General features: G+C 68.9%; 54 protein-coding genes and 1 rRNA gene (1 of these 55 only partly in view). 34 read left to right on the forward strand and 21 right to left on the reverse strand.

All coding sequences use genetic code 11. The features are described from left to right. On the reverse strand, positions 1–1597 hold the 5' portion of the coding sequence (locus tag DI276_RS36760) for a helix-turn-helix domain-containing protein (RefSeq protein WP_112272263.1). The gene continues 509 nt to the left of window position 1, outside the view; the window shows 1597 of its 2106 coding nt (coding positions 1–1597); its start codon is at positions 1595–1597; its stop codon lies beyond the left edge, outside the window. A 10-nt stretch (positions 1598–1607) separates the two neighbouring features. Further along, positions 1608–2255, reverse strand: coding sequence for a GntR family transcriptional regulator (locus DI276_RS36765; protein ID WP_112272266.1), 648 nt, complete (start codon positions 2253–2255; stop codon positions 1608–1610). Positions 2256–2358: 103 nt separating this feature from the next. Here DI276_RS36765 and DI276_RS36770 point away from each other — a divergent pair, with 103 nt between their 5' ends. The 9 genes from DI276_RS36770 to DI276_RS36810 all read left to right on the forward strand — a co-directional run bounded on the left by DI276_RS36770 (position 2359) and on the right by DI276_RS36810 (position 11370). Next, positions 2359–3312 (forward strand): asparaginase, encoded by a 954-nt coding sequence (locus DI276_RS36770; protein ID WP_112272268.1) that lies wholly within the window; start codon positions 2359–2361, stop codon positions 3310–3312. Between the two features lie 22 nt (positions 3313–3334). Next, positions 3335–3625 carry a hypothetical protein gene (locus tag DI276_RS36775; protein WP_112272270.1) on the forward strand — a complete coding sequence of 97 codons (291 nt, stop codon included), beginning with the start codon at positions 3335–3337 and terminating at the stop codon, positions 3623–3625. A 96-nt stretch (positions 3626–3721) separates the two neighbouring features. Continuing rightward, entirely contained in the window at positions 3722–4144 is a 423-nt protein-coding gene (gene msrB, locus DI276_RS36780; RefSeq protein ID WP_112272272.1) for a peptide-methionine (R)-S-oxide reductase MsrB, read from the forward strand. 263 nt (positions 4145–4407) lie between these two features. Continuing rightward, complete coding sequence (locus DI276_RS36785; protein WP_157985166.1) at positions 4408–5298, forward strand: TIGR04222 domain-containing membrane protein; 891 nt, start codon at positions 4408–4410, stop codon at positions 5296–5298. A gap of 91 nt (positions 5299–5389) precedes the next feature. Then, entirely contained in the window at positions 5390–6163 is a 774-nt protein-coding gene (locus tag DI276_RS36790; protein ID WP_112272276.1) for a TIGR04222 domain-containing membrane protein, read from the forward strand. Further along, the gene (locus tag DI276_RS36795) at positions 6132–6944 is read left to right on the forward strand and encodes a TIGR04222 domain-containing membrane protein (RefSeq protein ID WP_157985167.1); all 813 of its coding nucleotides are present in this window, start codon (positions 6132–6134) and stop codon (positions 6942–6944) included. Before DI276_RS36790 ends, DI276_RS36795 begins: the two co-directional genes overlap by 32 nt. Then, a complete protein-coding gene (locus tag DI276_RS36800) occupies positions 6944–7777 on the forward strand; it encodes a DUF692 domain-containing protein (RefSeq protein WP_112272469.1) in 834 nt (277 codons plus the stop codon). The genes DI276_RS36795 and DI276_RS36800 overlap by 1 nt, the downstream gene beginning before the upstream one ends. Further along, positions 7774–8127 carry a hypothetical protein gene (locus tag DI276_RS36805; RefSeq protein ID WP_112272278.1) on the forward strand — a complete coding sequence of 118 codons (354 nt, stop codon included), beginning with the start codon at positions 7774–7776 and terminating at the stop codon, positions 8125–8127. Before DI276_RS36800 ends, DI276_RS36805 begins: the two co-directional genes overlap by 4 nt. A gap of 165 nt (positions 8128–8292) precedes the next feature. Further along, a complete protein-coding gene (locus tag DI276_RS36810; protein ID WP_112272280.1) occupies positions 8293–11370 on the forward strand; it encodes a S8 family serine peptidase in 3078 nt (1025 codons plus the stop codon). Between the two features lie 37 nt (positions 11371–11407). On the opposite strand, the gene hemQ is transcribed toward DI276_RS36810, so the two are convergent. Genes hemQ through hemE form a run of 3 tightly spaced genes read right to left on the reverse strand, consistent with a single transcriptional unit; the run spans position 11408 to position 14585 of the window. Next, complete coding sequence (gene hemQ / locus DI276_RS36815; RefSeq protein WP_112272282.1) at positions 11408–12100, reverse strand: hydrogen peroxide-dependent heme synthase; 693 nt, start codon at positions 12098–12100, stop codon at positions 11408–11410. A 23-nt stretch (positions 12101–12123) separates the two neighbouring features. Beyond that, positions 12124–13551 carry a protoporphyrinogen oxidase gene (gene hemG, locus DI276_RS36820; protein WP_112272284.1) on the reverse strand — a complete coding sequence of 476 codons (1428 nt, stop codon included), beginning with the start codon at positions 13549–13551 and terminating at the stop codon, positions 12124–12126. Next, complete coding sequence (gene hemE / locus DI276_RS36825; RefSeq protein WP_112272286.1) at positions 13551–14585, reverse strand: uroporphyrinogen decarboxylase; 1035 nt, start codon at positions 14583–14585, stop codon at positions 13551–13553. Before hemE ends, hemG begins: the two co-directional genes overlap by 1 nt. Positions 14586–14657: 72 nt before the next feature. Here hemE and DI276_RS36830 point away from each other — a divergent pair, with 72 nt between their 5' ends. Beyond that, entirely contained in the window at positions 14658–15203 is a 546-nt protein-coding gene (locus tag DI276_RS36830) for a DUF3000 domain-containing protein (RefSeq protein ID WP_232837175.1), read from the forward strand. Positions 15204–15362: 159 nt separating this feature from the next. Here the strand turns inward: DI276_RS36830 and DI276_RS36835 are convergent, their stop codons facing one another. Beyond that, entirely contained in the window at positions 15363–16514 is a 1152-nt protein-coding gene (locus DI276_RS36835; protein WP_112272290.1) for a dipeptidase, read from the reverse strand. Positions 16515–16763: 249 nt separating this feature from the next. Between DI276_RS36835 and DI276_RS36840 the strand changes: the two genes are divergently transcribed. Both DI276_RS36840 and DI276_RS36845 read left to right on the forward strand, forming a co-directional pair. Then, complete coding sequence (locus tag DI276_RS36840; protein WP_015099292.1) at positions 16764–17480, forward strand: response regulator; 717 nt, start codon at positions 16764–16766, stop codon at positions 17478–17480. Between the two features lie 70 nt (positions 17481–17550). Further along, positions 17551–18804 (forward strand): HRDC domain-containing protein, encoded by a 1254-nt coding sequence (locus DI276_RS36845; RefSeq protein WP_112272292.1) that lies wholly within the window; start codon positions 17551–17553, stop codon positions 18802–18804. A gap of 22 nt (positions 18805–18826) precedes the next feature. Here the strand turns inward: DI276_RS36845 and DI276_RS36850 are convergent, their stop codons facing one another. After that, positions 18827–19771 carry an SDR family NAD(P)-dependent oxidoreductase gene (locus DI276_RS36850; protein WP_112272294.1) on the reverse strand — a complete coding sequence of 315 codons (945 nt, stop codon included), beginning with the start codon at positions 19769–19771 and terminating at the stop codon, positions 18827–18829. Positions 19772–19848: 77 nt separating this feature from the next. Between DI276_RS36850 and DI276_RS36855 the strand changes: the two genes are divergently transcribed. Then, on the forward strand, positions 19849–20463 hold the full coding sequence (locus DI276_RS36855) for a TetR/AcrR family transcriptional regulator (RefSeq protein WP_112272296.1): 615 nt from the start codon (positions 19849–19851) through the stop codon (positions 20461–20463). Between the two features lie 4 nt (positions 20464–20467). Continuing rightward, positions 20468–20950, forward strand: coding sequence for a GNAT family N-acetyltransferase (locus DI276_RS36860; protein WP_112272299.1), 483 nt, complete (start codon positions 20468–20470; stop codon positions 20948–20950). An 81-nt stretch (positions 20951–21031) separates the two neighbouring features. Here DI276_RS36860 and DI276_RS36865 read toward each other — a convergent pair whose 3' ends face one another. Further along, positions 21032–21682 carry a MerR family transcriptional regulator gene (locus DI276_RS36865; RefSeq protein WP_112272301.1) on the reverse strand — a complete coding sequence of 217 codons (651 nt, stop codon included), beginning with the start codon at positions 21680–21682 and terminating at the stop codon, positions 21032–21034. Between the two features lie 60 nt (positions 21683–21742). Between DI276_RS36865 and DI276_RS36870 the strand changes: the two genes are divergently transcribed. From DI276_RS36870 to DI276_RS36890, 5 genes are all read left to right on the forward strand, one after another. After that, positions 21743–22648 carry a hypothetical protein gene (locus DI276_RS36870; RefSeq protein ID WP_112272303.1) on the forward strand — a complete coding sequence of 302 codons (906 nt, stop codon included), beginning with the start codon at positions 21743–21745 and terminating at the stop codon, positions 22646–22648. Next, positions 22645–23094, forward strand: coding sequence for an ABA4-like family protein (locus DI276_RS36875; protein ID WP_112272305.1), 450 nt, complete (start codon positions 22645–22647; stop codon positions 23092–23094). Before DI276_RS36870 ends, DI276_RS36875 begins: the two co-directional genes overlap by 4 nt. A gap of 34 nt (positions 23095–23128) precedes the next feature. Continuing rightward, a complete protein-coding gene (locus DI276_RS36880; protein ID WP_408610610.1) occupies positions 23129–24403 on the forward strand; it encodes a thiolase family protein in 1275 nt (424 codons plus the stop codon). Then, on the forward strand, positions 24400–26508 hold the full coding sequence (locus DI276_RS36885) for a 3-hydroxyacyl-CoA dehydrogenase NAD-binding domain-containing protein (protein ID WP_112272309.1): 2109 nt from the start codon (positions 24400–24402) through the stop codon (positions 26506–26508). The genes DI276_RS36880 and DI276_RS36885 overlap by 4 nt, the downstream gene beginning before the upstream one ends. 98 nt (positions 26509–26606) lie before the next feature. Continuing rightward, positions 26607–27758, forward strand: a complete 1152-nt coding sequence (locus DI276_RS36890; protein ID WP_112272311.1) for a cytochrome P450 — start codon at positions 26607–26609, stop codon at positions 27756–27758. Between the two features lies 1 nt (position 27759). Here the strand turns inward: DI276_RS36890 and DI276_RS36895 are convergent, their stop codons facing one another. Next, the gene (locus DI276_RS36895; RefSeq protein WP_112272313.1) at positions 27760–28080 is read right to left on the reverse strand and encodes a hypothetical protein; all 321 of its coding nucleotides are present in this window, start codon (positions 28078–28080) and stop codon (positions 27760–27762) included. Between the two features lie 59 nt (positions 28081–28139). On the opposite strand from DI276_RS36895, the gene DI276_RS36900 reads away from it, so the two are divergent. Next, the gene (locus DI276_RS36900; RefSeq protein WP_112272315.1) at positions 28140–28679 is read left to right on the forward strand and encodes an HAD domain-containing protein; all 540 of its coding nucleotides are present in this window, start codon (positions 28140–28142) and stop codon (positions 28677–28679) included. Between the two features lie 76 nt (positions 28680–28755). Here the strand turns inward: DI276_RS36900 and DI276_RS36905 are convergent, their stop codons facing one another. The 3 genes from DI276_RS36905 to DI276_RS36915 form a co-directional block, all read right to left on the reverse strand. Beyond that, positions 28756–29259: a DUF2199 domain-containing protein gene (locus tag DI276_RS36905; protein WP_112272317.1), complete on the reverse strand. Its 504-nt coding sequence runs from the start codon at positions 29257–29259 to the stop codon at positions 28756–28758. A gap of 82 nt (positions 29260–29341) precedes the next feature. Continuing rightward, positions 29342–29752, reverse strand: coding sequence for a type II toxin-antitoxin system VapC family toxin (locus DI276_RS36910; RefSeq protein WP_112272319.1), 411 nt, complete (start codon positions 29750–29752; stop codon positions 29342–29344). Then, positions 29740–30027 (reverse strand): type II toxin-antitoxin system Phd/YefM family antitoxin, encoded by a 288-nt coding sequence (locus DI276_RS36915; RefSeq protein WP_112272321.1) that lies wholly within the window; start codon positions 30025–30027, stop codon positions 29740–29742. Before DI276_RS36915 ends, DI276_RS36910 begins: the two co-directional genes overlap by 13 nt. A gap of 72 nt (positions 30028–30099) precedes the next feature. On the opposite strand from DI276_RS36915, the gene DI276_RS36920 reads away from it, so the two are divergent. Next, complete coding sequence (locus DI276_RS36920) at positions 30100–30813, forward strand: DUF72 domain-containing protein (protein WP_112272323.1); 714 nt, start codon at positions 30100–30102, stop codon at positions 30811–30813. On the opposite strand, the gene DI276_RS36925 is transcribed toward DI276_RS36920, so the two are convergent. Beyond that, positions 30779–32065, reverse strand: coding sequence for an FAD-dependent monooxygenase (locus DI276_RS36925; RefSeq protein ID WP_232837176.1), 1287 nt, complete (start codon positions 32063–32065; stop codon positions 30779–30781). The genes DI276_RS36920 and DI276_RS36925 overlap by 35 nt on opposite strands. Further along, positions 32062–32613 carry a PadR family transcriptional regulator gene (locus tag DI276_RS36930; protein WP_112272327.1) on the reverse strand — a complete coding sequence of 184 codons (552 nt, stop codon included), beginning with the start codon at positions 32611–32613 and terminating at the stop codon, positions 32062–32064. Before DI276_RS36930 ends, DI276_RS36925 begins: the two co-directional genes overlap by 4 nt. An 88-nt stretch (positions 32614–32701) precedes the next feature. Between DI276_RS36930 and DI276_RS36935 the strand changes: the two genes are divergently transcribed. After that, a complete protein-coding gene (locus DI276_RS36935; RefSeq protein ID WP_332874733.1) occupies positions 32702–34402 on the forward strand; it encodes a glycoside hydrolase family 5 protein in 1701 nt (566 codons plus the stop codon). Here DI276_RS36935 and DI276_RS36940 read toward each other — a convergent pair. Next, positions 34357–35088 (reverse strand): arylamine N-acetyltransferase family protein, encoded by a 732-nt coding sequence (locus tag DI276_RS36940; protein ID WP_112272331.1) that lies wholly within the window; start codon positions 35086–35088, stop codon positions 34357–34359. The two genes, DI276_RS36935 and DI276_RS36940, sit on opposite strands and share 46 nt — an antisense overlap. Positions 35089–35105: 17 nt before the next feature. On the opposite strand from DI276_RS36940, the gene DI276_RS36945 reads away from it, so the two are divergent. The 6 genes from DI276_RS36945 (at position 35106) to DI276_RS36970 (ending at position 42705) form a co-directional block, all read left to right on the forward strand. Then, entirely contained in the window at positions 35106–35915 is an 810-nt protein-coding gene (locus DI276_RS36945; RefSeq protein WP_112272333.1) for a DUF72 domain-containing protein, read from the forward strand. A 41-nt stretch (positions 35916–35956) separates the two neighbouring features. Then, entirely contained in the window at positions 35957–36313 is a 357-nt protein-coding gene (locus tag DI276_RS36950; protein ID WP_112272335.1) for a peptidase inhibitor family I36 protein, read from the forward strand. 119 nt (positions 36314–36432) lie between these two features. Then, entirely contained in the window at positions 36433–38835 is a 2403-nt protein-coding gene (locus DI276_RS36955) for an AAA family ATPase (protein WP_112272337.1), read from the forward strand. Further along, positions 38832–39230, forward strand: a complete 399-nt coding sequence (locus DI276_RS36960; protein ID WP_157985168.1) for a hypothetical protein — start codon at positions 38832–38834, stop codon at positions 39228–39230. The genes DI276_RS36955 and DI276_RS36960 overlap by 4 nt, the downstream gene beginning before the upstream one ends. An 8-nt stretch (positions 39231–39238) precedes the next feature. Continuing rightward, positions 39239–40078: a metallophosphoesterase family protein gene (locus DI276_RS36965; protein WP_112272341.1), complete on the forward strand. Its 840-nt coding sequence runs from the start codon at positions 39239–39241 to the stop codon at positions 40076–40078. Next, on the forward strand, positions 40075–42705 hold the full coding sequence (locus tag DI276_RS36970; RefSeq protein WP_112272343.1) for an ATP-binding protein: 2631 nt from the start codon (positions 40075–40077) through the stop codon (positions 42703–42705). The genes DI276_RS36965 and DI276_RS36970 overlap by 4 nt, the downstream gene beginning before the upstream one ends. Here the strand turns inward: DI276_RS36970 and DI276_RS52635 are convergent. Continuing rightward, positions 42686–42877 (reverse strand): very short patch repair endonuclease, encoded by a 192-nt coding sequence (locus DI276_RS52635; protein ID WP_232837177.1) that lies wholly within the window; start codon positions 42875–42877, stop codon positions 42686–42688. The two genes, DI276_RS36970 and DI276_RS52635, sit on opposite strands and share 20 nt — an antisense overlap. A gap of 312 nt (positions 42878–43189) precedes the next feature. Here DI276_RS52635 and DI276_RS36980 point away from each other — a divergent pair, with 312 nt between their 5' ends. Continuing rightward, entirely contained in the window at positions 43190–43822 is a 633-nt protein-coding gene (locus DI276_RS36980) for a hypothetical protein (protein ID WP_112272345.1), read from the forward strand. A 20-nt stretch (positions 43823–43842) separates the two neighbouring features. Here DI276_RS36980 and eccCb read toward each other — a convergent pair whose 3' ends face one another. Both eccCb and DI276_RS51545 read right to left on the reverse strand, forming a co-directional pair. Beyond that, positions 43843–47979, reverse strand: a complete 4137-nt coding sequence (gene eccCb / locus DI276_RS36985) for a type VII secretion protein EccCb (protein ID WP_112272347.1) — start codon at positions 47977–47979, stop codon at positions 43843–43845. Further along, positions 47980–48345, reverse strand: coding sequence for a hypothetical protein (locus tag DI276_RS51545; RefSeq protein ID WP_198681134.1), 366 nt, complete (start codon positions 48343–48345; stop codon positions 47980–47982). A gap of 127 nt (positions 48346–48472) precedes the next feature. Between DI276_RS51545 and DI276_RS36990 the strand changes: the two genes are divergently transcribed. From DI276_RS36990 to DI276_RS37000, 3 genes are all read left to right on the forward strand, one after another. After that, positions 48473–49366: a helix-turn-helix domain-containing protein gene (locus DI276_RS36990; protein ID WP_198681135.1), complete on the forward strand. Its 894-nt coding sequence runs from the start codon at positions 48473–48475 to the stop codon at positions 49364–49366. 28 nt (positions 49367–49394) lie between these two features. Next, positions 49395–50501 carry a hypothetical protein gene (locus tag DI276_RS36995; RefSeq protein WP_157985171.1) on the forward strand — a complete coding sequence of 369 codons (1107 nt, stop codon included), beginning with the start codon at positions 49395–49397 and terminating at the stop codon, positions 50499–50501. Between the two features lie 62 nt (positions 50502–50563). Continuing rightward, positions 50564–51484, forward strand: coding sequence for a hypothetical protein (locus tag DI276_RS37000; RefSeq protein ID WP_112272353.1), 921 nt, complete (start codon positions 50564–50566; stop codon positions 51482–51484). On the opposite strand, the gene DI276_RS37005 is transcribed toward DI276_RS37000, so the two are convergent. Beyond that, positions 51457–52257: a Rossmann-fold NAD(P)-binding domain-containing protein gene (locus tag DI276_RS37005; RefSeq protein WP_112272355.1), complete on the reverse strand. Its 801-nt coding sequence runs from the start codon at positions 52255–52257 to the stop codon at positions 51457–51459. The genes DI276_RS37000 and DI276_RS37005 overlap by 28 nt on opposite strands. A gap of 88 nt (positions 52258–52345) precedes the next feature. On the opposite strand from DI276_RS37005, the gene DI276_RS37010 reads away from it, so the two are divergent. Next, complete coding sequence (locus DI276_RS37010; protein ID WP_112272357.1) at positions 52346–52705, forward strand: nucleotide pyrophosphohydrolase; 360 nt, start codon at positions 52346–52348, stop codon at positions 52703–52705. Beyond that, on the forward strand, positions 52702–53292 hold the full coding sequence (locus DI276_RS37015; RefSeq protein ID WP_198681136.1) for an LURP-one-related/scramblase family protein: 591 nt from the start codon (positions 52702–52704) through the stop codon (positions 53290–53292). The genes DI276_RS37010 and DI276_RS37015 overlap by 4 nt, the downstream gene beginning before the upstream one ends. Here DI276_RS37015 and DI276_RS50415 read toward each other — a convergent pair. Further along, a complete protein-coding gene (locus DI276_RS50415) occupies positions 53289–53453 on the reverse strand; it encodes a hypothetical protein (RefSeq protein WP_157985172.1) in 165 nt (54 codons plus the stop codon). The two genes, DI276_RS37015 and DI276_RS50415, sit on opposite strands and share 4 nt — an antisense overlap. Positions 53454–53592: 139 nt before the next feature. Then, positions 53593–53660, reverse strand: a 5S ribosomal RNA gene (gene rrf / locus DI276_RS53635); the annotation flags it as partial.

Consider the following 53660-nt stretch of genomic DNA (forward strand, 5'->3'; position numbering starts at 1 on the left):
CCAGCTCGCCCGACTCCTCAGCGCGCTGGGCCGCGCGGGTCAGCACCTCCAGCGCGTCCGCCGGCCGGCCGACCACGTCGAACAGCACCCAGCCGAGCTGGCTGAGCACCACGATCTCCTGCCACGGTTCGCGCGTGCACGCCAGGGCGGCGCGGTAGATGCGTTCCCAGACCGGGCTCGGTTCGATGGCGGCGTAGTGCGAGAGTGCGATCACCGCGCGCGCCACCTCGTCGTGCAGGCCTTGGCACTGCGCCTGTTCGACGATCTCCGGCATCAGGTCGCGGTGGTCGTCCAGCCAGCGCCGCGCCGTTGCGATGTCCATGTGACCCTGGGCTTGCACGCGTCGTGCGTCGCCCGTCTGTCCGAAGAGGACTCCTGCGGTGACGGTGGTTTCCAGCAGCCAGGCCAACATTCTCCGGCTGGCGTCGTCATCGGCGTCGGTCAGGTCCTTGGCGAAGGTGCGGACGAGACCGTGGATCGAGTAACCGTGGTCGTCGGGGTCGAGCAGGCTGACGTCGGTGAGCTCCTCCAGCGCCTCTTCCGCTGCCGCGACGCTGATGCCCGCGAGCTCGGCGGCGAGCTCCGCGGTGACGTGGGTGCCGATCAGCAGCCCCAGCCTGCGGAACACGAGCCGCGCGTGGTCCGGCAGGTGGGCCAGCGACACCTCGAACGGCCCGCGCACCTCCAGGTCCCCCGCGGTGAGCGCGGCGAGGTGCCGTTCCTCGATCTGCTCGACGAGGTGCCCGAGTGGCCAGCGCGGGCGGCTGGCGAGCCGGTTGCCCGCGATCCGCAACGCGAGTGGCGACCTCCCGCACAGCTCGACCAGTTCGCGCGCGGCCTGCTGGTCGGCTGCGACGCGGTCCGGCCCGATGATCGACGCGAGCAGCTCCGCGGCCGCCTCTGCGGTGAGGCCGCCGAGCCGGATCCAGGTGGCGCCGGTGAGCCCGGCCAGCCTGCGCCGGGACGTCACGATCGTGAGGCAGCCGGGAACGTTGGCCCCTAGCGCGCGAACCTCCTCCTCGCTGCTCGCACCGTCCAGCACGAGCAGAAGGCGCCTACCCGCGAGCAACGACCGGTAGAGCCTGGTCTGGCCGGCCACGTCGTCCGGCAGGTGCTCCGCGTGGACACCGAGGTCCTTGAGCAACCGCCGCAGCGGCGGCTTGGACCCCTCCAGCTCGATGAGCAGCTGACCGTCCGGAAAACACTCCTCGAGCAGATGGGCGGCCCTCACGGCGAGGCTCGTCTTGCCCGTTCCCGCAGCGCCGTGGACCACGACGAGCCCGCTGCGCTTCTCGGCGATCGTGAAGAGCTCGGGGTCGCGACCGACGAGGTCCGCCACGTACATCGGCAACGACCAGACGGGCCCCGGCAGCGCCACCCGGCCGGTCCTGGCGAGCCTGCGCAGCTCCTCGCGCTCCCGCTCGCCCAGTTCGAGGGCGTTGAGGAGGGCTTCGGTCGTGCGCCGCTGCGGTGACCGGGCCCGGCCACGTTCCATGTCGCTGATCGCGCGGACGCTGACGCCGGACCGCTCGCTGAGCTCTTCCTGACTGAGCCCGGCGTTCTTGCGGTGGTGGAGGAGCCGGTCGCCGAACGTCATACGTCCGAAATTAGCGGTTCAGGCTGGTCATCATCTGCGCACACACCCGAGAGAGGTGACGCCGCATCACCGTGGACGCGCGCGCCGCGTCACCGTCGGCCACCGCCATGACGAGCTCGTCGTGGTCGTCCATCGACGCGTGGGTGTGCGACGGGTCGTCCTCAAGCGCACTACGGAGGAGCACCACCCGTTGCTGCACGAGCCGCACCTGCTCGGCGATGTGCGGGCTGCGAGCCGCGTCCAGCATCGTCCGGTGGAAGGCGAGGTCCAGCCGGTACGGGAACGGCTGCCCTGCCCGGTAGTTGCGCCGGCTCTCCGCGCACACCTCCTGCAACCGCACCAGGTCGAGGTCGGTCCGGCGTGACGCCGCCAGTTCGGCCGCCGCGCATTCGAGGGCGGTGCGCAGCTCGAACAGGGCCTTGACCTCGTCGGGGGCGGCGTCGGGCACGAACGCGCCCCGGTGCGGCACCAGCGTCAGCAGCCCCTCGGAGGCCAGGTGCCGGATCGCCTCGCGCAACGGTCCGCGGCTGATGCCGAGCTTCTGCGCCACCTCGACCTCGTTGACCCGCGAGCCTGGAGGGATTTCCCCAGTGAGCACCTGCTCGCGCAAGACGTCCACGGCCTGCCCGGCCAGACTGAGGTGCAGCGGAGGTGTCACGTTCGTCTCCTGCTCTGGACGGCACCGTCCATCTCCTGGTTACATTAGTCGCGTTGTCAACTGTCGACAGTTGGCAGTTTCCCGGAGTCGCAGGAGGGGTGGCATGGGACACGAGGTTGTGGCTGAGGTCTGGCGCGGCGACTTCCTGGAGTCGGTGCACCACGGCACCGTCGTCGCCACCGACGCTTCCGGCACCCCCACCCTGGAGATCGGCCGCCCCGGCGACGTCGCGTTCCCGCGCTCGTCGAACAAGCCGCTGCAGGCCCTCGCGATGCTCCGCAGCGGTCTCGACCTCGACGGCGAGCTGCTCGCGCTGGCCTGCGCGTCGCACTCGGGCGAGGACTTCCACGTCGAGGGCGCCCTGCGGATCCTGGCGGCCGCCGGTCTCGGCGAGGACGCCCTGCGGTGCACCCCCGACCTGCCGCTCGGTGAGGAGGCCCGCGCCCAGCACCTCGCCCGCGGCCTCGAAGCCGCGCCGAAGTACATGAACTGCTCGGGCAAGCACGCCGCCATGCTCGCCACCTGCGTCGCCAACGGCTGGTCCACCGGCGACTACCTCGACCCGACCCACCCGCTGCAGGTCGCCACGCGCGAGACGATCGAGGACGTGGCCGGCGAGCCCGTCGCCCAGGTCGGCGTCGACGGCTGTGGCGCCCCGATCTTCGCCATCAGCCTCACGGGCCTGGCGCGCGCGTTCGGCCGACTCGCCTCAGCACCGGAAGGCACGCTGGAGCACCGCGTCGCCGCCGCCATGAACGCCTACCCGCAGTGGGTCGGCGGTACGGGCCGTGACGTCACCGTGCTGATGGACGCCCTGCCCGGCGTCATCGCCAAGGACGGCGCCGAGGGTGTCTACGCGGTTGGTTTGCCGAGTGGCGAAGGTGTGGCTTTGAAGATCGCGGACGGCTCGTCGCGTGCCCGCGCGGTCGTCATGGTGGCCGTGCTCAAGAGGCTCGGGGTGGACGTGCGCAAGGTCGAGGACCTCGCCACGGTTCCCGTGCTGGGACACGGACGAACCGTTGGTGCTGTTAAGCCTTCGCTTGCGCTGGCGAGTTGAGTCCAGGCACTAAGCTGGCGTTATGGGCGATTCGAAGGACGAGCGCGAGAAGTTCCAGGAGGAACTGATCGGTCTCGACCCGCAAGACCCCGAGACCCAGGCGTTCGCCGAGCACCTGGACCGGATGAAGCGGGAGCGCCCCGGCTACACGGTCGAGGGCTACCTCGAGGGCGTCCAGGACTTCGCCGACTCCGCGAACCGCACGACCGGGCACCAGCGACTGGTGGCCGTCATCGTGGTCGGGCTGATCCTGCTCGGCGTCATCCTCACGATCTGGTTCGCGCTGAGCGACATCCTCACCATCATCTTCTGATCCAAACGAGAACGACTTCTTAACGGGGCCTTACGGCAGCACCGGGGTGGGCCGTCGCCGGGAAGCCCTGCCGCGGTGCCCGCGTTATAAAGGGACATGGAACCTGTTGTCGGCGCCACCCCCAAAGTCGTGCGTTCCGAAGAGGAATGGCGCGCCCAGCTGAACCCCGCCGAGTACGCGGTGCTGCGCCAGGCAGGCACCGAGCGTCCCTGGACCGGCGAGTACACCGAGACCAAGACCGAGGGCATCTACGAGTGCCGTGCGTGTGGAGCCGAGCTGTTCCGCAGCGACACCAAGTTCGACTCGCACTGCGGCTGGCCGTCGTTCTTCTCACCGCTGGCCGGAGACTCGGTCATCCTGCGCGAGGACCGCACCCTCGGCATGACCCGCGTCGAGGTGCTCTGCGCCACATGTCACAGCCACCTCGGACATGTTTTCGAAGGTGAGGGGTACCCCACTCCGACGGACCAGCGGTACTGCATCAACTCCATCTCCTTGAAACTCGTTCCGTCCGAATAGGAGACTGAGCCGAGTCCGGCCACGAACGGCGGGACAGACCTGGGAGGCGCAATGATCTTCTTCGGTACCGATGGCGAAGGCTCCAGCGGAGTCGACGGCGGCTCCTCGAGCTGAGTTGGCTCCAAAGGGTGAGCCATAGCCACAAATAAGTGACAGAAGACGGACAACCCTAAGGCTTCGTCAACAAGCATTGCGGGCATGTGGCCCGGACCACACCATGGACGCCACCGAAGCACTTTCGGGGCAGTCAGGGGGTGGGTCGCATGCAGAGGCCTTGGGGATTGTCCGGACCGGAGTTCCTTCAGCTGTACTGGATCGGACTGGCACTGGCCGTGCTGGTCGCGATCATCGTCCGGGTTCGCGTGCGGGCCGGCCACAGCAGCCAGCCCGTGCGCTCCCTGGACATGGACGAGCTCGCATATCTTGCGGGCGGTCCGAGGCGCGTGGTCGAAACGGCCCTCGCGCGGCTGCTCACCGCGGGTGAGCTGCGCACTTCACGACGTGGCACCGTGCAGGCCACGGCAGCGACGAGTTCTCTCAACCCGGTGGACCGCGCCGTCATCACCGACAGCCAGCGCTACACCAACCGCACCGTCAACCTGCTGATCCCCGCCGTCGCCAAGGACGACGCCGTCACCGCGATCGGCAGGCGTCTCGAGGAGATGGGCCTCGTCGTCCACCCGGACGTCGCGAAAGCCGCGCTGCGCAAGGGATCCACGGCGTTGTGGGTGCTGCTCGCGATCGGGGTCGCCCGCCTGGTCAACGGCCTCGCGATCGGCACGGCCGTCGGCTGGCTGGCGTTGCAGATCCTGCTCACCGGTGCGCTCATCTTCCTTCTCACGCGGCGCAGCAAGCACGTGCGCACCAGCAAGGGGAACAGCGTGCTCGCCGCGGCGCGCACCGCCAACAGCAGCCGGATGGCCACGTCCGACGACGCCCTGTACGCGGGTGCGGCGGGCCTGGTTCTCTTCGGCGGCTTGGCCGTCTACCCGGATCTGGAGGTGCGCAGCTCGTTGATCGCCTCCTCCGGGTCGCCGACCGGCTACACCGGTTACGGCGGCGACGGCGGCAGCTCGAGCTCGTCGTGTTCGAGCGGAAGCAGCTGCGGTGGAGGCGGCGGCTGCGGTGGTGGCTGCGGCGGGGGCGGCGGCTGACCGGAGTTGTTCGGACTGATTCAGGTAACGCCAGGAACCCGGGGGTAGATCTCACGTCGAAGATGCGTTGGCACCAGTGAGGGGAGAGCTGATGGCCAAGTCTTCGGCACCGCACCAAGCAAGCGCGGAGGAGATCGGGTTCCTGGCAGGGGGACCGGGCAGGGCGGCGGAGGCCGCACTGGCCCGGCTGATGGACGGCGGTCACGTGCGGATGTCCAGGGAGGGACTCGTGACCGCCGTCCATCAGAACGGATACGGGGCCACGACGGCGCTGGAGGCGTTCATCCTCGCCGGGCTCACCGGCGCGGGCCGCCCGTTCGGTCACGTGATCGGGCCGGCGGCGCACAGCCAGGAGATGGGTTCGCTGCAGCGCGGTCTCGTCGACCGGGCGCTGGTGCGCAGGCAGTGGGGCCGCAGCCCGAACCGCGGCTTCCGGACGCTGCTGTTCGTGCTCGCCCTCGCCAGTGCCGTCGCGGCCGTGATCTGGGACCGGAACCTGTTCGCTCTGTCGGCGGTGCTCCTGTTCTTCGCGTTCCTCATGCGGGGCAAGAAGATGCTCACACCGCTCGGCAGGGGCGTCCTGGGGCACGCACAGCGGAACCCGCGCGGCAAGGTGGACACCGTGGCGCTGCACGGGTTCCCGAACGCTCCCCGCCCCATCCAGATCCGTCAGGCCAAGTCGAGGTCCACTTCGCACCGCAGCAGCAGCAGCAGCAGCAGTTGCGGCGGTGTGTACGACCACCAGAGCTGCTCCAGCAGCAGTTGTTCCAGCAGCAGCTGCAACAGTTCCAGCAGCTGCAGCAGTTCAAGCAGTAGCAGTTGCAGCAGTTCGAGTGGCAGCAGCTGCAGCAGCTCCAGCAGTTAAGGGGGAACTGATGGTCACACCGTTGACCGCACAGGGGACGCAGCTCTCCGCGGAACAGGTCGGCTACCTGAGCGCCGGGCCTGGCCGTGCCGCCGAGACCGCACTGGCCAGGCTGATCGACGGTGGCCTCGTGCGGGTGTCGCGCGACGGGCTCGTCACCGCGGTGCACCAGAACAACCACGGCGCGACCACGGGGGTAGAGGCGCGGATCCTGAGCTACGCGCGCACGCCGGTCCGGTTCGACACGATCGTGCAGTCGACCGCGCACAGCACCGAGATGACGCAGCTGCACCAACACCTGCTCGACCAGGGGCTCATGCAACATCCCCGCCGCCGCAACCCGGCGTGGGGGTTCTCGCTGCTGCTCGCGGCTGTCCTGCTCCTGCTCGGCTTCGTGACGCCGGTGCTGTTCCTCGGTGTGCCGATCGCGGTGGGGTTCGGCCTCTGGCAGCGCGGCCGGAAAGCCGTCACCAGGGCGGGCAAGGAGGCCCTGCTGCACGTGGCCGCGACCGACCGCGTGCACAACGTGGCGGTGTACGGCTTCTGCGGCAAGGTCAACCGCCGCCCGGTCGCCGAGGACTTCGGGCTCTCGCAGAGCATCGTGAAGATGCTGCCGCTCAACCAGCGCCGCAAGCGCCGGTCCTCTTCGGACGGTGGCGGCTGCGGGGTGAGCGGTGGCTGTGGTAGCAGTAGTTGTTCTTCGAGCAGCAGCTGTTCGTCGAGCAGTGGCAGCAGCTGCGGCGGTGGTGGCGGAAGCTGCGGTGGCGGAGGAGGCAGCTGATGGCGGGAATCGCGGACCTGGGCGTCGGCATCGGCTGGCGCTCGGAGATCGACCTGACCGTGGAACGGCTGCCCGGCGTCGACTTCGTCGAGGTCGTCGCGGAGAACCTCCACATCGGACACCTGCCGGAGTCGGTGACACTGCTGCTGGAGCGCGGAATCCCGGTGCTCCCCCACGCCGTGTCGCTGTCGCTGGGCGGCGCGGACCCGGTCGACCTGAACCGCGTCGAGCACCTCGGCAAGGTCGCCGAGGCCGTCGGCGCGCCGATGGTGAGCGATCACGTGTGCTTCGTCCGCGCCGGCGGGCTCGACTCCGGGCACCTGATGCCGGTGCCGCGCACCAAGGACGCGCTCGACGTGCTGGTCGCGAACGTCAAGCTGGCGCAGGAGAACCTGCCGGTGCCGCTGGCGCTGGAGAACGTCGCCGCACTGCTCGAGTGGCCGGACGGCGAGCTGTCCGAGGGCCAGTTCCTCGCCGAGCTCGTCGAACGCACGGGCTGCTGGCTGCTCGTCGACGTCGCGAACCTGTACGCCAACGCCCGCAACATCGGCACGGACCCCGAGCGGTTCCTGGACGAGATCCCGTTGGAACGACTGGCTTACGTGCACGTGGCCGGTGGCGAGCACCACGGCGACGTCTACCACGACACGCACGCCCACGCGGTGCTGCCGGAGGTGCTCGGCGTCCTCGACGAGCTGTGCTCGCGCGTCAGGCCACCCGGCGTTCTGCTGGAGCGCGACGACAACTACCCGTCGGACACCGAAATCGCGAGCGAACTCGCTGCTATCCGCGCCGTGGTGGACAAGCATGGACCAGCACAGTGGCTGAATTGAATGATCCTTCGGCCGCACGCGAAAGGCTTGCGGCCGCCCAGGCCGAGCTGCTAAATGCATTGCTCGCGAACGGACCCGCCCCGGCGGGATTCGACGAACAACGGCTGAACGTCGAGCGCCGCGCGTTGCTGTCGAAACGCCGCGGCATCGTGCGGATGCTGGGCCCGGCCGTCGCCGACGAGCTGGGCGACCGGTTCCGGCCGCTCTTCGACGCGTACGCCGTCGAACACCCACGTCGCGCGGGCTCGCGCGCACGTGAGGACGCTGCGGCGTTCGCGGAATGGTGCCGTGCCGCGGGTGAACTGTCAGCGAATCGCAAGGCGCGCTGGAAGTTCTGGCAGTCGAACTGACGGGCGAACCCGGCAGACCGGGAAATCCCCCGTTCAGCCCTGTGTGGCCCCTCCTGCCATCGATACGTTCGAAAGGGTCGGGGGACCTTTTTCACTTTGCCGTAGAAGGCCTTCCGGCCTGCGCGGACCACAGCGCGCAGAAATTCGAACCATGAGGGGATTCGAATGCGCGGAAAAACGAAAGTGCTGGGCGCCGCCATCGCGGCGCTCGCACTGACCGCGGGCACGGCCACCGCAGCACCGGCCGCACCGCAGACCGGCGGCACGCCGAACCAGGCGGTGGACGAGGTCACGCTCGTCACCGGCGACAAGGTCCTGCTGGGCCACGGACAGCAGGTCGTCGCGATTCAGCCCGGCGAAGGACGCCGGAACGTGACGTTCAGCAAACACCGCGGTGCCGACGGGCACACGCTGGTCGTTCCCGAGGACGCGTTCGGGCCCCTGGCGGCGGGCCGGCTCGACCGCAGACTCTTCGACGTCACCACGTTGCTGGAGTTCGGCTACCGGGACCGGATGCCGTTGATCGTGGACGGTCACGCGAGACTCGCGGCGCGGTCCTCGAACGACTGGGCCGCACTCAAGGCCGAAGCGGACTCCGGTGACAAGATCTGGCTCGACGGCATCCGCAAGCCGAGCCTCGACCGCAGCGTCAAGCAGATCGGCGCACCGGCCGCCCACGAGCGCGGCATCACCGGCAAGGGCGTGAAGGTCGCGATCGTCGACACCGGAGTGGACGAGAACCACCCGGACCTCAAGGGTCAGCAGCTCGCGGAGAAGAACTTCACCAGCGACCCCGACAACACCGACAAGGTCGGCCACGGCACGCACGTCGGTGCGACCGTCGCGAGCCACGACTCGAAGTACGGCGGTGTCGCACCAGGCGCGCAGCTGCTCGACGCCAAGGTCTGCATCGAGTTCGGCTGCCAGGAGTCCTGGATCCTCGACGGCATGCGCTGGGCCGCCGAGCAGGGCGCCCAGGTCGTCAACATGAGCCTCGGCGGCAGTGACACGCCGGAGATCGACCCGCTGGAGCAGGCGGTCAACGACCTGACGGCCCAGTACGGCACGTTGTTCGTGATCGCGGCGGGCAACTCGGGTTCGCCGGGCACGGTCAGCTCGCCCAGCACGGCAGAGGCCGCGCTGTCGGTCGGTGCCGTGAACCGCGACGACACGCTCGCCTTCTTCTCCAGCAAGGGTCCGCGCGTCGGCGACAGCGGCCTCAAGCCCGAGGTGACCGCACCGGGCGTCGACATCGTCGCGGCGGCCGCCGGCACGAACGGCGAGCACATCGCGGCGAGCGGCACGTCCATGGCGACGCCGCACGTGGCGGGTGCCGCGGCGCTGCTCAAGTCGCAGCACCCGGAGTGGACGCCGGCGCAGCTCAAGTCGGCGCTCGCCACCACGGCCAAGCCGGCGCCGGGCGTCAGCGCGTTCGACCAGGGCGCCGGTCGCATCGACGTGACCAAGGCGATCGACCAGGTGCTGACCGCCGATGTCGTCGCGCTGAACCTCGGCCGGCACGAGTGGCCGCACGGTGACGACAAGCCCGAGACCAAGGCGGTCACCTACAGCAACCCGACCGACGCGGCGATCACGCTCGACCTGAAGCTGACCAGCGACGCCCCGCAGGGCATGTTCTCGCTGAGCGCCTCGAAGGTCACGGTTCCCGCCAAGGGCACCGCGTCCGTCAAGGTCACCGCCGACACCCGCGTCGGCACGCAGGACGCCACGTACACGGGCGAGGTCATCGCCACGTCCGGCACGCACACCGTCCGCACGCTCGTCGGCGTCGACCGCGAGGTGGAGAGCTACGACCTCACGCTCGACCTGACCGGCCGCGACGGGCAGAACCCGACGAACGCGCTGACGTTCGTCAGCGGCCTGGACACCAGGACGACCAAGCTGGTCTCCGGCGGCGACCAGAAGATCCGCCTGCCCAAGGGCACCTACGTGCTCAGCTCGTCGATCAGCTCGCCGGAGAGCTACGACATGCTGTTGCAGCCGACGGTGAAGCTGACCGGCGACGCGACCGTCAAGCAGGACGCCCGCCTGGCGCAGCCGCTCAACGTGAAGGTGCCGGAACCCACCGGCGACTTCGTGGTCGGCGAACTCTCCTGGAAGCGTGCCTATGGCGACGCGATCGTGCAGGCCGGGCTGATCTCGTTCGGCGGCTTCGACGGCATCGGCGCGGCACAGGTCGGCGGGCCGCTCTCGCCGAAGGAACTGGCGTCGCTCACCACGTTGCACGCGAACTCCGCGGCCGACGCGAACGTCTACTACCGGCTGTCCTACCCGGTCGGCGGCAGCCTGCCGAACGGCCTGACGCGCGCGCCGAGCAAGAAGGACCTGGCGCGCGTCGAGGCCACCATCGGTGGTGCCAAGCCGGACAGCACCGTGCTCAAGGGTGAGTTCCCGTCGTCGGTGCACGGTCTGAGCGGCGGTTCCGCGCTCTACCCCGTGCCGGCGGGCAGCAAGGCGGTCGACTACGTGACGACCGAGGACCTGCGCTGGCAGTCGGTCGTGCTCATCACGCACGCGAACGGCAGCCAGGAACAGGCCATCTCCGGGTACCGCACGTACGAGGCGGGCAAGACCTACCAGGAGCGGGACAACTGGCCGGTGTTCTCGCCGGCGCTGCCCGAGTCGCCTTACCCGTACGCCCAGCGCAACGGCGCGCAGCTGTCCATCCGCGTCCCGATGCTGAGCGACGCGAGCAACGGCGAAGGTGGCTCCACTGTGGACAGTTTCCGGGCGGCCCTGTACCGCAACGGTGTGCTGCTCGGTGAAGGCACCAGCGGCAACTTCCAGAACGTGCCGCTGCCGGAGGGCGACTTCCGCGTCGAGGCCGACCTCGACCGGAGCTCGCAGTTCGAGTTCAGCAGCAAGGTGTCCGCGGCGTGGACGTTCAAGTCCAAGGGCACGCCGGGCGTGGTCGACACCATTCCGCTCTCGGTCGTGCGGTTCGCGCCGAAGCTCGACGACAACGGCGCGGTGCCCGCAGGCACGTTGCAGCGCGTCGGTCTGGTCACGCAGTCCCAGGGCGACACGGGCAAGGTGCGCGTCACCGGCGTTCAGTACTCGCACGACGACGGCAAGACGTGGCGCAACGCGGGCGTGGCCGGCAACAGCGCGTTGATCTACCACCCGAAGGACGCCAAGTGGACTTCGCTGAAGACCACGGCGAAGGACGCCAAGGGCAACACCGTGGAGATCACGGTGATCAAGGCCTACAAGGTGAGCTGACGGAGAGGGCCGCCCGTTGTGCGGGCGGCCCTTCTCGTCACGGCAGGTTCGTGACCAGCTCGGCGGCCGGGATGCGCGTGCCCGTGTAGAACGGGATCTCTTCGCGCACGTGCAGTCGCGCCTCGGTGCCGCGCAGGTGCCGCATCAGGTCGACGATGCGGTGCAGCTCGTCCGCCTCGAACGCGAGCATCCACTCGTAGTCGCCCAGCGCGAACGACGCGACGGTGTTCGCGCGCACGTCCGGGTAGTCGCGGGCTTCCTTGCCGTGGTCGGCGAGCATCTTGCGACGCTCCTCCTCCGGCAGCAGGTACCACTCGTAGGACCGCACGAACGGATAGACGCAGACGTACTTGCGCGGCTCCTCGTTGGCGAGGAACGCGGGGATGTGGCTGCGGTTGAACTCCGCGGGCCGGTGCAGGGCGACCTGCGACCAGACCGGCGTCGAGACCTTGCCGAGCGGGGTGCGGCGGAAGCCCGTGTAGGCGGCCTGCACCTGCTCGATCTCCTCGGCGTGCCACCAGATCATGAAGTCCGCGTCGGCACGCAGACCCGCGAGGTCGTACACGCCGCGGACGACGACGCCCTTGCCCTCCAACGCGTCCAGGTAGTTCTGGGTCTCCGCGGCGGCGGCGCTGCGGTCCTCCGGGAGCTTGCCCGGTTCGACCCGGAACACCGACCACATCGTGTAGCGGATGGTGTCGTTGAGCTCGTTGTAGTTCAGGCGTGCCATACGTCCATCTTGGCACGGCTGGTTCAGCGGCGAACGCGGCCCAGCAGGTGGGCTGCGACACGGGCGGCGGCCGCGTCGGCGGTGGCGATGCAGGCAGGGACGCCGACGCCGTGCAGCGTGGCGCCGGCCACCGAGAGGCCGGGGACGTCGGCGATGCCGCGCTCGATCGTGTCCACCAGGTCGACGTGCCCGACGCCGTACTGCGGCAGGCCTCCGCCCCAGCGCTGCACCACGTAGTCGATCGGCTCGGCCTTGATGCCCGTCAGTTCGTACAGGTCGTTGCGCACGGCCTTCACCAGGTCGGCGTCGCTGCGTTGCAGGAGCGCCGTCTCGCCGTGGCGCCCGACGGAACCGCGCAGGATGACGGGTTCGCCGTAGTGGGCCCACTTGCGGCTGGAGAACGTGAAAGCTTTGGCGGTGAACGGGGTGATGCGGTCGCTGTACCGCTCCCCCTCCGCGATCAGGACGCCGGAGCGGTCCGGCAGCTCGGTGCCCGGCGGCAGCGCCAGTGCGACGACGGCCATCGAGGCGACCTCGACCTTGCCGTACGCGGCGGACACCTGCGGCGCGATCTCGGACAGCAGCTTGCGCGCCGACGGTGCCGGGACCGCGAGCACGACGCCGTCGCACTCCAGGTACTCGGGCGTCGCGGCCGAGCCGATCTCGAGCCGCCAGCCGTCGCCCTGCCAGGACAGCACGCGCACCGGCAGGCCCAGGCGGACGACCGGCCGCGCGACCTCGGCGAGCCGGTCGACGAGCGACTGGACGCCGTTGGAGAGGCTGGCGAACACCGGTGGCCGCGCGGCTCGTGGCTGCGGTGGCGCGGGCATCATCGTCGCGGCGGCCGCGAGCAGTGAGCCGACGCCCTTGTCGAGCAGCGTGGCGATCTGCGGCATCGTGGCGCGCAGGCCGAGCTCGTCCGCGCGGCCCGCGTAGACGCCGCCCAGCAACGGGCTGACCAGGCGGTCCGCCACCTCGGGGCCGAACCTGTCCTTCATCAGCGTGCCGACCGCGACGTCGTGGCCGTTGAGCTTGATCGGCGGCAGCGTCGGTTCCATCTCGACCCGCAGCGCGCCCTCGGACGACAACATGTGCCGCACGGCCTCGACGCTCGCCGGGACGCCCATGAACGTGTGCGCCGGCAGCTGATGCGTGCGCCCCGCGGCATGAACGCTCGCTTTTGCCGCCGTCGGATGCACGACGTGGTCCTGCAGCCCGACCTCGTTGATCAGCTCCTGCGCCTCGGGCTTGCGGTGCAGGAACGCCTCGGCGCCGACGTCGAACCGCACACCGGCGAGCTCGGTCGTCCGCAGCTTGCCGCCGAGCCGATCGGACTGCTCGATCACGGTGATCCTGGCCTGCGGACCGAGCAGCATGCGCAACCGGTGCGCGGCGGCCAGGCCGGAGATGCCTCCCCCGACGACGGCGACGTGCGGCGCTCTTGCGTGCATTACAAGCTGTGGATCAGTTCGACGGTCCGGGTGATGATCTCCGGATCGGTGTCGGGCAGCACGCCGTGGCCCAGGTTGAAGATGTGGCCCGCGGCTGCCTTGCCCTCGGCGTGGATGCGGCGCACCTCGCGTTCGACGGCCTCGAAGCCCGCGAAGAACAGCGCCGGGTCGAGGTTGCCCTGCACGACCGGCTTGGGCAGCTCCGGGGCCGCGTTCTGGAGGCGCTGCACAGCTACATCCAGGGGGATCCGCCAGTCGACGCCGACGACGTCCGCCCCGGCCTCGCGCATGGCGGGCAGCAGCTCACCCGTGCCGACGCCGAAGTGGATGCGCGGCACGGTGGAGATGGTCTCCAGGACGCGCTTCGAGTGCGGCAGCACGAACTCGCGGTAGTCGCGCTCGGACAGCGCGCCCGCCCACGAGTCGAACAGCTGGACCGCCTGCACCCCGGCGTCGAGCTGCGCGTGCAGGAACGCCGCCGTGACGTCGGCGATCTTCGTGAGCAGCGCGTGCCACAGCTCGGGGTTGCCGTGCATGAGCGCCTTGGTGCGCTCGTGGTTCTTGCTCGGCCCGCCCTCGACCAGGTAGCTCGCCAGCGTGAACGGCGCTCCGGCGAACCCGATCAGCGCGACTTCCTGGGGAAGCTCCTTGAGCAGCAACCCGATGGCGTCCGCGACCGGCTGCACCTGTTCGGCGTGCAGGCCGGGCAGCTGCTCGACGTCCTGCATCGTCCGGACCGGGTTCGCGACCACGGGACCGGTGCCCGCGACGATGTCCAGGTCGACACCGGCGGCCTTGAGCGGCACCACGATGTCGGAGAAGAGGATCGCGCCGTCGACACCGTGCCGCCGGATCGGCTGCATGGTGATCTCGCAGACCATCTCCGGATCCATGCACGCGTCGAGCATCGCGGTGCCTTGCCGAAGCGCCCGGTACTCGGGCAACGACCGTCCCGCCTGCCGCATGAACCAGACAGGGGTGTGCGACGGGGTGCCGCCACGCGCGGCCACAAGAAGGGGTGCCATGGAAGTCATCTCCCTTTCATGGTCCCACGTCTCGGCGTGCCGCCATCACCCGGCCGGATTGCGAGGCATACAGTCAGTTGTGTGACCGAGCCGGAAATCTTCCGCCGGGCGGTGGGGACGCTCAAGTCGGTTCGCACCAGGCCCGAGATAGAACTCACCGAGGTTCGCCCACCGCAGCGGCTCGCGCCGTGGGCGTACGCGCTGACGGCTGAGGTCACCGGCCCGTCCGACGAACTGTCCACCGGCCGCCTCGTGCTGTTGCACGACCCGGACGGCGACGAGGCGTGGGGCGGCGTCCTGCGAGTGGTCGCCTACGTCCGCGTCGAGCTGGACCACGAACTGGCTTCCGACCCGTTGCTGCCGGAAGTCGGCTGGTCCTGGCTGACCGAGGCTTTGGAGCAGTCCGGCGCCCGCTTCACGGCCCTGGGCGGCACCGTGACCCAGACGTCGTCCGCGCGCTTCGGCGACATCGCCGGCCCGGCCCGCACCGACGACCTGGAACTGCGCGCCTCCTGGACGGCCCTCGACGGCGAGCTCGCCGAACACGGCACCGCCTTCTACGAACTGATGGCGACCGCCGTGGGCCTCCCACCGGTCGGCGTCACCCTCTTCGGCCAGCGCTCCTAGCCCACCGATATATCAGCCCGCCCAGGCCACGGCCGCCGCCTGCCCGCGCCCTTGCAATGACTCGTTTGCGGACGAAGTCCAAAGACTCATTGCTAAGGCGCAGGTCAGCGTCGGCCAGAGCTCGTGGCTGGAACTGATATATCGGTGGTCGGCGCCAGATCAGCTGTCGGCGTCGCGCAGGACGCGGAGGATGTTGGCGCCGGCGAGCTTCGCGCAGTCGTCCTCGGACCAGCCCTTGTCGAGCAGCGCGCCGATCAGGTTCGGGTACGTCGAGACGTCCTCGAGCCCGTCCGGCAGGTCCTTCACGCCGTCGTAGTCGCCGCCGAGACCGATGTGGTCGATGCCGACGACCTCGCGGGCGTGCTCGACGTGCGCGACGACGTCGTCGAGCGTGGCGCCCGGCGCGGGGTGGTCGACCATCCACTTCTCGCCGAAGACCTTCCGCGCCGCCAGGTCGGCGTGGTTCTCGCCGGCGGCGGTCATGGCGTCACGAAGGGCTGCGTCCCATTCAGCGAACCGGGGCGCGACGAAGCTCGGGACGAATGTGATCATGGCCACACCGCCGTTGGTCTTGAGCTTGACCAGGACGTCGTCAGGGATGTTGCGCGGATGGTCCGCAACCTGGCGGCACGACGAGTGGCTGAAGATGACCGGCTTGACACTCGTGTCGAGTGCGGCGTGCATCGTGCTCGGCGCGACGTGGCTCAGGTCGACGAGCATGCCGATCCGGTTCATCTCGCGGACGACGTCGCGGCCGAACTCCGTCAGACCGCCGTGTTCTGGCTGGTCAGTGGCCGAGTCGGCCCACGGCGTGTTGTCGTTGTGGGTGAGCGTCATGTAGCGGACACCCAGTCGGCGCAGTGCGCGCAGAACTCCGAGTGAAGAGTTGATGGAATGTCCGCCCTCGGCGCCGAGGAGGGACGCGACACGCCCGGAGGAGAAGACTTTTTCGGCCTCTGCGGCGGTGGTGGCGATGCCCAGGTGATCGGAGTACCGCTCGGCCAGCTCGTAGACCAGTTCGACCTGCTCCAGCACGGCGGTGACGGCTCCGTCGCCCGCGAGTCGGCAGGGAATCCAGACGGACCAGAACTGCATGCCGAGGCCGCCCTCGCGCATTTTCACGATGTCGGTGTGCAAGCTGGGATGACGTTCCGTGAGATCGATCTTCGCGGCGGTCGTGTAGACGTCCTCGTCCGTTCCGTCGCCGAACTCGCGAAGAGCCCACGGCAGGTCGTTGTGGCCGTCAACGAGGGGCACACGCTGCAACAACGCTCGCGCTCGCTCGTGACCGGTACTGCTCGGCACAACCATCTCCTAGATGTCGTTCTGAGTGGGGCGCGTGTTACTCCCCCTATCTAGTTGTCATCCGATCGTGTGACACATGAGGCCATCTGTCACAACTCAATAGGGATAGATACCCGATTGATCGTCCCGTAGACCCGCATGGGCGGCTACGCTGCCCCAGACGACACCACTTTCGGTCGATCAGTGGCGCGGCTGATTGGACGAAAGTCTCCGGTGCCGGTCGGGGGGCACGACCGACTCCAGGGAGGTAGTGACGTGGCTGCCGTCGGCTTAGGTCAGGCCGTTCGTACCACGCCAGCCGGCTCGTTGCCGGCGAACATGGTCCCGCACCCGCGGGAGGAGCTTTTTTCAGTGCTGGTGGTCGACGACCACCCACTGCTGAGGGAGGCGATATCAGCTCGGCTCACCCAAATGGGGGCCGGGACAGTTCATGAGGCCGCATCGGTGGCAGAGGCTCGGGCGCGGGCACTTGCAACCGGACCGTGCGACCTCGCGATCCTCGATCTGGGCTTGCCGGATGGCACCGGCATCGACCTGGTCACGGAGCTCCGTGCCCAGGGCTGGCCCCGCATCGTGGTCCTCGCATCCTCCGACGACCCCTACGCGGTCAGGTCGGCCTTCCAGGCGGGCGCCCAGGCGTACCTCCTGAAGTCCGCCTCTCCGATGGTGGTCACCGACGGGGTGCGCCGGGTTCTCGATGGCGGCGTTTACGCAGATCCGAGCGTGGCACCAGTACTCGCAGCGGGTACTCGGGTGCCGGGCACCGACAACACGCCGCGGGAACTCTCCGCGCGTGAGGTCGAGGTGCTCCAGCTGGTCGCCGATGGCCAGAGCAACAAGGAAATCGGCGAGGCGCTGAGCCTGTCCGCGTTGACGGTGAAGTCTCACCTGTCGCGGATCGGCCGGAAGCTGGGCACCGGGGATCGCGCTCAGATGGTCGCGCTGGCCATGCGTGCCGGCGTGATCCGTTAGATACCGGTTTGAAGCACTGAACCGGCCGAGAACACCTGTGAGTGGTGCGATCGTCGTAGGGTCATCCGCTGTGGATGTACCCGCCGACGAGCCAACCGCACCAACCGGACCAGATCCGGTACCGCTGACGGAACCTGCTGATGGGGTCCCGCCCGTGGTCGCCGATCCTGCTGCGCTCCGGCGAGCCGCTGACGCGCTCGCCGGGGCGAAGGGCCCGGTCGCGGTGGACACCGAGCGAGCCTCGGGCTACCGCTACTCACAGCGTGCCTATCTGGTGCAACTGCGCCGGGAGGGCGCCGGCACTTGGTTGGTCGACCCGATCGCTCTAGGCGGACGGCTCGACCCACTGGTGCAGGCGCTGGACGGCACTGAGTGGGTGTTGCACGCGGCGTCTCAGGACCTGCCGTGCCTCGCCGAACTCGGGCTGCGACCCGGCGCGCTGTTCGACACCGAGCTGGCGGGCAGGCTGGCTGGGTTCGAACGCGTGGCATTGGGCACGCTGGTCGAGCGACTGCTCGGCTATCGGCTGGAGAAGGGGCACGGCGCGGCCGACTGGTCGCGCCGCCCCCTTCCTGCCGACTGGCTGACGTATGCCGCTTTGGACGTGGAGCTGCTCGTTCAGCTGCGCGACGTTCTCGAAACCGAGCTGGAGCGCCAGGGCAAACTCGCCTGGGCGCTCGAGGAGTTCGAGGCGGTACGGACGGCGCCATTGCCGCGCCCCCGTACCGACCCCTGGCGGCGCACGTCGGGTATCCACCGCGTGCGCAACCAGCGTCAACTGGCCCTCGTCCGCGCTCTCTGGGAAGCCCGCGACGCAGTGGCCCGCGAACGCGACATCGCCCCCGGCCGAGTCCTCCCCGACTCCGCCCTGATGGAGGCAGCCGCCCGCAACCCGGCGTCCGAACCCGAACTGCTGGCACTCCCGGTCTTCCGCGGCCGAGCCCAGCGCCGCATGTCCGGCGTCTGGATGAACGCTCTCCGCAAGGCCGCCGCCCTGCCCAAGTCAGAGCTCCCGGAACCCGCGGGCCAGCACGACGGCCCACCCCCGCCCAACCGCTGGGCGGACAAGGACCCGGACGCCGCAGCCCGCCTGGCCGCGGCCCGCACGGCACTGGCCGGCATCGCCGAGGCCAACACCCTCCCGGTGGAGAACCTCCTGCTGCCCGACCTCGTGCGCCGCACCTGCTGGCAACCGCCGGCCGATCTCTCCCCCGAGTCCGTGGCCACCGTGCTGCGCGAGGGTGGAGCCCGGTCATGGCAGCTGGAGCTGACCCTCGAAGCCCTGTCCAAGGCGCTGACAGCAACAGCACCCAGTCCTGAGTGATATCCGATATATCGGATATCACTCAGCCGAGCTGCGCGTTGACGACGGCCTCGACGTCCTCCCGGCTGGTCAAGCCGAGTGCGTCGCCGAGCGCCGCCGTCAGCGCGTCGAACGGATCGACCATCTCGACGGCGGCGAGCGCATCGGCCAGCGCGGCAGCGGTCCACGGTTCGCTGCCGCTCTCGACGCGCGGCCCGAGCGTCCAGCCCCGGTTGACCGCGACGGAACCCCCGCGCACCGACAGCACCTGGCCGGTCAGCAGGCAGCCGTCGCCGGCCAGACAGGTGACGAGTGGCGCGACGACACCGGGGTCGGTCATGCCCGATCCCGGCACCGTGGCCGTCAGCCGCGTGCGCACCATCGACGGGCTGACGCAGTTGACCCGGACACCCCACCGCCGCAGTTCCAACGCGTGGACGATGGTCATCGCGGCAACGGCCGAGTTCGCCGCCGCGTAGTTGGACTGCGTCGGCAGCGGGTTGAGCAGGCCCGACCCGGACGCGGTGTTGACGATCGCCCGATCGACCCGCACGCCGGCCTCGTGTTGTGCCCGCCAGTGGACGGCGGCCCAGCGGCTCACCGCGAAGGTGCCCTTCAGCTTGACGGCGACGACGTCGTCGAACTCCGCCTCGCCGAGCCGTTCCAGTCCCTTGTTGACCTCCGTCGCGGCGTTGTTGACCACGGCGTGCAGGTCGCCGAACTCGGCGACAGCGCGTTCGACCATGCGCCGTGCGTCGTCCCAGTCGACAACGCTGCCGGTGTCGGCCACCGCCCGGCCACCAAAGGCACGGATCTCGTCGACGACTGCCGCGGCGACGCTCTCGTCACCGCCGCGCCCGTCGATCTCCACGCCGGGGTCGTTCACCACGACGTTCGCCCCAGCCTCAGCGAGATGGAGCGCTTCGGCCCGCCCGATGCCCCGCCCCGCACCGGTCACCAGCACCGTTCGTCCAGTCATTCCGGTCATCGCTTCCCCTCTTTCAATGCACTAGATGCAACACTATACCGAGTGCATTAATTATCGGGGTGCACTAAGCTCGGCTCGTGCCAGACGATCTCGGACGCCGCGAGCGCAAGAAGCAGGCCACCCGCCACGCCCTGGTGGCCGCGGCGATACGACTCTTCACCGAGCGGGGCTACGACGAGACGAGCATCGCCGACATAGCCGAGGCCGCCGACGTCAGCAAGCGCACGTTCTTCCTGCACTTCCCCACCAAGGAGGACGTGCTGCTGGCCGATGCCGACGATCGCGTCGCCTTGGCCGTGCGCGCCATCGCAGACCGCACATCCGACACGTCACTGCGGGACGCTCTGGCCAACGCCGCGGACAGAATGATCACCAACACCGCCGAGGGCGACCTGCCGGCCGGTCTGGCCGCGCTCCGGGCCAGGCTCGTGGTGACCACACCCGCCGTGCAGGCCCGCATCCTGCACACGACATTCGCCGCCCAGGCACGGATCGCCACAGCACTGCGCGACGCGTTCCCGGTCGACGAGGTGACCGCCTCCGCCGTCGTGGGCGCGATGATGGGCGCGATCAGCGCCGCGACCGTCAAGAGCCTCGAACGCGGCGACACCCTCGACGCGACCCTCGACGCAATGCACACCGCCAAGTCGTTGGCTCTGCGCTGCGCCGACCTGATCACGCCCGGCAGCTGATCTCATGATCAGCACCGACCGGCTGGACCTGCTGTCGCTGCGAGTCGAGCACGCCGCGGAGATGGCCGAGGTGCTGGCGGACCCGGCGCTGCACACCTTCATCGGCGGCACCCCGCACACCCCGGAAGCACTCCACGCCCGCTACGAACGCCTGGCCGCAGGCTCCCCCGACCCAGCCGAACAATGGCTCAACTGGGTGATCCTGCTCCGCGCCGAAGCCCGCCTCGTCGGCACCGTCCAAGCAACCATCGCGGACCACGTCGCCGAGATCGCCTGGGTCGTCGGCACGCCGTGGCAAGGCCGCGGCATCGCCGGCGAGGCAGCGCGCGGACTCGTCGGCTGGCTGACCACCCAACCGGTCCACACCGTCGCCGCCCACATCCACCCGGACCACCACGCGTCCGCCGCCGTCGCCACCTCGGCCGGCCTCGCCAAGACCGACGTGTGGCACGACGGCGAAGTCCGCTGGCAACGCCCCTTGCAATGAGTCGTTTGCGGACGAAATCCAAAGAGTCATTGCTAAGCCGCAGGTCGCGGCGGTCCGCCAACTTGTATATCGACCGATATATCAGTTGGCAGCGGGCTCGTTGCCGACGCGGCCGATCACGTCGCGCGACACCTGGGCGTGCGCGAGTCGTCGAACGGCCTTGAGGACGGTGTCCCCGATGAGCGTGCCGATGACCATGGCCTCGATGACGTCGTCCCGCGAACCCTGCCGCGCGATGTACTCGACGTCGGCCTGCGCGATGATCTTCAGCCCCTCCAGGTAGGGGTCGAGCAGGTCGCGGAAGTGGCCGTGCCCGACCGAGCGGGCCGCGGACAGCGCGGCGGCCAGCATGTGCGTGACGTTGCTTTCGGTCACGTCGGCGCACTCGCGCTCGCCCTGCCGCGCGAAGAACGCCTGCACGTCCTCGACGGCGAGCGGGTCGAGCTCCACCGAGCCCGGCTGGCTGATGGCCTCCTGCACGGCGCCGAGCTTGTTGTGCAGCGAGTCGTCGCGGGTGTCGACGGCGGCGAGGACGTCGCGCACCGCCGCGATGGAGAGCCCGCCGACGTCCACGAGGGCGCGCACCAGCCGTAGGCGACGGAGGTGCTCGTCGTCGTAGTGGGCCTGGTTCGGGCTGGTCAGCACGCCGGCGGGCAGCAGTCCCTCGCGCAGGTAGTACTTGATCGTCGGCACCGGAACGCCGCTTCGCTTCGAAAGCTCGCCAACACGCATATGGATAGTGTACCTTTCCGATAGCGGAAAGCACCGCTATCCATTCTCTGAGGGGCTCAGATGTTGAAGACCGCGTACCACTGGCACCGGCCGTTAATGCTCTTCACGCTGTCCATGGTCGTGCTGACCCCGGTCGCCGCGCTCGGCATGCTGCTGGACGACCGGACGCTGCTCGACGCGCCGATCTGGTTCAAACCGTTCAAGTTCGCGGTGTCGTTCACGCTCTACAGCGCCTCTCTGGCGTGGTTCACCAGCCTGCTCGAAGGCCGTCTGCACAAGATCGCGTGGTGGCTCGGCACGGTGTTCGCGCTGGCCGGCGTCGCCGAGATGGCGATCATCGTCGGGCAGGTCGTCCGGGGTAGGCGCAGCCACTTCAACTTCGAGACGCCGCTGGACTCGGCGCTGTTCGCCACGATGGGCATGCTGGCGATTGTCCTGTTCAGCACCAGCCTGGTCATCGCGGTGCTGCTGTTCCGCAAGAAGTTCGACAACCCCGCCCAGAGCTGGGTGATCCGGCTCAGCCTGCTCATCGCGCTCGTCGGCATGAGCGTCGGTTTCCTCATGACGCAACCGCGAGAGGGTCAAACGCCGGCGAAGGGCGTGATCGGATCCCACTCGATCGGCGGGCCGGACGGCGGCTCCTACATGCCGCTCACCGGCTGGAGCACGGTCCACGGCGACCTGCGCATCGGGCACTTCGTCGGCATGCACGCGGTGCAGATCCTGCCCCTGCTGATCGCGTTCGCCGGCCGTTGGGCCAACGCGCGCCTCGCGTGGGTGCTCAGCGGTGGTTACCTCGGCATGACCCTGCTCGTGATCTGGCAGGCACTGCGCGGCCAGGCGCTCATCAAGCCGGACGCCCTCACCCTCGTCGCGCTCGCCGTCATCGTCGCCGCGACCGCGCTGGGCGTGGTGTGGACACGACAGCCCCAGAGGAACACCGACAAGGAGCTCGTGACCGCATGACCGCCACCCTGTTCGACCTGACGTTCCTGCTGATCGCGCCGTTCTGGGTGCTCATGATCTTCGCGCCGAAGTGGTCCTGGACGAAGAAGATCGCCGAGTCGTACCTGATCATCCTGCCGCCGGTCGCGATCTACGTCGCGCTGATGATCCCGGTGCTGCCTGAGCTGATTCCGCTGGTCACGCGGCCGGAACTCGCACCACTGGCCGAGTTCATGAGCACCGACACGGGCGCGGCGCTGGTGTGGGCGCACATGATCGCGTGGGACCTGTTCGTCGGGCGCTGGATGTACCTGGAGGGGCGTCGGCTGAACGTCCACCCGCTGGTCATGGCACCCGTTCTGGTGATCACGATCCTGCTCGCCCCCGTCGGGTTGCCGCTGTTCCTGATCGTGCGCAAGGTGTGTGACGCAACGAACAGGGGTGCCGCTGTGGTTACCGGCCAGTAACTAGGGCTAGAGTTGGCGTTACCGACCGGTAGGGATGTCGCGCACCCCCTGCCCGGTGGACAGAGTTGTCACCACAAGTGGAGGAGACGCCGTGGCCGCACCAGCAGCGCCGGCACGCGTTCGGAACGTGGTCTTCGTCGACGGCGTCCGCACGCCGTTCGGCAAGGCCGGCCCCAAGGGCATTTTCGCCGAGACCCGTGCCGACGACCTCATCGTGAAGGTCATCCGTGAGCTGCTGCGCAGGCACCCCGAGCTGCCGCCGGAGCGCGTCGACGAGGTCGCCATCGCGGCGACCACGCAGATCGGCGACCAGGGCCTCACGCTCGGCCGCACCGCCGCACTGCTCGCGGGCCTGCCGAAGTCGGTCCCCGGTTACTCGATCGACCGCATGTGCGCGGGCGCGATGACCGCCGTGACCACCGCGGCGAGCGGCATCGCGTTCGGCGCCTACGACATCGCCATCGCGGGCGGCGTCGAGCACATGGGCCGGCACCCGATGGGCGAGGGCGTCGACCCGAACCCGCGCTTCCTGTCGGACAAGATCGTCGACACCAGCGCGCTCGTCATGGGCCAGACCGCGGAGAACCTGCACGACCGGTTCCCGCACATCACCAAGGAGCGCACGGACGCCTACGCGGCCGCTTCGCAGGCCAAGTACGCCGACGCGCTCAAGAACGGCAAGATCGGCCCGGAGCTCGTGCCCGTCGCGACCCGTTCCGCGGAGCACGGCTGGGGCCTCGCCACCGCCGACGAGCCGCCGCGTCCTGGCACCACGGTCGAGGACCTGGCCAAGCTCAAGACCCCGTTCCGCCCGCACGGCCGGATCACCGCGGGCAACGCGGCCGGTCTGAACGACGGCGCGACCGGCTGCATCCTCGCCGAGGAGGAGACCGCGCGCGAACTCGGCCTGCCCGTCGGCATGCGGATGGTCGGCTACTCGTTCCTGGGCGTCGAGCCCGAGGTCATGGGCATCGGCCCGGTGCCGGCCACCGAGAAGGCCCTGGAGCGCGCCGGTCTGTCCATTGAGGACATCGGCCTGTTCGAGGTCAACGAGGCGTTCGCCGTCCAGGTGCTCGCGTTCCTCGACCACTTCGGCATCGCCGACGACGACCCGCGCGTGAACCAGTGGGGTGGCGCGATCGCCACTGGCCACCCGCTGGCTTCTTCCGGCGTGCGCTTGATGACGCAGCTGTCGCGTCAGTTCGCCGAGCGGCCGGACGTCCGCTACGGCCTCACCACCATGTGCATCGGCATCGGCATGGGCGGCACCGTTATCTGGGAGAACCCGAACTGGAGTGGCGACAAGTGACCATCACCGCTGAGGAAGCAAAGGCGATCTTCCCCGACGAGGTCGTCACCGTTGCCAAGACGCGTCTGATCAGCGTGCCGGGCCTCGACAAGCCGGTCGCGATCATCACGATCGACAACGGCCTGGACCACACCCGTCCGTCGACGTTCGGCCCGCAGTCGCTGGTGTCGCTCGGTGCCGCGTTCGACGAGGCCTACGCAGCCGGCCCCGCCGCCATCGCGGTGACCGGCAAGCCGTTCATCTTCGCCGTCGGCGCGGACCTGTCCGCGGTCGAGCAGGCCACGGACCGCTCGCAGGGCGTGACGATCGGCAAGCTGGGCCACGACGTCTTCAAGAAGTTCACCGACTCGGACATCCCGACCTTCGCCTTCGTCAACGGCGCGGTCATGGGTGGCGGTCTCGAGCTCGCGCTGTCGTGCCACTACCGCACGCTGGCGTCGAACGCGGCCGCGATCGCGCTGCCCGAGGTGTTCCTGGGCCTGTTCCCGGGCTGGGGTGGCACGCAGCTGCTGCCGAACCTGATCGGCGCCAACGACGCCGTGACGGTGATCTTCGAGAACGCGTTGAACCAGAACAAGATGCTCAAGCCGAAGGAAGCTCTGGCGCTGGGCATCGCGGACGTGCTGTTCGACTCCGCCGACTACCTGGAGCAGTCGCTGTTGTGGCTGTCGCAGGTCGTGCGCGGCGAGATCACGGTGGCGCGCAAGGAGATCGACCGCGGCGAGGCGTGGGACGCCGCCGTCGCGCGCGCCAAGGCCATCGTGCACGGCAAGACCAAGGGCGCCGCGCCGGGTGCGCAGAAGGCCCTGGAGCTGCTGGAGCTGGCCCGCGAGAACGACCTGGACAAGGGCTACGCCGCCGAGACCGAGGGCCTCGCGGACCTCGTCATGAGCGACGAGCTGCGTGCCGGTCTGTACTCGTTCAACCTGGTGCAGAAGCGCGCGAAGCGCCCGGCCGGTGCGCCGGACAAGTCGTTGGCGCGCAAGGTCACCAAGGTCGGTGTCGTCGGCGCGGGCCTGATGGCCTCGCAGATGGCGCTGCTGTTCATCCGCCGCCTGCACGTGCCGGTCGTGCTGACCGACATCGACCAGGCGCGCGTGGACAAGGGCGTCGGCTACGTCCACAGCGAGATCGACAAGCTGGCCGGCAAGAAGCGCATCTCGCCGGACGAGGCCAACCGTCTCAAGGCGCTGGTGTCCGGTGCGCTGGACAAGGCCGCTTTCGCCGACGCCGACTTCGTGATCGAGGCCGTGTTCGAGGACCTCGCCGTGAAGCAGCAGGTGTTCGCCGAGGTCGAGGAGCACGTCTCCCCCGAGGCCATCCTCGCCACGAACACCTCGTCGCTGTCCATCACGGACATGGCGTCCAAGCTCAAGCACCCCGAGCGGGTCGTGGGCTTCCACTTCTTCAACCCGGTCGCGGTCATGCCGCTGCTGGAGATCGTGCGCGCCGAGCAGACCGACGACGCCACGCTGGCGACGGCGTTCGCGGTCGGCAAGCAGCTGAAGAAGTCCTCGGTGCTCGTGAAGGACGCGCCCGCGTTCGTCGTGAACCGCCTGCTGACCCGCTTCATGGGCGAGGTCATCAAGTCGGTCGACGAGGGCACCTCCTTCGAGGTCGCCGACAAGGCGACCGAGCCGCTCGGCCTGCCGATGTCGCCGATGATCCTGCTGCAGCTGGTCGGTTCCGCCGTCGCGCTGCACGTGTCGGAGACGATGCACAACGCGTTCCCCGACCGCTTCTCGGTGTCGGAGAACATGAAGAAGTTCGTCGCCGCCGGCAAGGGCGCTGTCTGGCAGTGGGACTCCACCGGTGCGCAGACCGTCGACCCCGAGGTCCTGGCGCTGTGGGAGTTCGGCTCGACGCCGCTGACCGGTGACGAGGTGAAGAACCGCGCGCTGGAGGCGTTGGCCGAGGAGATCCGGATCATGCTCGACGAGGGCGTGGTCGCGGAGGCGCAGGACATCGACCTGTGCATGCTCCTGGGCGCCGGCTGGCCGTTCTGGCTGGGTGGCATCACGCCGTACCTGGACCGTGCCGGCATCTCGGAGAAGGTGACGGGCAAGCGGTTCCTGGCGCCTGGTGTGGCGTCCGTGCCTGCCTAAAAAGTGCGTTTGAAGCCCCCGGCTCTCTCGACGGAGCCGGGGGCTTTTTCGCCTGCTCGGACCTACACCGACCGTGATCATCAGCCTACGTTCGGTGCATGGCCAGAAGTTATCCCTTCGCGGAACCCGATCGGCTGGACGTCGACCCGGCGCTGCTGGCGGCACCGCCCCTGATCCGCGTGAAAATGCCGTACGGCAAGGAAACCTGGCTCATCACCGGCCACCAGGAAGCACGCGCGGTCCTGAGCGATCCCCGGTTCGTGCGCACCACCGCCGACCCGCTCGACGAACCGCGAATGGGCGCGCACAACAACGCGCCCGGCATTCTGTCGTTGGACCCGCCGCAGCACACCCGGCTGCGCAAGCTCGTGACGAACGTCTTCACCGTGCGCCGCGTGCAGGCTCTGCGGCCGCGCGCCATCGAGATCGCGGACTCCCTGCTCGACGAGCTGACCCCGCCCGCCGACCTGGTGGAGGGCCTGGCCCGGCCGTTCCCGATGCTGATGATCACGACGCTGCTCGGCATTCCGCAGGAGGACCACAAGAAGTTCGGCATGTGGGCCGACAGCTTCCTCAGCACGGGCGCGGTGCCTCTGGAGGTCGCGGCGGAGCACTACACCGCGATCTGCGACTACCTCGCCGCGCTCGCTGCGCGACGTGCTGCCGCGCCGACGGACGACCTGTTCGGAGCGCTGGTGCGGTACCTGAACGCGGGCGAGCTCACGATCGACGAGCTCGTCATGGTCTCGTTCAGCATCCTGGTGGGCGGCCTGGAAACGGTGAAGACCCAGCTGCCCAACATGGTCTACCTGCTGCTGACCTCTGGCCGTTGGGACTCGTTGCACGCCGCGCAGTTGCCCGCCGCAGTGGAGGAGATGCTGCGCTACGTCCCGCTGCCGACGACCGCCGTGTTCGCGCGCTTCGCCACCGAGGACGTGCCGGTGGGGAACGTCGTCATCGCGCGGGGCGAACCGGTGCTCGTGGAAGTGCCCGTGACGAACCGCGATCCGCGCGTCTTCGCCAACGCCGATGAACTGGACTTCGCCCGCGATCCCAACCCGCACATGGCGTTCGGGCACGGGGCGCACTACTGCCTCGGCGCGCAGCTGGCCAGGCTGGAGCTCCAGGTCATGCTGGAACGCCTGCTGATCCGCATGCCGGCGCTGCACCTCGCCGTGCCGGAACCCGAACTCGGCTGGCACCGCGGCTACATGGTGCGCGGCCTGACCGCGCTGCCGGTCGTCTGGTGAGTCAGTCCTCGATCTCCGGCTGGTACTGCTCCGCGCTGCCGTCCTGGCGGATGAAGTAGGCCTCGATGTTCGTCGCCCGCAGCGTCACCTCGGACCCGGCCACCAGGTCGCGGAACCGCAGCAGGTCGGGCAGGCCGAGGGCGACGGTGTCGAACGGGTGCTTCTGGCGCAGCATCAACGACCGCCGCAACGCCTCGCTGAACGCCCGGCGCGGTGAGTCGTCGTCCTCGGGGACCTCCACCAGCGCGCCTTCGAGCTGACGTTCGAGCGCGGCCCGCACGTGGTCTGCCGTGCCCCAGGCCGCGATCTCCGTGAGAGTCATGTGTCCCGTATCGGGAAAAATCGCGGGATCATTAGCAGTCCGGATGTTTCGATCAGGTCATGTTGTCGCGACCGGCGATCCTCATCGACGTCGACGGCCCGCTGAACCCCTATCTGGCGAAGCCGACTCGGCGTCCGGCGGGCTACACCACTCATCGCATACGTCCTGCGGGTTTCGCCAGGCCGCTGCGCGTGTGGCTCGACCCGTCGCACGGTCCGTGGCTCCTGTCTCTCGCCGCCGCCACGGGCGCAGACCTGGTGTGGGCGACGACGTGGGAGCACGAGGCGAACGAGTTCATCGGACCTCGCCTCGGACTGCCCGAACTGGAGTGGATCGACTTCGGCGGACAGGGCTCCGACCACCGCGACGGCCACCACGGCAAAGTTCCCGCGATCACCGAGTGCGCGGGCAGCCGACCCATCGCGTGGCTCGACGACGAGTTCCAGCGGCGTGACCCGCAGTGGGCGGCGGCACGACCCGGCACCCTGCTCGTGCCGGTCGACGCCCGCAAGGGCATCGGCATCGATCACCTGGAACAGGTCCAGGCGTTCTTCACCGATATATCAGTCGCGACACCGCTCAACCTGCCCTTGCAATGAGTCTTTGCGGACGAAGTCCAAAGTCTCATTGCTAAGGTGCAGGTCAAACGGTATGCAAAACCGATATATCAGTTCCTCACTGGTGCAACGCGATCTCCGCGAACTCCTGAACGCGCGCGAGAGTGATGCCCTCCCGTTGCTCCACCGCCAGCGGATGATCGGTGGGCTCCAGCTCGATCAACGGCCGGATGCCGAGCTCCTGGGTGTGCAGGTTGGTCTTGAGATTGAGCGTCGTGGGCTCGTAGCCGGGCAGCACCGTCGACAGCCAGCCGAAGTACGGCGGCTCCTGCACCCGTGCCGGGTCCTCGAAGACGTCGCCCATGCGGATGAAGTTCTCCTTCGAGAGCGACACCCACACGCCCCACTCGAAGTCCTCGTCGGCGTCGTGCACCGGCAGCACGACCCGGCCGCGCACGAAGTAGTGCTCGTCGTTGATCACGCAGTACTCGTCGCCGAGCACGTTGCCGGGGGTCTCGGCGAGCTCCGGCGACCAGTAGACGGGCGCGGCCATGGCGTAGGCGAAGGGAAGGCCGTTGTGCTCCTGGCCGCAACACGTGCAGGTGAACGCCGGAGTGATCATGCCGGGCAGCCTAGAGGTGAACGCTTGCCGTCAAAGGCGTTTCGGCCCACCACGACGACCTGGATCCGCAGGAGCTGGTGCGTCAGACCTGGCGGATCGGCACGACCTCCACGAGCCGGTCGAGGTCCTTGAAGTCCTTGACGTTCATCGTCAGCACGGGCATGCCCGCGACCGATGCCGTGGCGGCGATCTGCAGGTCCATCCGCCGCGGCCGGGGGCTGCGGCCCGCACGCCGCACCAGCGAGGCCATCTGGCCGTAGACCTTGGCCTCCTCCATGCCGAACGGCAGCACCTCGAACGTGTTCATCGCCGCGTAGTACCGCTCGGTGCGGGCGGCCCGCTCGACCGGGTCGTCGACGTCGATCCCGAACGCCAACTCGGCGATCGTCACCGCGCTGAGGAACGGCTGGGCGTCCAGATAGTCGCCCAGGTGCGCCCGCTCGAGCCTGATCAGCACACAGGTGTCGAGCAGGCAGCGCTTCACCTCTGCCACGGGTCTTCCAGCGGGTCGTCCGCGCCGAAGACCTCGTCAGCCGCCCTCCGGTCCGCCTCCCAGCGGTCGGCGTCGACGGACGGCAGGGTGCCGAACAGCACCTGGATGTCACCAAGCGGCGGACGGGACACGGCTTCCTCCCGATACGGCGAGAGCTGGGCGACCGGCTTGTTGTTGCGCGTGACCACGAAACTCTCACCCGCCTCGACACGGCGCATGATCTCCGCGTTGTCGTTGCGGAGCTCACGCTGCCCAATGGCCTGGAGCTGCTGCATAGCACAAACGTAGCACAGATCCGAGAGAAGTGCTACAGAGTAGCCGGGCAGCGGCCGGGATACCCCGATGACGTGATCAGGATCGGCACGTCGGGCTGGCGCTACCCGGAGTGGCGCGACGGCTTCTACCGCAACGTCCCGCAGCGGCGCTGGCTCAGCCACCTCGCCGCGCACGTCGGCACGATCGAGATCAACGGCTCGTTCTACCGCCTCCAGCCACCCTCGAACTACCAGAAGTGGGCCGCCGAGACCCCTCCGGACTTCACCTTCGCGGTCAAGGGCTCCAGGCTGATCACGCACCACAAACGCCTGCGCCACATCGAGGACGCGCTGAAGACCTTCACGAGCTCACTGGCGCTGGGCCCCAAGCAGGGCCCGATCCTCTGGCAGCTGCCGTCCACCCTGCGTTTCGACCGAGCCGTCCTGCAGGACTTCCTCGCCGCTCTCCCACCAGGTCGGCACGCATTCGAACCGCGCCACGAGTCGTTCCGCACCGACGCGTACTTCGACCTGCTACACGCGCACAACGTCGCTCACGTCGTGTCAGACGCACCGACGTTTCCGTGCATCGAGGCGGTCACCGCCGACTTCGCCTACATCAGGCTGCACGGGCACGACGAGCTGTACATCAGCTCCTACGACGACGAGCAGCTCGACGAGTGGGCGCAGAAGATCCGCGACTGGGACCGCGACACGTACGTCTACTTCGACAACACGATGCACGGCGCGGCCCCGTACAACGCGCTGAGCCTCATGGACCGGTCCAAGTCTCCAGTGCGGCGGTGAGGGTCGCCGGGTCTGCCACCCACGCGACGTGGCCGTCCGGCCGGATGAGCACGCCACCGAGGTCCGGGAGGAGCACCGGCCGCCCCGGACGCAGCAGCTCGGAGACCGTGGTGGGCCTCCCGTCCACCACCACCGGAAGGTTCGGCGCGAGCCGGCCGAGCAACGGGTGATCGCCGGGGATGCGCGGGTCGTACCAGGTGTCGAGGCCGGTGACGAGCTCGGCGAGCTGCTTGCCGTTCAGCTCCGCGACCAGGTCCCGCACCGGCGCGAGATCTTCGCGTCCCAGCAACGACTGCGCCCGCGTCGTCCGCAGCACCCGTGCCCCCACCGGATGCCGTTCGTCGTGGTAGGTCTGCAACAACCCGGCCGGCGCCCGGCCGGAGACGGTCGCGGCCAGCTTCCAACCGAGGTTCATCGCGTCCGCCAGCGCCACGTTCACGCCGACCGCCCCGGCAGGCGGATGCACGTGCGCAGCGTCCCCCGCCAGGATCACCCGCCCGTGCACGTACCGCTCCGCCTGCCGCGCGGCGTCGGAGAACCTGCTGAGCCACAACGGTTTCCCCAGCGGCACAACCCGTCCCAGCCGCGCGTTCAGCAGCTCCTGGACGTACTCGAGCTCGACCGGGCCGGAGCGCGGTTCCGGCTCTTCCAGCACGATCCGCACGTAGCCCGGCCGCGGCAGCACGAACACCTCACCGGTCGCGAGCGCGTCGAAGTCGGCCTCGACGTCCGCGACCAGCCCGTACGAAGTCGCGTCCACACCGGGAAAAGCGATGCCCGCGCGTTTGCGAACCGTACTGCGACTGCCATCGCATCCCACGAGATATGAGACGCGCCAACAGTCTTCGCCCACCACCACATCGACGCCGTCGTCGTCCTGCGTGAAGTCGACGACCTCGCTCCCCCACCGCACCCGCACGCCGAGCTCCGCGAGCCACTCCTCCAGCAGCTCCTCGACCCGGTTCTGCGCGATCCCGAGCGTGTACGGGTGATCGGTGTCCATCGCCGACAGATCGAGGAACACTCCCGGCAGGAACATCCCGTACGGCACAACGGGTCCCTCCGCGAGGAACCGCTCGGCCAGCCCGCGCCGATCGAGCAGCTCGAGGCTGCGCGCGGACAACGTGAAGCCACGCGGATGCGACGACCGCCGAGGAGCCGCGTCCACCACCGCGACCTCGACCCCGGCCAGCGCGAGCTCGGCCGCCACCAGCAGTCCGGCCGGCCCGGCCCCGGCCACCAGCACGTTCACTCCGGCCACCCCAGCTCACCGGACTCGATCTCGCCGATGATCTCCTCGACCCACCCCAGCTCGGCCTCGGCCATCCGCTCCGCGTACTCGACCTCGATCACGAACAACCGCGGAACCTGTTGCAACGCCGACAGGTGCTCACGCCGAACTTCCTCAGTCGACGCCCGCAACCGCTCCGCCCGCTCCCGCAACGCCTCCACCGCACCGGCCGGCCCGAGCGCGCCGAGGTAGCTGACCGCGGACAGGAACTTCGGGAACTCGGCCTGCGGCTCACGCACCAGCCGATCCACCCACCGGGTGAACTCCTCCTGCCCAGCCGCGGTGAGCTGGTAGATCGTCCGCTCCGGCCGCGCACCGACCTTCACCGTCTCGCGCGCCTCGATCCATCCCTCACGCATAAGCGCGCGCACCACGTCGTAGAGCGATCCGGTCGTCACTTTGAACGCGCGGTCCATGCCGCGTTCGCGCAACGTCGCCGCCATCGCGTGCGGATGCAACGGCGACTCCAGCAGCAACCCCAGCACCGCCATACCCAGCGGATTCTTCATCACTCGACTCCGATCGCTCGGTTCCGAGTATTTGATGCGGGTCCACGGTTGTCAACTAGCCTCATCAGATATGAGAACGATTCGCGTCTTGGCTCCCCTGCTCCTGGCCGCGACTCTCGTGGCACCCGCACAAGCGGAAGCGGAAGCGGCGACCTGGACCGGCCCACTCAGCACCCGCGGCCGGTGGATCGTCGACGCCCACGGCGACCGCTTCAAGCTGAAGTCCGGCAACTGGCACGGTGCGAGCGGCACCTGGAACGGTTCCGGCGACAGCAACGACCCCGCCAACCACCACGCCGGCGAGAAGGCCGACCAGGTTCCGCTCGGCCTCGATCGCGCGACCACGGCCTCGATCATCAACGGCTTCAAGGAGATCGGCGTCAACAGCGTCCGGTTGCCGTTCTCCAACCAGATGATCAAGGACACGAATCCCGTCAACGGGTTGAAGGACGCGCACCTCAACGGCAAGCGGCCGCTCGAGATCTACGACGCCGTAGTAGCCGAGCTGACGAGCAACAACCTCGCCGTCATCCTCAACAACCACACCACCACGTCCAGGTGGTGCTGCGGCGTCGACGGCAACGAGCGGTGGAACACCAGCCAGAGCACTGACCAGTGGGTCAACGACTGGGCGTTCATGGCGAACCGGTACAAGGCCAACAAACGCGTCGTGGGCGCTGATCTGTACAACGAGGTGCGCCGCAACATCTGGGACGACCCGAACTGGGGCTGGGGCAACGACCACGACTGGCACAAGGCCTCGCAGCAGGCCGCGGACCGCATCCAGCAGACCGCGCCAGACCTGCTGGTCATCGTCGAAGGCATCAACTGGACCGGCATCCCCGTCGACGGCTTCCCGCACGGACGGCCGACGCTGGAGCCGGCGAGATTCCTCAGCCACACGCTCGCCAACCCCGACAAGCTCGTCTACTCCGCCCACTTCTACGGCTACACCGGGCCGAACCACAGCGGTGCCACCGGAATCGGCGAGACGAGCGACCCGCGTTACCAGGACCTCTCGCCGCAGGAGCTGACGGACGTCCTGCAGCGCCAGGCGTTCTTCATCACCGAGGCGCAGAAGCACTTCACCGCGCCGTTGTGGATCAGCGAGTTCGGCGTCGGCGGCCGCGATGAGAGCAACCCCAAGGCACGCGACTGGTTCGAGCGGTTCGTCAACCACCTGATCGCGACGGACGCGGATTTCGCCTACTGGCCGTTGGTCGGCTTCCACACCGACCGGCGCGGCAACGGATGGGCGCTGCTGCACTGGGATGCCAACGGAAACCGCATGGGCGTCAACGACGGCGACGACTGGCGCGCGTCGGCGTGGAACCGGCTCGTCACCGCGCCACAACGGTCCGGGCAGGTTCCGCGCGAAACCCGGTGGAACATGCTGCTCAAGGAATCGTGCCCGCAGAACGAAAAACTCGTAGGCATCAGCCACACGGGCAACCGCGGACTGTGCGTCAGCGGTCCACAGTGGAGCAGCACGACCAGGGTCACCAACGAGCAGCACGTGACCAACGACTGGGCGGTCGGCTACACGAAACTCCAGTGCCCGCTCAACAACGCAGCCGTCGGCTACGCGAACTTCACGTTGGTGTGCGCGCCGATCGCCACCGCGACGAGCTCACAGGTCCTGTGGTTCGACCGCGGCGACAACCGGCCCGACCAGGGCGGCGACTGGGCCAACGGGCACTACAAAGGTCAGTGCGCACAGGACGAGCACATCGCCGGCGTCGCCTACAACTGGCGCAGGACACCGGACGCGTTGCTCTGCCGGAAGTGAAGTCCGAAGTACTCCAGGAAAGCGGCCGCAGGATCCTCGACGTCGGTTGAGGTCTTGTGGCCGTCTTTCGTGATCACGACCTTCTCGTCCGTCACGGTGACCCGCCCGTCGAGCCTGGCGAGCGACGCCCGCGGCGCCTTGCGGAAGCCCGACTCCGGCGCGGTCTGCTGCCACCAGCAGGTCGGCATGAACTCCGCCAACGAACGCGGCCTGCGCTCCAGCCGGTAGGCGAGCGAACCGTTCATGAACACGTCGACGTCCTCGCCGTGGTCGGCCAGCCGGAACACCCCGAACGGGTCCTGCTGGTCCTCGCGCGACGTCCACGACAACGGGTGCAGCGAGAACGCGCCGAACCCGACGTCGACCAGCCACGCACCGTCCACCACCAACGCCAGGTGGTCGAACGGCGGCCCGAGCTTCTCGCCGTTGAACACCCGCGCGGCCAACAGCTCGACTGAATGACCCAAGTCCCGCAACAACTCCGCGAACAACCCGTTGAGCTCGTAGCAGAACCCGCCCCGCCGCTGCGTCACGATCTTGTCGTACAGCCACGGGATCTCCAGCACGATCCGGATGTCCATGTGGGTGTGCAGGTTCTCGAACGGGACGCTCAGCAGGTGCAACTCCTGCAGCTCCGCCAACGACGAGTCCCGCGAGGCGCCGATGCGCTGTAGGTATCCCTCCACCGTGTCACGATAACGAAATGGGCGAGGTCAGGATCGGCACTTCGGGATGGGTCTACCCACCCTGGCGCGGCAAGTTCTACCCCAAGGGCGTCACGCAGAAGCGCGAGCTGGCCTACCTCAGCGAGCAGCTCAACTCCGTGGAGATCAACGGCTCCTTCTACTCGCTGCAACGCCCGTCGAGCTACGAGAAGTGGGCCTCGGAGACGCCGGAAGACTTCAAGTTCGCCGTCAAGGGCAGCCGCTTCATCACCCACATGAAGCGCCTCAAGGACGGCAACGAACTGCTCGCGAACTACCTCGCGTCCGGCGTCCTCGCACTGGGCCCGAAGCTCGGCCCGATCCTCTGGCAGCTCCCGCCGACGCTGCAGTTCGACGCCGGCCTGCTCACCAGCTTCTTCGAGGGCCTCCCCCGCACCACCACCGAGGCCGCCGAGGTCGCCAAGCTCCACGACCACCGCGTCGACCCGGCCCACACCACCACGGACGCTGAGCGCCCCATGCGGTACGCACTCGAGGTCCGCCACGAGAGTTTCCGGACGCCGGAGTTCGTCGACCTCCTCAAACGCCACGACATCGCGCTCGTGGTCGCGGACGCCGCCGGCAAGTACCCGCTGATCGAAGAGGTCACCAGCGACTTCGTCTACGTGCGGCTGCACGGCCACGACGAGCTGTACGTCAGCGGCTACACCGACGAGGGCCTCGACATGTGGGCGAACAAGGTCAGGAAGTGGCGCAAGCACGGCGACGTCTTCGTGTACTTCGACAACGACGCCAAGGCGTATGCCCCGCGCGACGCCATGGCGCTGCAAGATCGTCTCGCCGATTGATCCAAACGGACGCACACTCGTTGTCTGACGGAGGTGCGCCCATGTCGACGAAGAGCCTCATCGCCGCCTTGGTGATCACTGCGGGCGCGGTTGCCTCCAGTGGGATCGCTGTTGCACAGAGTGACAAGAACTGCGACAAGGGCGAGTTCTGCGTGTGGGCTGGACCGGACTACACGGGGGCCGTGCAGCGGCTCGACCTGGAGTCCGCGAACCCCGATGAGTGCATCCCGCTGAACATCGTCGGCAGGTCCTTCGTCAACCGCCTGAGCAGGGACGCGAGCGTCTACCAACGCGAGAACTGCTCGACCGAGGCCGAGTTCACCACCTACCCCAAGCACGGCACCTACGTGCCCGACGCGTACTTCGTCGTCCGGGCGCTGGAAGTGTGGGAGCCATAACGAGGGCGGACTACTTTAGTCACCCTATGTAACACCACCCGATCGTGTGAGTACTCACCAGTAGGTCTCATTTGGCTCCTAGGTTGCCGCCCTATCGAGTGGTGGCAGCTGGAGGAAATGTGACCGTGGCGGGTGAAGCCGGGTTACTCGAACTGATGGCCGGGCGACTGGCCAAAGACGATCTCACCCCACGTGCGGCGGAACTGGTGCTGGCGGCGTGCCGTGGCGAGGCAGCGCTGGAGCGCGCGCTCGCCGGTGTGCCCGCCCAGGAGGAGGCGCCGCGGGAACGGACGGACGGGCCCGGCCAGGGGATCTTCGTGTCGGAGATCCGGGTGCGCGGCTTCCGCGGCATCGGGCCCCAGGCACGCCTGCCGTTGGCACCGGGGCCGGGACTGACCGTCGTGACCGGACGCAACGGCTCCGGCAAGTCGAGTTTCGCCGAGGCCGCGGAACTGGCACTGACCGGCTACAACGCCCGGTGGACCCGCGCGCGGCACGACGTGTGGCGGCAGGGCTGGCGCAACCTGCACCAGCACGACACCGCCGTCGAGCTGGAGCTGGTGCAGGCCGGGCAGGCGAACAGGACCACGATCCGCAGGCGCTGGACGGCGGACGAGGACCTGGCGCAGGGCGAGTGGACCCAGGACGACGTCCCGTTCGACGACCGACGGTGGCACGACGCGTTGGAGACCTACCGGCCGTTTCTGCCCTACAGCGAACTGGGGACCGTCCTCGACGCGCAGCCTGAGGACCTCTACGAAGCGCTACACCGTTTGCTGGGGTTAGAGGCTATAACCGAAGCACAACAGTCTCTCGCCGAGCACCGCAAACGCCTCGCCGAGATCGTCGCCCGTCCCTACGACCGGCGCGAACGGGTGCGGACGGAGCTGGCGGCGTCCCCCGACGAACGCGCCCGCCGCGCCGCCGAACTGCTCGGCAGCGACTCCCCCGACCTCGACGCGATCGCGGACCTGGCACTGGGCGCGGACGTCGGCAGCGGAACGAGCCTGCTGCACCAGATCGTGGACCTGCCGCTGCCGCCCGACGACGAGATCGACAGGTGTCGTGAGACCCTCGATCTGGCGTTAGGGGCTGTCACGGTTGTGGCAACGGATAACGCGCAGGACTCGTTGCGGTGCAGCGAGATCCTGCGGCTCGCGATCCAGCTGCAGGAGTCCGGCGGCAACCAGTCGTGCCCGGTGTGCGATCTCGGCCGGCTCGACGGGCTGTGGCTCGGCAAGGCCAAGGAGCGCGCCGAGCACCTCGCCAAGGCCGCCGCGGAGCTGCACGACGCCGCGGACCGGCTGGACGTCGCGGTGGCGGCAGCGCGGGCGTTGTGTCAGCCGGCGCCGGACGTGCTGCTGGAAGCGCAGGACATGCTCGACACGACCGCCACGCTGCAGGCGTGGCAGGCGTGGGAGGACTGCGTCTCGATCGACGACCCCGTGCGACTGCGACAAGAACTGTTCGACCGGTACACAGACCTCATACAGGCTGTGGACCAGCTGAAAACCGTCGCGAAGGAGCAGATCGACCGGCGCGATCTCGTCTGGCGGCCGATGGCGCTCGCGCTGTTCGAGTGGCACTCGCAGGCGCAGCAAGCGCTTGCGGACGCCGAGGTGCTGGCCGACGTGACCGAGGCGGAGAACTGGATCCGCAAGACGGCCGCGACGCTGCGGTCCGAGCGCATCGCCCCGTTCGCCAAGGAGTCGCAGCGGATCTGGCAGCGACTGCGCCAGCAGAGCAACGTCGACCTGGGCGCGGTGCGGCTCGGCGGCACCCGCAACGTCGAGCTGGACGTGTCGGTCGACGGCGTCTCGAACTCGGCGCTGGCGGTGATGAGCCAGGGCGAACTGCACTCGCTGGGGCTCGCGTTGTTCCTGCCGCGCGCGATGGTCGACGAGAGCCCGTTCCGGTTCGTGGTGATCGACGACCCGGTGCAGGCGATGGATCCATCCAAAGTGGATGGTCTCGCGCAGGTGCTCGCCGACGTCGGTCTCACTCGCCAGGTCGTGGTCTTCACACACGACGAACGGCTGGTGGAGGCGCTGCGGCGGTTGCGGCTCGCGGCGACGGTCTGGGAGGTCTGCCGTGGCGAGGAGTCCGTGGTGCGGGTGCGGATGTCCGACGATCCCGTTGGCCGGTGCCTGAACGACGCACGGGCGATGCGCGGCGACGAGGACCTGCCTGAGGCGTTGCGGGCCGAGCTGGTGGCGTCGTGCTGTCGGGCGGCATTGGAAGCGGCGTCGCACGCCCGGTTCCGGCGGGAACGGCTCGGCCGCGGGATGCCGCACGCCGAGGTCGAACGCGTGCTGGAGTGCGCGTTGACGACGAGGCAGAAGCTCGCGCTGGCCGTGCTCGACGACCTCGCTGAGCCGGGAAAGCTGATGCCACACCTGGAGGACGTCGTCGGCTCGTGGGCCGTCGACCTGCTGCAGGCGTGCCGCGTCGGCGGTGACGGCGGCGATCTCGACGTGCTGATCCGCGACACCGAACTGCTGGCGGGGTGGCTGCAGAGATGACCCTCCCCCCGAACATGCCCGCGGACGTGCAGGACCGCCTGATCTGCGTCGCGAACCTGCTGGCGCGCCCCGACCAGCTCGACGGCGTGCGGATCCGATGCTGCGCCGAGCTGTTGCGCACCGCGGTGGAACGGTCGGTGGCCCGCGCTTGCGGCGCGGAGAACACCGATCAGCCCGTGCACGCGCTGCTGCTCAGGCTTCCGTCGCATGTGGACGCTGACGTGGCACACGACGCTTCCCAGCTGTGGCACGCGTTGAGCCGCGCGATCCGGCACCACGGCTACGAGCTGAACCCGACTGTCGCGGAACTGCGCGGCTGGCACGCCGACACCGCGTCGGTCGTGCGGGCGCTCCGGCCGACCCTGACCCTGTCCGGCACGATCGACCTCACCTGAAGGCACCGGTGAAACTGCTGCTGTTCGCGGACCTGCACCTGGACACGCGTTTTTCCGACGCGGGTCCCGCGCGGCGCCAGGCGTTGCGCGACACGCTCGGCCGCATCGTCGAGCTCGCGGAGGAATCGCACGTCGATGCGGTGCTCTGCGCCGGCGATCTGTACGAGCACGATCGCTGTTCCCCTTCCACGGCCTCGTTCCTGCGGTCGTCGTTCGACTGCTCGGTGCCGGTCTACCTCGCACCGGGCAACGACGACTGGTACGGGCCGCAGTCGGTCTACCAGCAGGTGGACTGGACGCCGAACGTGCACGTGTTCTCCTCGGAGAGCCTGACGCCCGTGGAGCTCACCGACGGCGTCACGCTGTGGGGCGCCGCGCACGTCGGTCCCGGCCCGGCCCGCGACTTCCTGGACGGCTTCGCGGTGAACCGCGCCGGCGTGAACCTGGCGCTGTGCCACGGATCCGCGCCGGACGACGTCGCGATCACCGGCCTGGACCACGCCTTCCTGGGACACGTGCACACGCCGGAGCACGCCGTGCGCTACACGTTCCCCGGCAACCCGGATCCGTTGACCGCAGGCGAAACCGGTGAGCGCGGCGCCGTTCTGTGCACGGTGCACGAGGACGGCACGGTGTCGCGCGAGGTGTTCGACGTGTCGGCATCGCGGTCGCTCGGGCTGATCGCGGAGAGCTGCAAGGCGTTTCCGTTGCTGGACTTCGATTCCGTCGCCGGCGAACGAACCGTGCGCGGCCAGTTCGTGCGTGACGTGCTGGCGGATCCGTCTCTGGACACGGCGTTGCGCGGCCGCGTGCTCGCCACCGGTCTGCGTGCGTTGGAGGAACGATGAAGATCGAGTCGGTCACCGCGCACGCCTTCGGGCCTCTGCACGACCGCACGCTGCCGTTGGCGCCGGGCCTGACCGTGGTGTCGGGTGTGAACGAGTCCGCGAAGTCTTCCTGGCACGCCGCCATTCGCGCCGCGCTGTGCGGCGAACCGTCGTCGCGGCACCGTCCGTGGCACGGCGAGTCGTGGCGTGTGGCCGCAACGGTGTCGCTTGAGTCCGGCGAGGTCGTGTGCGTCGACCGTGACCTCAACGACGACGCCAGCCCGGACGTCGCACGGCGGGTCGGCCTGGACCGCACGTCGTTCGCCGCCACCGCGTGTGTGGACCAGGCGCAACTGCTGTCGGTGCTGGACGCGGCCGACGGCCTCCAGGACCACCTGCGCCGCGCCGCCGCCACCGCGGGCACGGACGGCACCGTGGAGCAGGCCTTGCAACGGCTCACCGCACCTGTCGACGCGTTGCGGGACGCCAGAAACCGTCTGCGGGAAGCCGAAACCGACCTGGACGTGGCGCGCCGCGAACACGCGCGATACCTGGAGCTGAGCGCACAAGCCCGCTCGGCCGCAGCGGCCCGCGCGCGCCTGGCCGTTGAGTCGCACGCTGCCGCGTTGGAGGCGTTGACCGTGCGCGCGGCCCGTCTGGCAGAGCTGCAAGAACGCTTCAGCGACGGCCCACCGTCGGGTCTGGCCGCGCAGGAGGAACTGACCCACCTGGTCAACCGCGCGCTGGCCGCGTGGCGTGCCGCCCCGACTCCGCGCGTGCTGACCGGTCCGTCGGCCGCGACGCTGGAAGGCGAGCTCGAAGCGCTGCCGGAGTTCCCCGTCGGCGAGACCGCACTGGACGACGAACTCCGCGTCGTCGCGACCGCCTACGAAACCGCGTCCGCAGTCGCCGCGGCCCACAACGAGCGCCGCCCGTCACCCGCCACCACGGCGGAACCGTCGGAGCTGCGCGGCCTCGCGACCCGCCTGGACCCGGCCGCCGGCTCCCGCCTGACCACCGCGTCCATCGAGGTGGACGGCGCCCGCCAGTTCCAGGACGAGGCCGCCGCCAACGCCGCCCGCGTCCAGGTCGAGGCCGACGTGGCCGCCGTGCGGGTGCAAGAGATCGCGACGCCGAACCCGGTGCTGCGCAACGCTTTGCTGGCGTTGAGCTGCCTGACGTCCGTCGTCGGTGTGCTGCTCTTCTTGGTGGACCAGCAAATGGCCGCGATCGGCGTGCTCGTGGCCGCCCTGATCGCCGGTGTCGGCGGCGCTCTGGCCCGCGGCAACGCATCCCAACGCGAAGCCGCCGTCTCCTTCGCCGCAGAACGCGCCGTCGCCGCCCAACAAGCGCGCAGCCTGCTGTTCGTGGCAGATCGCAGGCTGGCCGAAGCCGAGGGCCAACGAGCCGTGGCGTCGGAAGCCGTGCGCGTGCACGACGCGGCAGTCACGACGTGCGTCGCTCTCGGCGTGCCCCCGGACCGCGAAACGTTGTGGCGCTTGGCAAATCGCCCCGCATGGGAAGCCGAACACGCGGACCTGGTGTGTGAGGTGGCCCGCACCGAGAAGGTCGTGCGGGTGGAGCTTGCCGCGCGCGGCAAGGTCGAGAACACGATGTCCGTGCCGGACCTGCTGATCGACTACGAAACCGACTGCAAGGTCCGCGCCCGCCAAGCGTTGATGGCGGCCCAACGCCCGTTGCTGGCCCAAGCCCTGGCAGACCGCCGCCTGGCCGAAGCCACCGTCGCCGAGGCCACCCTCGCCCACACTCGCGCGCTGGCTCTGCTGCGCAACGCCGTGACCGCGATCGGCGGCTCCGGCGAGCGCCCGGAAGACCTGCTGCGCGCGATCGCCGAGTGGCAACGCGGCTGGGACCGGCTGCTGCGCGAGGCCGAGGAGGAGCGCAACGCGTGGGCGGAACTGCAGTCGCTGCTGGCCAACGGCACTCTGGATGACTTCGAAGCTCGCATTTCCGCCGCACATACCCACCACGTTCACCTGGTGGCAGACGCGCTCCGGTACGCCGCCTGCGATCCCGTTGATCCGTCCGCGGCCGCGTCTTGTGCCTCGCTGGCGGCGACCGTCGCCGAGGTTGCGCGGGTGCTGCCCAGCGTTCCGGATGCGGAGGAGGCGGTGCAGGCCGCCGCTGCTGAGCTGGCCGAGGTGACGGCGGAGGTCGAGGCGATCGATCTCGCCTCTCGCTACCTGGCTGCGGCGCGGGAGAAGGTGCACAGCACGATCGCGCCGGCGCTGGAAGAAGCATTGCGTTCGTGGCTGCCTCTCGTGACCGACGGACGCTATGTGGATGCCGCCGTAGATCCCGTGTCGCTGACCGTGCGCGTGTGCGCGGCTTCCGAGGCGTGGCACCAGGCTTCGCGGTTGTCGCTCGGCACGGCGGAGCAGGTCTATCTGCTGCTGCGGGTGGCGCTGGCTCAACACCTCGCTACTGAGGCGTGTCCGTTGTTGTTGGACGACGTGACGGTGCAGGCCGACGATGCACGGACTCGTGCGGTGTTGGATCTGTTGCTGCGGTTGTCGGAGGATCGACAGATCGTGCTGTTCGCGCAGGAGACCGCGGTGGTGGAGTGGGCTCGGGAACGGCTGGGTGAGCGGGACGTGCTGCACCAGCTCACACCGGTGGCGGCCTGATCGCGCGAGAGGCGACGAGCGCGACGACACGGTCGGCAACCTCTTCCGGGTCGTGCTCCCACACGCGCACGACGAGCCAACCCGCAGCTGCCAGCTGCACATCGGTGTCCCTGTCCCGGACGACGACGCCGTGCAGCTTCACCGTCCACCACTCGCGGTTCGCCTTGGGCACTTGGCCGTGCTCCGGACACGAGTGCCAGAAGCACCCGTCGACGAACAACGCGATCTTCCCCCTCGCAGCAGCACGTCCACACGTCTGCGCCGATTGGTGCCAGGCGGAGCGACGTCCACGAGGTAGCGCAACCCGCGCCGGTGCAGCGCACGCCGAACCGCCAGCTCGGGGGCGGTGCCGGTCCTCCGAGTTCTGCGCATCACGCGCGACGTCGCGTCCGAGCTGGCCGGCGGCGCGGGCCCCGCGTCGACGTAGCGGTACACGAACTGCAGTTTCCCGGAATTGTCAGACCCCGTCGCTACCGTCGGTCCCATGACCAACGCCGCCTTCCACAAGCTCACCCCGACCACCGACGAGCGGCTCGCCGAGCTGGGTCTGCGCCTCGCCGTCCTCGACCGCGCGATCGCCGCAGGCATCGACGCGCGCGCCGCCTCGCCGCCGTTCGGGCCCACCAACGCGCCGGGGCTGCTCGACTGGATTCATCGGGTGGGCACGCTGCGGCAGTTGCTGGCGGCGGAGGGGTGGCAGCGGCTCGACCACTGGAACGCGGGCCTCATCCGCCACCCGTCGCGGCCGATCCTGCTCGGCACCCTGCAGGGCAACCGGGGGACGGGGTCGGAGGACGCGCCGTTGCGCAGTGACTACGCGAAGGGGCCTGCTATTGCGGCGATGATGCGGGACAACGACCACGACCAGTTCGCGCTGTTCGAGAACGTGCGCAGCGAAGGGCTGAAGTTGTGGTTCCTGGTCACCTATCCGTTGCAGCTGGAGGATCGGCTGGTGGTGTTGCGGGAGGTGGCACAGCCGGAGCCGACGCCGCAGAACCAGATCATCGAGCGGTGGGCGCATCGGATTCCGTTGCCACCGATGGAGTTCCCGCAGCTCAAGGCGCCCAATGTGGACGGTCCGGAGGAGGTGGACTTCCCGATCGCCTTGCGCCGCTGAGCAACGGCACAACTGAACAGTTATTCGTGGTCGGTCCAGGCGAACTGCAGACGCTGCTGACCGTGCTTGCGGGTGACGAGAGTGCCTCGGCCAGGAGGCTGCGACGACGGCTTGAGGTTGCCGACGATGTTGCCCTCCTCCCTGGAGCCGGACCCGACGAAGAGCGGCGTGGCGAGTTCCTTCAGCTTGCCGAGCACCGGGTCGAACAGCGCGCGTGACACGCCCCCGGTATGCCGCGCCACGACGACGTGCAGGCCGACGTCCTTGGCTTGCGGCAGGAACTCGACCAGCGGCTGCAACGGGTTCACGCCGCCCTGCGGTGCGACGAGGTCGTAGTCGTCGATCACCACGAAGACCTCGGGACCCGTCCACCACGAGCGATCCCTGAGCTCTTCCTGCGTCACATCAGGCCCAGGCAGGCGCCTCTTCAGCGACGCGGACACCTCGCGGACCGCGTCGGTGGTCTGCTGTGCCGACACGCTGTAGACGAGCAGTTGGTCGGTGTCGATGAAGCCGAGCATCGTGCGGCGGTAGTCCACCAGGACGATCAACGCCTCCTTCGAGGTGTAGCACCGCAGGATGCCTCGCACGATCGTCCGCAGCAGGTTCGTCTTGCCCGACTCGCCGTCGGCGAACGCCATGAAGTGCGGTTCGGCGTCGAAGTCCAGGTGCACGGTGCCCAGATCGGACTCGTTGACGCCGATCGGGACCTTATGTCCCGGCATCTCCTGCAGCTCGCGGACACTGATCTTGTCGGGCAACAGCCGGACCGCGGGCGCGCGGACGCCCGGACTCCCTTCCGACGCACGGGAGATGAGGCCCTGCAACGCTTCCGAGGTCGTCGCGGGATCGGGCACGCCGTCGACGCGCGGCAACGCGGTGAGGAAGTGCAGCTTGTCCTGCGAAAGACCGCGGCCCGGCCGGTTCACCGGGACGTTCACCTGCGTCCTGCGGTCGATCTCCGACTCGGACGGATCACCGAGGCGCAGTTCGAACCGCGTGGTCAGCAGGTCCTTCATCGCGGGCCGGATCTCGGCCCACCGGTTGGTCGCGATGATCACGTGCACGCCGTAGGACGGGCCGTTCGTGGCGAGCGCCTGCACCTGCGGCTCGACCAGCTCGAAGTCCTGGCGGAAGCTCGCCCAGCCGTCGATGACCAGGAACACGTCGCCGAAGTCGTCGGTGGTCTCGCCGCGCCGCCTGCGTTCGCGGAAGTCCGCCATCGACTCGATGCCCAGCTCGCGCCACCGCCGCTCGCGACCGGCGACCACGGTCTCCACCTGCGCCACCATCCGGCGCACGAGGTCGGTGTCCAGTCGCCCGGCCACACCGCCGACGTGCGGCATCGCGTGCAGGCTCGCCAGCCGGCCGCCGCCGAGGTCGACGCAGTAGAACTGCACCTCCAGCGGTGTGTGCGTCAACGCGATCGACCCGATGATCGTCCGCAGCAGGGTCGACTTGCCCGACTGCGGACCGCCCACGACGGCGCCGTGGCCCGACCCGTTCGCGAAGTCCGCCCACAGGTAGTCGCGGCGCTGCTCGAACGGCTTGTCGACGACACCGACCGGAACCACCAGCGGCGGGGTCGCGGACACGGCGATCTGGTCCAGCGTCGGCGACTGGTCGAGCGGCGGCAGCCACACCTCACGCGCCGCGGGGCCACGACCGGCCATCCGCTGCACCAGGGCTTCGAACAGCGGTTCCGGCGAGTCGGCCCGCGTCCCCGAGACGTAGAAGGCGTCGAACCGGACGAGCGGCGAGCCCTGCGCGTAGAGGTAGCCGGTACCGGGAACGGCGGGCAGTTCGTACGCGTCCGGCACGCCCAGCACCGCGCGGGACTCGGTGGCGGAGAAGGTCTTCAGGGCGATCCGGTACGACAGGAAGCCGTCGAGCCCGCGCAGCCTGCCCTCGTCCAGCCGCTGCGACGCGAGCAGGAGGTGGATGCCGAGGCTGCGGCCCAGCCGGGCGATCGCCATGAAGACGTCGAGGAAGTCCGGCTTCGCGGACAACAGCTCCGCGAACTCGTCCACGCACACGAACAGCAGCGGCAACGACGGCTCCGCGCCGCTTTCCTCGTACTCCCAGCGGTTCTTGTGGTGCCCGGCCCCCAGCAGCTCCTGGCGGCGGGAGATCTCGCCGGCCAGCGCCTCCCGCAGCCGATCGACCATGGCGAGGTCGTTGCTCAGGTTCGTCACCGTCGCCGCCACGTGCGGCGCGGGCTCGAAGCCGCGGAACGTCGCCCCGCCCTTGAAGTCGATCAGGATCAGGTTGAGCGACTCCGGCGAGTGCGTGGCCATCAGCCCCAGCACCAGTGTCCGCATCAGCTCCGACTTGCCGGAGCCGGTCGCGCCGATCACGATCCCGTGCGGCCCCATGCCCTCGAACGCGGCTTCCTTCAGGTCCAGCTCGACCAGCTCGCCGTCGAGACCGACCCCGAACGGGACCCGGTACCGCTGCTGGACCGGTCGCACCCGCCACGCCTCGTCCACGTCGGCCGGGAGTCCCAGCACCTGCAGGAAGTCCTTGGGCGGCGCCGGCTCCGCGGCACCGGACACGACCAGGTCCTGCGCGACCGACGGATCCTTCAGCCGCGCGATCAGCTCGTCGATGTCGGCGTCGTCCTCGTCGTCGTCCTTCGGCACCGCGCAGAGGAACCGGCGGCCGCCGTGCAGACCCCAGCCGGCCTGCTCCGGCAGCGTCGCGGCGAGCTCGGCGCTGATCCGCGACTGGGCCGGATCGTCGAGCACGAGCTCGACCTTGCCGGGCAGCAGCCTCGCGAGCTGCGGCGGGATGTCCTGCCAGTGCCGGGCCGTGATGATCACGTGCACACCGAAGCCCAGACCGCGGCTCGCCACGCCGTGCACCAGCCGATCCAGCTCTGGCAGCTTCTCGCTGAACTGCTCCCAGCCGTCGATGACGAGGAAGACGTCGCCGTGGTCACCGGGCGGCAGCACGTTCCGCCCGCGCATCCGGCGGTACGAGTTGAGGCTGAGGCCGGTCGAGCGGAACAGCCGGTCGCGCTCCGCCAGCAGCGCGTCCAACGTGCGGAACAGCGCCTTCACCTGATCTTCCTGCGCGGGCCCGAGCACGTTCTTCAGGTGCGGAAGTGCGTGCAGGGCACCGAACCGACCGGCCGAGTCGAGACAGTGGAAGCTCACGTCTTCAGGTGTCCGCCCGGCCGACAACCCGGCCATGAGGGTGTGCACGAGCGTGGACTTGCCGGAGTAGATGCGCCCGACGATCGCCAGGTGCCCGTCCTGGCCCGTCAGGTCCAGCCGCAACACGTCGTCGGCCGCCGAACGGTCCTGGTACGCCCGGCCGATCGGGATCTGCAACCGCGTCGGCTCGATCTCCGCCGGCAGCAGGTCCGCGACGACCGGCGGCCGGTCGAGCCCGTCGGTGACCAGGCGCCGCGACTTGACGTTCGCGATCTTGAACGAGCCCTCGGACTTGTTGCTCCTGGTCGGCGTCTGGTTGAGCCCGCCGCGGGCGACCTCGGCCCGCACGTAGAGGTACAGGTCCTCGGCGCTGATCATGCCCGCACCCGGTTGGGCGGCCGCGCCGGTGCCCAGTCCCTTGAGGACGGCGTCGGTGAACGCCGAGAACCGCTGCGTCTCGCCCCACTTCTGCCGGTCGTCCTCGTACGCGTACTCCAGCTCGTTGGTCGCGGTGATCACGTACGTGCCGCGGCCCAGCTGGTGGTCGACGTTGACCTTCGACGCGGACATCTCGGTGGGGCGCTTGGTGAACATGCCGCTGAAACAGCAGTCCAGCAGCACCATCTTGGCGCGTGCCTCGCACTCCTCCAGCAACCGCTGCACCACGTACGCGGGCACGCCGGTCGAGTACGGCGCCTTGCGGTCCGTGTCGTGCGCGGCGAAGAAGAGCTGGTCATGATCGTTCTTGATGCCGTGGCCCGACAGGTACAGCAGCACCTCGTCGTTGACGTCGCGGTCGCGCAGCAGCTGCTCGAGGCGGTGCTCGATCACGCTCTTGGTGCTGTCGATCAGGACCGTCGCCTGCTCGAAGTCGCCCACGAGCGGGTCGCGCAGCAACTGGGCCAGCTGCTGGGCTTCCTCGGCCACCGACAGCAGCGGGTCCAGCTTCGGGTCGAGGTACCGCGACGTCGCGATCAGCAGTGCGAGACGCTTGCTCATCTACTCGACCGGCTCGTCCCGCTCGTCCGCGAGCAGCTCGACGAGGGCGAGCTGGTCCTTTTTGGACACTCCGGTGAGCTCCACCTTGCGCTCGCCGTCCTGCCAGACGACCGACCTGGCCTTGGTGCGCCCGATGTAGGCGGTGATCACCCGGCCCAGGGTGGCGACCGTCGCGGTCGAGAAGGCGCCGGTGATGATCAGCTCACCGAGCTGTGCCGCGGTGCCCGTCTTGCTGTTGGCCGGTACTTCGCCCTCGCCGCGGACGACCTTCACCAGCCCGGTGGTGCGGAGGTCCTTGAACAGCGACGTGGTCAGGCGGTCCAGCTCGGCGTCGTCAACGGCGCCGGCGTCCACCAGCAGCTTCACCTCGGTCACCCCACACATATATCAAGATCGCCTGCGGTGGTGGTCCGAACGGCCCAAGTGCAACCGATCGGACTCATCCCGGCCCCACGTGGCGCCCGGCTGGGCCAGCGGTGAGAATGGCCGGATCATGTTCACCCCGTCGCGACTCACGCTCGCCCGCACCCGGCGCGGACTCACCGCGGCCGAGCTCGCCCGCAAGTCCGGGGTGCCGGCGCGGGCGATCGGCGAGTACGAGCGCGGACTGCGCAGGCCGCGGCCGTCCACAACGGAGTCGCTGGCGGCGGCGCTCGGGTTTCCGGCGTCCTTCCTGACCCTGCCGGAACCGCCGCGGCCGCAGACCGCCCCGCGAGGTGCGCAGGCCACGGCGGCCGCGCAGCTGGCGATCGAGTTCAACGCGTGGCTGGAGCGGTTGTTCGTGCTGCCGCAGCCGGATCTGCCGCCGCCGCGCACGTCGCCGGAGGACACGCGGCTGGCGTGGCGGCTCGACACGCTGCCGGCACCGAACATGGTGCAGCTGCTGGAGTCGCGTGGCGTGCGGGTGTTCTCGCTGCCGGTCGACTGCGCCGAGCAGGAGGCGTTCTCCTGCTGGCACAACGGGACGCCGTACGTGTTCCTCAGCCCGGCGGCGACGCCGGAGCAGGCCAGGTTCGACGCGGCGAAGCAGGTCGCGGTCCTGCTCGGCCACGACGAGTCCGAGGAGTTCGCCGCCGAGTTCCTCATGCCCGAAAAGCAACTGCCCGGCACGAGCCACCTGCACTGGCACGTGTCCGAGACGCAGTTCGCGACCCGCGCCAACGCGAGAGCTCACGGACCGATGGCGCGACGAGAGACGTCGAAGCTGCTCACCAAGGTCTTCAAGGTGCTGCGCGAGAACGGCACGACGCCGCTGCACGTCGCCAAAGAGCTGAGCCTCGGCCTGGAGGAGCTCAACGGCCTGGTGTTCGGCCTCGTCCTCACCGCACTGCCAGGTGGTGGAGAACCAGGACCGCGAGGACGTGCGCGCCTTACCCTGGTCCACTGATCGACCTGGGGGACCAGAGATGATGTTCGTGCGCTATCTCTTGGCGCTGCCGTTGCTCCTGCTCAGCTACGTCGGTGTGCCGGCCGCGTACCGGACCCTGTCGACGTACCTGTTCCGCAGAGGAGACGGGTTCGACTTCACCGCTCAGTTCCTGAAGAACCTCACCGGCTACGACGGGTTCTGGCCCGTCCCGGTGGCGGTGCTGCTCTTCGCGGGGCTGTGGTGGATGACGGCGGCCTGGCCGAGGATCGCGTTGCTGCCGGCCGCGCCGCTCGCGTTCATGGGAGTCCTCACCGGACTGATCGACGGCTGGCAGAAGCTCGTGCTGGGCGTGGCGACCCCGGCCGTCGCCTGGGGGCTCGCCTGGCTGGCGGCCAAGATCGTGTCGCGGCCGATCACCCGCGACGTGCGGCGTTCGGCCGTCGAGGTGGCCATCGGACTGCGCGGCGACGGCAGGCTGCGGGTGCAGTCACGCCGGCTGCTGCTCGACAAGCTGCCACCGCCGCGGCACCCGGAGGCGCCGGTCGGGCGTGTCGCGATCCGGTTCGACCGGATCAGCCACGTCGAGGCCGGCACGGTGCACACACCGGCGCAGTGGCGGTTCGGCAACACCAGCGAGCTCACCCTCACGCCCGGCCCGGTGCTGCGCGTCATCGGCGGTGGCCAGGAGTGGCTGCTGCCGGTCGACGACGTCGAGACGACGATGCGCCTGGTCGTCGAGCGGGCCAGGGCGCGAGCCAAGGCCGATCCGCGACCGCCGCTGGAGAACTCGCGGTGGGCGAACGCCAAGAAGCTGTGGGACCTGCAGGACAAGCAGTCGATGCAGCCCAACCAGCAGAAGGTGAAGCACGGAATGCACCACGCGATGCTGGTGCTGAGCGTCCTCACCGCGGCGATGGCCGGGTATGCGGTGTTCCGCGTCTTCACCGACAGCTGGGGCTTCCTCGTCGGCGTGCTCTTCTTCGGCGGCGTCTCCTACGGCTTGGCGCGGGCGTGGGCGTCGCTCGGGGCCACGCAGAAGCTCGCGGAGGAAAATCCGCGGCCACCGATGGCTGACGATCCCGACCCTCGACGCATTCCGGTCACCGGCTGGAGTTCTCAACCAGTTGTACTAGGCCAAACGAGCGATTTGTGAAACGCATCGCTGCCGATACCCGACACTGAGAGTGACGGGTAGCCGAGTCGTGAGGACGCCCCATGACGATGCAGCAACGCACAGAGCCCTCGCCCGCAGCAGTCCTGATCTCCGTCGCCGTGCTCGCGCTGGTTCTGACCGTTGCTTTCGGCCCGCTGGGCTTCGTCATCGGGCTCGCGTTGTTCGCGTTGATGTTCATCGGCACCAAGAACAGACCGACGCCCGAGCAGATCGTCCCGACGCGCACCCGCTCCCGCATCCGCCGCCTGTCCACGACGGGGCGGGTCGCGATCGTCGGTGAGTCGCACTACCAGGACGCCATCGCCGAGGTCGTGAGGCACGCGACGGCCCAGTCGCTCGACGAGGCGATCCCGGCTACCGCGGTGCTCGTGCCGGAGACCGTCAACCGGCACGACGACCAGGCCGTGCGCGTCGACCTGCTGCGCGGCGACGGATCCGCGATCACCGCCGGCTACCTGCGTGACGACCAGGCCGCCGACTACCGGCCACTTCTTCTCGAACTGGCCGAGCACGGCGAGGTCGGCGCATGTCCGGCCCGGATCGTCGGCGGCGGCCAGCACAGCTATGGCGTGCACCTGCACCTCGGTGCCCCTCGGCTGCTGCTGCTCGACCACGAGGCTCTCGGCACGGCACCGACGATGCCCGCCGAGCAGCAGGTCACCGTCACGGGCCAGGACGCACATCAACTCGTGCTGCACCGCGTCGTCAACGGCCGGACACCCGTCCACGTCATCGCGGAGCTCCGTGACTGCCGCATCGCTCACGGCACGCACGTCGGCGAACACACCCTCGAGGTGCTCCTCGAAGGGGAACGCATCGGCCAGCTCAGCTACGCGATGGGACTGCGCTACTGCGACCTCGCCCAGGAGTGGCGTGCCCGCACGGGACGGGCGCTCTGCGAAGCCGTCATCACCAACGAGGGCACGCGCGGTCTTCAGGCGAAGTTGCTGCTGCCCAGGTAGTCGGCGAACGTGCGCGGCTCACGCCCCAGGACGCGCTGCACTCCGTCGGACAGGTGCGCCTCGGCTCCCGTGCGGATGCGCACCAACAGCATGGTCACGAGGTCGGCGATCTCGTCGGGATAACCGAGCCCGCGCAGAGACGCCGCGAACTCGTCCGGATCGACGTCTGCATACAGAATGGGGTCGCCAGTCACCTCGACGATCCGCGCCAGCATCTCGGGGAACGACAGCGACTCGGGCCCGCTCAGCTCGTAGGTCTGCCCGGCGTGACCCGGCTGAGTCAGCGCGACGACGGCGACCTCGGCGATATCCAACACATCAATGAACGGGTGGATGCCCTGGCCTGCGGGCACCGCCAGCTCGCCCTGCTGAACGGGACCGGCGAACAGGTCCTCGTCGAAGTTCTGCATGAACCACGTCGGACGCAGGATCGTCCACTCGACGCCGGACTCCTTGATCGCGGCCTCGAACGGGTCGTCGTCAGGAGCGCCGCGCATGGACAGCAGCACGAGCCGGGTGACGCCGGACTTCACGGCGAGCGGCACGAACTCGGCCAGCTGCGCAGGGTTGTCCGGCGGGACGACGTAGACGGCGGTGGCGCCGGCGAGGGCAGGCTCCCAGGTGTCGGGCGCGGCCCAGTCGAACCTGGTGGCCGACGACCGCGACGCAGGACGAGCGGCGGGGCCGAGCAGTGAGGTGACGCGGCGGCCGGTCTTGCCGGTGGCGGCGAGCACGAGGATGGACGACGACTTGATTCCGCTCAATGTTGACATGACTAGAGCCAATCAACGTTGACGCGGACGATCCATGCTTGATTGACCGCCATCCTTGCTCGTTCGTCCAGGTGGTACTTAATGGGTCATGAGTGAGCGTGATCTCGTGGACCTGAGGGATGCGTTGCGGGCGTTCGCCGCTGCCCGCGACTGGGACAGCTACCACACGCCGAAGAACCTGGTGATGGCGTTGTCCGCGGAGGTCGGCGAGCTCACCGACCTCTTCCAGTGGCTGACGCCCGAAGAGGCAGAAAATGCGATGAAAGACCCAGACCTCGCTTGGAACGTGCGAGACGAGCTCGCCGACGTGATGCACTACCTCACCAGGCTGGCGGACAAACTCGGGGTCGATCTCGTCGAGGCCGCGTTCGCCAAGATCGAGCGCAACGAGCGCCGGTTCCCCACTGGCAGCCTGGTTCCTGTCCCAGTCGAGAAGGGTGAGCCGTGAGTCTGCAAAGCGTGCAGGTCCTGCACGTGCACCAGAAGGTCACGTTCATGACCAACCGTTACGAGGTCTTCGTCGACAACGCCGGCGAACCGGGCGAGCTGGTCGGCTACGCCGAGCAGAAGAAGTTCAAGATCAAGGAACGGATCACGATCTACACCGACTCGTCGAAGAGCCAGGTGCTGTTCGAGTTCAACGCCCGCAAGGCGCTCGACCTCGGCAGCGGCTACGACGTGACGGACGCGCAGGGCAGGTCGATCGGGTTGTTCCGGAAGGACTTCGCGAAGTCCTTGCTGCGGTCGACGTGGCACCTGGAGCAGCCGGGCTGGGGCAAGACGACGGGCGCCGAGCGCAACAAGTTGTTCGCGGGCATTCGCCGGCTGTGGCAGTGGATCCCCATCGTCGGCGAAGCGCCGTTCCCCATGCGGTATCACTTCGACTTCACCAAGGAGAACGGCGCTCCCGTGTTCAGCGTCGACAAGAAGACCTGGATCCGCGACCACTACCTGGTGCCGATCCAGGATCCCGGCGTCGACCGGCGGCTCGTGATCGCTCAGGCCGTCGCGCTCGACGCGCTGCAGTCCCGCTAGAGGTACGTCAGCAGGAGGAGGATCAGGCACACCAGCAGCACGACGCCGAGCACCGCGGGCAGGATTGACTGCGAGGACGGCGCGGGCTCGCGGGCGTGCCTGCCCCGCCTCCTGCGCGCTCGCCACCGCAATGGTGCCTCCCCTGCCCACTGATCGTTCATGACGATCACGGTAGGGACGGACAAGCCGAGCTCGGCTCACATCACCCGCTCGCCGGGTTACGTCACCCTGTCGGCGGCTCAAGCATGAAAAAACCCTGCGGGGAGCGCATGAAGCGCTCAACCCGCAGGGCCAAATTAAGTTCGGCGGCGACCTACTCTCCCACACCGTAACCAGTGCAGTACCATCGGCGCAGAAGGGCTTAACTA

The organism is Lentzea terrae, assembly GCF_003265345.1.
GTDB classification, from domain to species: Bacteria; Actinomycetota; Actinomycetes; order Mycobacteriales; family Pseudonocardiaceae; genus Lentzea; species Lentzea terrae.

Bases quoted from the DNA above. Each gene is read 5' to 3' on its own strand.
- msrB (WP_112272272.1), top strand. From the start codon at position 3,722: ATGGAACCTGTTGTCGGCGCCACCCCCAAAGTCGTGCGTTCCGAAGAG.
- DI276_RS36980 (WP_112272345.1), top strand. From the start codon at position 43,190: ATGACCAACGCCGCCTTCCACAAGCTCACCCCGACCACCGACGAGCGG.
- DI276_RS36890 (WP_112272311.1), top strand. From the start codon at position 26,607: ATGGCCAGAAGTTATCCCTTCGCGGAACCCGATCGGCTGGACGTCGAC.
- DI276_RS36930 (WP_112272327.1), bottom strand. From the start codon at position 32,613: ATGAAGAATCCGCTGGGTATGGCGGTGCTGGGGTTGCTGCTGGAGTCG.
- DI276_RS36790 (WP_112272276.1), top strand. From the start codon at position 5,390: ATGGCCAAGTCTTCGGCACCGCACCAAGCAAGCGCGGAGGAGATCGGG.
- DI276_RS36900 (WP_112272315.1), top strand. From the start codon at position 28,140: ATGTTGTCGCGACCGGCGATCCTCATCGACGTCGACGGCCCGCTGAAC.
- DI276_RS37000 (WP_112272353.1), top strand. From the start codon at position 50,564: ATGACGATGCAGCAACGCACAGAGCCCTCGCCCGCAGCAGTCCTGATC.
- DI276_RS36915 (WP_112272321.1), bottom strand. From the start codon at position 30,027: ATGCAGCAGCTCCAGGCCATTGGGCAGCGTGAGCTCCGCAACGACAAC.
- hemQ (WP_112272282.1), bottom strand. From the start codon at position 12,100: ATGGCACGCCTGAACTACAACGAGCTCAACGACACCATCCGCTACACG.
- DI276_RS36870 (WP_112272303.1), top strand. From the start codon at position 21,743: ATGTTGAAGACCGCGTACCACTGGCACCGGCCGTTAATGCTCTTCACG.
- DI276_RS36960 (WP_157985168.1), top strand. From the start codon at position 38,832: ATGACCCTCCCCCCGAACATGCCCGCGGACGTGCAGGACCGCCTGATC.
- hemE (WP_112272286.1), bottom strand. From the start codon at position 14,585: ATGACTTCCATGGCACCCCTTCTTGTGGCCGCGCGTGGCGGCACCCCG.
- DI276_RS36895 (WP_112272313.1), bottom strand. From the start codon at position 28,080: ATGACTCTCACGGAGATCGCGGCCTGGGGCACGGCAGACCACGTGCGG.
- eccCb (WP_112272347.1), bottom strand. From the start codon at position 47,979: ATGAGCAAGCGTCTCGCACTGCTGATCGCGACGTCGCGGTACCTCGAC.
- DI276_RS36800 (WP_112272469.1), top strand. From the start codon at position 6,944: ATGGCGGGAATCGCGGACCTGGGCGTCGGCATCGGCTGGCGCTCGGAG.
- hemG (WP_112272284.1), bottom strand. From the start codon at position 13,551: ATGCACGCAAGAGCGCCGCACGTCGCCGTCGTCGGGGGAGGCATCTCC.
- DI276_RS36860 (WP_112272299.1), top strand. From the start codon at position 20,468: ATGATCAGCACCGACCGGCTGGACCTGCTGTCGCTGCGAGTCGAGCAC.
- DI276_RS36950 (WP_112272335.1), top strand. From the start codon at position 35,957: ATGTCGACGAAGAGCCTCATCGCCGCCTTGGTGATCACTGCGGGCGCG.
- DI276_RS36775 (WP_112272270.1), top strand. From the start codon at position 3,335: ATGGGCGATTCGAAGGACGAGCGCGAGAAGTTCCAGGAGGAACTGATC.
- DI276_RS36970 (WP_112272343.1), top strand. From the start codon at position 40,075: ATGAAGATCGAGTCGGTCACCGCGCACGCCTTCGGGCCTCTGCACGAC.
- DI276_RS37010 (WP_112272357.1), top strand. From the start codon at position 52,346: ATGAGTGAGCGTGATCTCGTGGACCTGAGGGATGCGTTGCGGGCGTTC.
- DI276_RS36880 (WP_408610610.1), top strand. From the start codon at position 23,129: ATGTCGCGCACCCCCTGCCCGGTGGACAGAGTTGTCACCACAAGTGGA.
- DI276_RS36810 (WP_112272280.1), top strand. From the start codon at position 8,293: ATGCGCGGAAAAACGAAAGTGCTGGGCGCCGCCATCGCGGCGCTCGCA.
- DI276_RS36945 (WP_112272333.1), top strand. From the start codon at position 35,106: ATGGGCGAGGTCAGGATCGGCACTTCGGGATGGGTCTACCCACCCTGG.
- DI276_RS36850 (WP_112272294.1), bottom strand. From the start codon at position 19,771: ATGACCGGAATGACTGGACGAACGGTGCTGGTGACCGGTGCGGGGCGG.
- DI276_RS36785 (WP_157985166.1), top strand. From the start codon at position 4,408: ATGCAGAGGCCTTGGGGATTGTCCGGACCGGAGTTCCTTCAGCTGTAC.
- DI276_RS36865 (WP_112272301.1), bottom strand. From the start codon at position 21,682: ATGCGTGTTGGCGAGCTTTCGAAGCGAAGCGGCGTTCCGGTGCCGACG.
- DI276_RS37005 (WP_112272355.1), bottom strand. From the start codon at position 52,257: ATGTCAACATTGAGCGGAATCAAGTCGTCGTCCATCCTCGTGCTCGCC.
- DI276_RS36835 (WP_112272290.1), bottom strand. From the start codon at position 16,514: ATGGTTGTGCCGAGCAGTACCGGTCACGAGCGAGCGCGAGCGTTGTTG.
- DI276_RS36770 (WP_112272268.1), top strand. From the start codon at position 2,359: ATGGGACACGAGGTTGTGGCTGAGGTCTGGCGCGGCGACTTCCTGGAG.
- DI276_RS36990 (WP_198681135.1), top strand. From the start codon at position 48,473: ATGTTCACCCCGTCGCGACTCACGCTCGCCCGCACCCGGCGCGGACTC.
- DI276_RS50415 (WP_157985172.1), bottom strand. From the start codon at position 53,453: ATGAACGATCAGTGGGCAGGGGAGGCACCATTGCGGTGGCGAGCGCGC.
- DI276_RS36905 (WP_112272317.1), bottom strand. From the start codon at position 29,259: ATGATCACTCCGGCGTTCACCTGCACGTGTTGCGGCCAGGAGCACAAC.
- DI276_RS36875 (WP_112272305.1), top strand. From the start codon at position 22,645: ATGACCGCCACCCTGTTCGACCTGACGTTCCTGCTGATCGCGCCGTTC.